The sequence below is a fragment of the Erythrobacter sp. 'gip.4 top 5' genome (assembly GCF_056495765.1).
Window position 1 is genome coordinate 1 of record NZ_CP200271.1, and the last position, 54,200, is coordinate 54,200.

63 protein-coding genes and 1 pseudogene (1 of these 64 running past the window's edge) are annotated in these 54,200 nt (G+C 61.1%); 54 read left to right on the forward strand and 10 right to left on the reverse strand.

The genetic code is table 11. From position 1 onward, the window contains the following. Positions 1–429: 429 nt before the first annotated feature. The 6 genes from ACRANW_RS15015 (at position 430) to ACRANW_RS15040 (ending at position 6,219) form a co-directional block, all read left to right on the forward strand. Positions 430–978 carry a hypothetical protein gene (locus tag ACRANW_RS15015; protein ID WP_479434073.1) on the forward strand — a complete coding sequence of 183 codons (549 nt, stop codon included), beginning with the start codon at positions 430–432 and terminating at the stop codon, positions 976–978. Between the two features lie 281 nt (positions 979–1,259). Beyond that, the gene (locus ACRANW_RS15020) at positions 1,260–2,462 is read left to right on the forward strand and encodes an AAA family ATPase (RefSeq protein WP_479434074.1); all 1,203 of its coding nucleotides are present in this window, start codon (positions 1,260–1,262) and stop codon (positions 2,460–2,462) included. 79 nt (positions 2,463–2,541) lie between these two features. Beyond that, complete coding sequence (locus ACRANW_RS15025; protein WP_479434075.1) at positions 2,542–3,597, forward strand: ParB/RepB/Spo0J family partition protein; 1,056 nt, start codon at positions 2,542–2,544, stop codon at positions 3,595–3,597. Positions 3,598–3,715: 118 nt separating this feature from the next. Then, a complete protein-coding gene (locus tag ACRANW_RS15030) occupies positions 3,716–4,951 on the forward strand; it encodes a replication initiator protein A (protein ID WP_479434076.1) in 1,236 nt (411 codons plus the stop codon). A 637-nt stretch (positions 4,952–5,588) separates the two neighbouring features. Continuing rightward, complete coding sequence (locus ACRANW_RS15035; RefSeq protein ID WP_479434077.1) at positions 5,589–5,855, forward strand: WGR domain-containing protein; 267 nt, start codon at positions 5,589–5,591, stop codon at positions 5,853–5,855. Positions 5,856–6,057: 202 nt separating this feature from the next. Beyond that, positions 6,058–6,219, forward strand: a complete 162-nt coding sequence (locus ACRANW_RS15040; protein ID WP_479434078.1) for a hypothetical protein — start codon at positions 6,058–6,060, stop codon at positions 6,217–6,219. Here ACRANW_RS15040 and ACRANW_RS15045 read toward each other — a convergent pair. Then, positions 6,186–7,073, reverse strand: a complete 888-nt coding sequence (locus ACRANW_RS15045) for a lytic transglycosylase domain-containing protein (protein WP_479434079.1) — start codon at positions 7,071–7,073, stop codon at positions 6,186–6,188. The two genes, ACRANW_RS15040 and ACRANW_RS15045, sit on opposite strands and share 34 nt — an antisense overlap. 150 nt (positions 7,074–7,223) lie before the next feature. Here ACRANW_RS15045 and ACRANW_RS15050 point away from each other — a divergent pair, with 150 nt between their 5' ends. The 4 genes from ACRANW_RS15050 (at position 7,224) to ACRANW_RS15065 (ending at position 13,048) form a co-directional block, all read left to right on the forward strand. Next, on the forward strand, positions 7,224–8,066 hold the full coding sequence (locus ACRANW_RS15050) for a DUF7146 domain-containing protein (RefSeq protein WP_479434080.1): 843 nt from the start codon (positions 7,224–7,226) through the stop codon (positions 8,064–8,066). Positions 8,067–8,131: 65 nt separating this feature from the next. After that, positions 8,132–12,361: a strawberry notch-like NTP hydrolase domain-containing protein gene (locus ACRANW_RS15055; RefSeq protein ID WP_479434081.1), complete on the forward strand. Its 4,230-nt coding sequence runs from the start codon at positions 8,132–8,134 to the stop codon at positions 12,359–12,361. Between the two features lie 38 nt (positions 12,362–12,399). Continuing rightward, positions 12,400–12,648 (forward strand): DUF4160 domain-containing protein, encoded by a 249-nt coding sequence (locus ACRANW_RS15060; protein ID WP_479434082.1) that lies wholly within the window; start codon positions 12,400–12,402, stop codon positions 12,646–12,648. Next, positions 12,635–13,048, forward strand: a complete 414-nt coding sequence (locus ACRANW_RS15065; RefSeq protein WP_479434083.1) for a DUF2442 domain-containing protein — start codon at positions 12,635–12,637, stop codon at positions 13,046–13,048. The genes ACRANW_RS15060 and ACRANW_RS15065 overlap by 14 nt, the downstream gene beginning before the upstream one ends. Before the next feature lie 133 nt (positions 13,049–13,181). Here the strand turns inward: ACRANW_RS15065 and ACRANW_RS15070 are convergent, their stop codons facing one another. Together ACRANW_RS15070 and ACRANW_RS15075 are read right to left on the reverse strand one after the other, a co-directional pair. Then, positions 13,182–15,521, reverse strand: a complete 2,340-nt coding sequence (locus ACRANW_RS15070; RefSeq protein WP_479434084.1) for a putative bifunctional diguanylate cyclase/phosphodiesterase — start codon at positions 15,519–15,521, stop codon at positions 13,182–13,184. Then, complete coding sequence (locus ACRANW_RS15075; RefSeq protein WP_479434085.1) at positions 15,518–16,156, reverse strand: cupredoxin domain-containing protein; 639 nt, start codon at positions 16,154–16,156, stop codon at positions 15,518–15,520. The genes ACRANW_RS15070 and ACRANW_RS15075 overlap by 4 nt, the downstream gene beginning before the upstream one ends. A gap of 89 nt (positions 16,157–16,245) precedes the next feature. Between ACRANW_RS15075 and ACRANW_RS15080 the strand changes: the two genes are divergently transcribed. The 10 genes from ACRANW_RS15080 to ACRANW_RS15125 all read left to right on the forward strand — a co-directional run bounded on the left by ACRANW_RS15080 (position 16,246) and on the right by ACRANW_RS15125 (position 24,050). Further along, complete coding sequence (locus tag ACRANW_RS15080; protein WP_479434086.1) at positions 16,246–17,289, forward strand: DUF3034 family protein; 1,044 nt, start codon at positions 16,246–16,248, stop codon at positions 17,287–17,289. Positions 17,290–17,314: 25 nt separating this feature from the next. Continuing rightward, on the forward strand, positions 17,315–17,845 hold the full coding sequence (locus ACRANW_RS15085; RefSeq protein WP_479434087.1) for a group I truncated hemoglobin: 531 nt from the start codon (positions 17,315–17,317) through the stop codon (positions 17,843–17,845). Between the two features lie 390 nt (positions 17,846–18,235). Then, positions 18,236–20,281 carry a ParB/RepB/Spo0J family partition protein gene (locus ACRANW_RS15090; protein ID WP_479434088.1) on the forward strand — a complete coding sequence of 682 codons (2,046 nt, stop codon included), beginning with the start codon at positions 18,236–18,238 and terminating at the stop codon, positions 20,279–20,281. A gap of 102 nt (positions 20,282–20,383) precedes the next feature. Continuing rightward, positions 20,384–21,355 (forward strand): ArdC family protein, encoded by a 972-nt coding sequence (locus ACRANW_RS15095; protein ID WP_479434089.1) that lies wholly within the window; start codon positions 20,384–20,386, stop codon positions 21,353–21,355. Positions 21,356–21,399: 44 nt separating this feature from the next. Then, positions 21,400–22,050, forward strand: coding sequence for a hypothetical protein (locus ACRANW_RS15100; RefSeq protein WP_479434090.1), 651 nt, complete (start codon positions 21,400–21,402; stop codon positions 22,048–22,050). Positions 22,051–22,076: 26 nt separating this feature from the next. After that, positions 22,077–22,739 (forward strand): DUF6927 domain-containing protein, encoded by a 663-nt coding sequence (locus tag ACRANW_RS15105; protein WP_479434091.1) that lies wholly within the window; start codon positions 22,077–22,079, stop codon positions 22,737–22,739. A 7-nt stretch (positions 22,740–22,746) separates the two neighbouring features. Continuing rightward, positions 22,747–22,956, forward strand: coding sequence for a hypothetical protein (locus tag ACRANW_RS15110; RefSeq protein WP_479434092.1), 210 nt, complete (start codon positions 22,747–22,749; stop codon positions 22,954–22,956). Then, complete coding sequence (locus tag ACRANW_RS15115; RefSeq protein ID WP_479434093.1) at positions 22,953–23,417, forward strand: thermonuclease family protein; 465 nt, start codon at positions 22,953–22,955, stop codon at positions 23,415–23,417. The genes ACRANW_RS15110 and ACRANW_RS15115 overlap by 4 nt, the downstream gene beginning before the upstream one ends. Positions 23,418–23,512: 95 nt before the next feature. Beyond that, entirely contained in the window at positions 23,513–23,767 is a 255-nt protein-coding gene (locus tag ACRANW_RS15120; protein ID WP_479434094.1) for a type II toxin-antitoxin system ParD family antitoxin, read from the forward strand. Next, positions 23,760–24,050, forward strand: a complete 291-nt coding sequence (locus ACRANW_RS15125; protein ID WP_479434095.1) for a type II toxin-antitoxin system RelE/ParE family toxin — start codon at positions 23,760–23,762, stop codon at positions 24,048–24,050. Before ACRANW_RS15120 ends, ACRANW_RS15125 begins: the two co-directional genes overlap by 8 nt. Here the strand turns inward: ACRANW_RS15125 and ACRANW_RS15130 are convergent. Continuing rightward, the gene (locus ACRANW_RS15130; protein ID WP_479434096.1) at positions 24,045–24,338 is read right to left on the reverse strand and encodes a hypothetical protein; all 294 of its coding nucleotides are present in this window, start codon (positions 24,336–24,338) and stop codon (positions 24,045–24,047) included. The two genes, ACRANW_RS15125 and ACRANW_RS15130, sit on opposite strands and share 6 nt — an antisense overlap. A 318-nt stretch (positions 24,339–24,656) precedes the next feature. Between ACRANW_RS15130 and ACRANW_RS15135 the strand changes: the two genes are divergently transcribed. Beyond that, a complete protein-coding gene (locus ACRANW_RS15135; protein ID WP_479434097.1) occupies positions 24,657–24,860 on the forward strand; it encodes a CopG family ribbon-helix-helix protein in 204 nt (67 codons plus the stop codon). Further along, positions 24,857–25,168: a type II toxin-antitoxin system RelE/ParE family toxin gene (locus ACRANW_RS15140; RefSeq protein ID WP_479434098.1), complete on the forward strand. Its 312-nt coding sequence runs from the start codon at positions 24,857–24,859 to the stop codon at positions 25,166–25,168. The genes ACRANW_RS15135 and ACRANW_RS15140 overlap by 4 nt, the downstream gene beginning before the upstream one ends. 30 nt (positions 25,169–25,198) lie before the next feature. On the opposite strand, the gene ACRANW_RS15145 is transcribed toward ACRANW_RS15140, so the two are convergent. Continuing rightward, the gene (locus ACRANW_RS15145) at positions 25,199–25,684 is read right to left on the reverse strand and encodes a hypothetical protein (RefSeq protein WP_479434099.1); all 486 of its coding nucleotides are present in this window, start codon (positions 25,682–25,684) and stop codon (positions 25,199–25,201) included. 133 nt (positions 25,685–25,817) lie between these two features. On the opposite strand from ACRANW_RS15145, the gene ACRANW_RS15150 reads away from it, so the two are divergent. The 13 genes from ACRANW_RS15150 to ACRANW_RS15210 all read left to right on the forward strand — a co-directional run bounded on the left by ACRANW_RS15150 (position 25,818) and on the right by ACRANW_RS15210 (position 33,748). Next, positions 25,818–27,059, forward strand: a complete 1,242-nt coding sequence (locus tag ACRANW_RS15150) for a hypothetical protein (protein WP_479434100.1) — start codon at positions 25,818–25,820, stop codon at positions 27,057–27,059. A gap of 46 nt (positions 27,060–27,105) precedes the next feature. Beyond that, positions 27,106–27,744: a DUF7007 domain-containing protein gene (locus tag ACRANW_RS15155; RefSeq protein ID WP_479434101.1), complete on the forward strand. Its 639-nt coding sequence runs from the start codon at positions 27,106–27,108 to the stop codon at positions 27,742–27,744. Further along, positions 27,741–28,049 carry a DUF5983 family protein gene (locus ACRANW_RS15160; protein WP_479434102.1) on the forward strand — a complete coding sequence of 103 codons (309 nt, stop codon included), beginning with the start codon at positions 27,741–27,743 and terminating at the stop codon, positions 28,047–28,049. The genes ACRANW_RS15155 and ACRANW_RS15160 overlap by 4 nt, the downstream gene beginning before the upstream one ends. Before the next feature lie 46 nt (positions 28,050–28,095). After that, positions 28,096–28,455 (forward strand): DUF3768 domain-containing protein, encoded by a 360-nt coding sequence (locus ACRANW_RS15165; protein ID WP_479434103.1) that lies wholly within the window; start codon positions 28,096–28,098, stop codon positions 28,453–28,455. A gap of 82 nt (positions 28,456–28,537) precedes the next feature. Further along, positions 28,538–28,894, forward strand: coding sequence for a hypothetical protein (locus ACRANW_RS15170; RefSeq protein ID WP_479434104.1), 357 nt, complete (start codon positions 28,538–28,540; stop codon positions 28,892–28,894). Positions 28,895–28,903: 9 nt separating this feature from the next. Beyond that, entirely contained in the window at positions 28,904–29,404 is a 501-nt protein-coding gene (locus tag ACRANW_RS15175) for an RES family NAD+ phosphorylase (protein ID WP_479434105.1), read from the forward strand. A 110-nt stretch (positions 29,405–29,514) separates the two neighbouring features. Further along, positions 29,515–29,865, forward strand: coding sequence for a hypothetical protein (locus tag ACRANW_RS15180; RefSeq protein ID WP_479434106.1), 351 nt, complete (start codon positions 29,515–29,517; stop codon positions 29,863–29,865). Between the two features lie 52 nt (positions 29,866–29,917). Beyond that, positions 29,918–30,427 (forward strand): hypothetical protein, encoded by a 510-nt coding sequence (locus tag ACRANW_RS15185; protein WP_479434107.1) that lies wholly within the window; start codon positions 29,918–29,920, stop codon positions 30,425–30,427. Between the two features lie 167 nt (positions 30,428–30,594). Continuing rightward, on the forward strand, positions 30,595–30,975 hold the full coding sequence (locus tag ACRANW_RS15190) for a type II toxin-antitoxin system RelE/ParE family toxin (RefSeq protein ID WP_479434158.1): 381 nt from the start codon (positions 30,595–30,597) through the stop codon (positions 30,973–30,975). Further along, positions 30,962–31,291: a helix-turn-helix domain-containing protein gene (locus ACRANW_RS15195; RefSeq protein WP_479434108.1), complete on the forward strand. Its 330-nt coding sequence runs from the start codon at positions 30,962–30,964 to the stop codon at positions 31,289–31,291. The genes ACRANW_RS15190 and ACRANW_RS15195 overlap by 14 nt, the downstream gene beginning before the upstream one ends. Positions 31,292–31,748: 457 nt before the next feature. Continuing rightward, positions 31,749–32,204 (forward strand): DUF736 domain-containing protein, encoded by a 456-nt coding sequence (locus ACRANW_RS15200; protein ID WP_479434109.1) that lies wholly within the window; start codon positions 31,749–31,751, stop codon positions 32,202–32,204. A gap of 138 nt (positions 32,205–32,342) precedes the next feature. Continuing rightward, the gene (locus ACRANW_RS15205; RefSeq protein WP_479434110.1) at positions 32,343–32,591 is read left to right on the forward strand and encodes a hypothetical protein; all 249 of its coding nucleotides are present in this window, start codon (positions 32,343–32,345) and stop codon (positions 32,589–32,591) included. 821 nt (positions 32,592–33,412) lie between these two features. After that, entirely contained in the window at positions 33,413–33,748 is a 336-nt protein-coding gene (locus ACRANW_RS15210) for a single-stranded DNA-binding protein (RefSeq protein ID WP_479434111.1), read from the forward strand. Between the two features lie 277 nt (positions 33,749–34,025). Here ACRANW_RS15210 and ACRANW_RS15215 read toward each other — a convergent pair whose 3' ends face one another. Together ACRANW_RS15215 and ACRANW_RS15220 are read right to left on the reverse strand one after the other, a co-directional pair. After that, positions 34,026–34,247 carry a hypothetical protein gene (locus tag ACRANW_RS15215; RefSeq protein WP_479434112.1) on the reverse strand — a complete coding sequence of 74 codons (222 nt, stop codon included), beginning with the start codon at positions 34,245–34,247 and terminating at the stop codon, positions 34,026–34,028. A gap of 120 nt (positions 34,248–34,367) precedes the next feature. Next, complete coding sequence (locus ACRANW_RS15220; RefSeq protein ID WP_479434113.1) at positions 34,368–34,952, reverse strand: hypothetical protein; 585 nt, start codon at positions 34,950–34,952, stop codon at positions 34,368–34,370. Between the two features lie 674 nt (positions 34,953–35,626). On the opposite strand from ACRANW_RS15220, the gene ACRANW_RS15225 reads away from it, so the two are divergent. Both ACRANW_RS15225 and ACRANW_RS15230 read left to right on the forward strand, forming a co-directional pair. Further along, a complete protein-coding gene (locus ACRANW_RS15225) occupies positions 35,627–36,610 on the forward strand; it encodes a protochlorophyllide reductase (protein WP_479434114.1) in 984 nt (327 codons plus the stop codon). 30 nt (positions 36,611–36,640) lie between these two features. Continuing rightward, positions 36,641–37,468 carry a cytochrome b gene (locus ACRANW_RS15230; protein ID WP_479434115.1) on the forward strand — a complete coding sequence of 276 codons (828 nt, stop codon included), beginning with the start codon at positions 36,641–36,643 and terminating at the stop codon, positions 37,466–37,468. 354 nt (positions 37,469–37,822) lie between these two features. On the opposite strand, the gene ACRANW_RS15235 is transcribed toward ACRANW_RS15230, so the two are convergent. Together ACRANW_RS15235 and ACRANW_RS15240 are read right to left on the reverse strand one after the other, a co-directional pair. Next, complete coding sequence (locus ACRANW_RS15235) at positions 37,823–38,683, reverse strand: hypothetical protein (RefSeq protein ID WP_479434116.1); 861 nt, start codon at positions 38,681–38,683, stop codon at positions 37,823–37,825. Beyond that, a complete protein-coding gene (locus ACRANW_RS15240; RefSeq protein ID WP_479434117.1) occupies positions 38,683–41,310 on the reverse strand; it encodes a TonB-dependent receptor in 2,628 nt (875 codons plus the stop codon). Before ACRANW_RS15240 ends, ACRANW_RS15235 begins: the two co-directional genes overlap by 1 nt. Before the next feature lie 580 nt (positions 41,311–41,890). Between ACRANW_RS15240 and ACRANW_RS15245 the strand changes: the two genes are divergently transcribed. The 9 genes and pseudogenes from ACRANW_RS15245 (at position 41,891) to ACRANW_RS15285 (ending at position 48,056) form a co-directional block, all read left to right on the forward strand. Beyond that, positions 41,891–44,008 (forward strand): ParB/RepB/Spo0J family partition protein, encoded by a 2,118-nt coding sequence (locus tag ACRANW_RS15245; protein WP_479434118.1) that lies wholly within the window; start codon positions 41,891–41,893, stop codon positions 44,006–44,008. An 83-nt stretch (positions 44,009–44,091) separates the two neighbouring features. Continuing rightward, positions 44,092–45,040: pseudogene (locus ACRANW_RS15250) on the forward strand (ArdC family protein). Continuing rightward, the gene (locus ACRANW_RS15255; protein ID WP_479434119.1) at positions 45,009–45,401 is read left to right on the forward strand and encodes a hypothetical protein; all 393 of its coding nucleotides are present in this window, start codon (positions 45,009–45,011) and stop codon (positions 45,399–45,401) included. The pseudogene ACRANW_RS15250 and the gene ACRANW_RS15255 overlap by 32 nt, the downstream one beginning before the upstream one ends. A gap of 47 nt (positions 45,402–45,448) precedes the next feature. Then, positions 45,449–46,090 carry a hypothetical protein gene (locus ACRANW_RS15260; protein WP_058456858.1) on the forward strand — a complete coding sequence of 214 codons (642 nt, stop codon included), beginning with the start codon at positions 45,449–45,451 and terminating at the stop codon, positions 46,088–46,090. A 12-nt stretch (positions 46,091–46,102) separates the two neighbouring features. Further along, a complete protein-coding gene (locus ACRANW_RS15265) occupies positions 46,103–46,726 on the forward strand; it encodes a DUF6927 domain-containing protein (RefSeq protein ID WP_479434120.1) in 624 nt (207 codons plus the stop codon). A gap of 16 nt (positions 46,727–46,742) precedes the next feature. After that, on the forward strand, positions 46,743–46,943 hold the full coding sequence (locus ACRANW_RS15270) for a hypothetical protein (protein WP_479434121.1): 201 nt from the start codon (positions 46,743–46,745) through the stop codon (positions 46,941–46,943). Positions 46,944–47,038: 95 nt separating this feature from the next. Continuing rightward, positions 47,039–47,293 (forward strand): type II toxin-antitoxin system Phd/YefM family antitoxin, encoded by a 255-nt coding sequence (locus tag ACRANW_RS15275; protein WP_479434122.1) that lies wholly within the window; start codon positions 47,039–47,041, stop codon positions 47,291–47,293. Next, on the forward strand, positions 47,290–47,556 hold the full coding sequence (locus tag ACRANW_RS15280; protein ID WP_479434123.1) for a Txe/YoeB family addiction module toxin: 267 nt from the start codon (positions 47,290–47,292) through the stop codon (positions 47,554–47,556). Before ACRANW_RS15275 ends, ACRANW_RS15280 begins: the two co-directional genes overlap by 4 nt. 149 nt (positions 47,557–47,705) lie before the next feature. Beyond that, positions 47,706–48,056, forward strand: a complete 351-nt coding sequence (locus ACRANW_RS15285; protein WP_479434124.1) for a hypothetical protein — start codon at positions 47,706–47,708, stop codon at positions 48,054–48,056. 27 nt (positions 48,057–48,083) lie between these two features. Here the strand turns inward: ACRANW_RS15285 and ACRANW_RS15290 are convergent, their stop codons facing one another. Next, positions 48,084–48,581, reverse strand: a complete 498-nt coding sequence (locus ACRANW_RS15290; protein WP_479434125.1) for a hypothetical protein — start codon at positions 48,579–48,581, stop codon at positions 48,084–48,086. A gap of 140 nt (positions 48,582–48,721) precedes the next feature. Here ACRANW_RS15290 and ACRANW_RS15295 point away from each other — a divergent pair, with 140 nt between their 5' ends. The 8 genes from ACRANW_RS15295 to ACRANW_RS15330 form a co-directional block, all read left to right on the forward strand. Next, positions 48,722–48,970 (forward strand): type II toxin-antitoxin system VapB family antitoxin, encoded by a 249-nt coding sequence (locus ACRANW_RS15295; RefSeq protein ID WP_479434159.1) that lies wholly within the window; start codon positions 48,722–48,724, stop codon positions 48,968–48,970. After that, positions 48,967–49,353 carry a type II toxin-antitoxin system VapC family toxin gene (locus ACRANW_RS15300; RefSeq protein WP_479434126.1) on the forward strand — a complete coding sequence of 129 codons (387 nt, stop codon included), beginning with the start codon at positions 48,967–48,969 and terminating at the stop codon, positions 49,351–49,353. Before ACRANW_RS15295 ends, ACRANW_RS15300 begins: the two co-directional genes overlap by 4 nt. A gap of 60 nt (positions 49,354–49,413) precedes the next feature. Further along, positions 49,414–50,700, forward strand: coding sequence for a hypothetical protein (locus ACRANW_RS15305; RefSeq protein WP_479434127.1), 1,287 nt, complete (start codon positions 49,414–49,416; stop codon positions 50,698–50,700). Between the two features lie 47 nt (positions 50,701–50,747). Next, complete coding sequence (locus tag ACRANW_RS15310; protein ID WP_479434128.1) at positions 50,748–51,383, forward strand: DUF7007 domain-containing protein; 636 nt, start codon at positions 50,748–50,750, stop codon at positions 51,381–51,383. A gap of 100 nt (positions 51,384–51,483) precedes the next feature. Beyond that, entirely contained in the window at positions 51,484–51,753 is a 270-nt protein-coding gene (locus ACRANW_RS15315; protein WP_479434129.1) for a type II toxin-antitoxin system Phd/YefM family antitoxin, read from the forward strand. Continuing rightward, positions 51,753–52,205, forward strand: coding sequence for a type II toxin-antitoxin system VapC family toxin (locus ACRANW_RS15320; protein WP_479434130.1), 453 nt, complete (start codon positions 51,753–51,755; stop codon positions 52,203–52,205). The genes ACRANW_RS15315 and ACRANW_RS15320 overlap by 1 nt, the downstream gene beginning before the upstream one ends. A gap of 196 nt (positions 52,206–52,401) precedes the next feature. Continuing rightward, a complete protein-coding gene (locus ACRANW_RS15325; RefSeq protein WP_479434131.1) occupies positions 52,402–54,096 on the forward strand; it encodes an ATP-binding protein in 1,695 nt (564 codons plus the stop codon). Further along, positions 54,089–54,200: the beginning of a DUF3768 domain-containing protein gene (locus tag ACRANW_RS15330; protein WP_479434132.1), read on the forward strand. It continues 260 nt past the right edge of the window; only the first 112 of its 372 coding nucleotides appear in the window; the start codon lies at positions 54,089–54,091; its stop codon lies beyond the right edge, outside the window. The genes ACRANW_RS15325 and ACRANW_RS15330 overlap by 8 nt, the downstream gene beginning before the upstream one ends.

The following is a 54,200-nucleotide window of genomic DNA, read 5'->3' on the forward strand; positions in this document are numbered from 1 at the left end:
GGCCCCACGGGATAGCGGAACCTTGTTTTAAAGATGGGAAACGAATTAATGCTTCAAGTGAAATATGATTTACTGCAACTCGGTTCGTCGCAACTCGTCAATTTGTTTCCTCATTGTAGGAATTTCGATATTTTTTGTAGGAAGCAAATTGCAATGGGGGGGAGGGATTTTCGTCAAAGCAGGAACAGCCATCCTCTGACATGGAATTTTTTTCCTCCAACAATCAATTAATTTCCCGTCAGGGTGCCAACGTGACTGAATGTGTCACATCGAGTCGGCCTGACGGCACTATGTTACCCATTAGGCAAATTGCTTAGTCCAGATGATTAAAGCTTGACAAATCGGAAGTCGAATTAGTTAATAGCGCGGCTTGCGATCCGATTTTGTCAGGTCGACCGCGCAAATTTCCTATTTTGCCGCCATCTTCGAGTGCCGGAACAACGCATCTGCGCTCGGGATCTCTTCAATAGCCAAGGGGTCGCATACGCCATGGACAAAAGTTGGAACGAAGAACGCCGAGTCGCTCGCTTCGAGCAATACCGTCTCGTGCTGGAAGAAGCGTGGCGGCGCAACGGCATGACGAACAAACAGGTGGCCATGGCGACAGGCAGAGGGGCAAGCCTGATCAGCAAGGTTAAGAACGGACGCGCAAACATCTGTGCTGATCTGCGGCATCATCTGATTGACCTGTTCGAACTCGACCGCGTACGCCTGTTCATGGCCATCGAAATAGTGGGCAATGGGATGCTCTATTTTGACCCGGCCTTCAAACATGTCTGCCATGCATCAATGTGCTTCGTGCAGGAATTGCTGACCCTGATCGATGAAGACATCAATCCGGAGCACAAAGCGCTTTTTGCAGCCTTTTCGGAGCAGACCATCAGCAGTGTCGCTGGCCAGGCTGGCAGCGAGGTCACAAGCCGCATCACCGCAATCATTCCCACTCTGAACGATCTGGCCAAGCGATCACAATCCTAATCACTCGCACCGGGTTCTAGACGCAGTCTGAGAACGGACCGGTTTGGCCTTGGTCAGACATCGCGAAGTTTGCCAAAAACAGGCCCTGAGAAAGGCATACAATATCGGGTTGAGCCGCACAAAAGCGGCGCTAGGGCAGGCGAGGCATTCAGGACGAGCCATCGATAAAGAACTGTAGCCTGATCGGCTCACTCCCAAATCTGAATGTCTTGAGGGCTTGGGTTGCCGAATTGAAGGCTTTCCGTTAATTAGGGCCGACAAAACCTTCAAGGACCTTCCGAATGGCATATTCAGATTCAGTCGTGGGTCAGATCGGCGATCTCGCTGAAGCGGGCGAACGCATGATAGAGCGGCTCCGTCGCAAGGCTTTCCTGCCTGACAGCCGTAAAGGTCTCCACATCCGATTCGGAATTGCCGAAACAGCGCAATTGTTGAGATGCTCAACCAATAGAATACGCATGGCGGAAGAAGATGGCCGGCTTCCTGCTCCGCCTTCGGGTGAAAACGGCAGACGTCTCGGCTATACCGTCGAAGATATTCTGCACATGCGCAATGTGCTCGATGCAAGCCCTGCCCGCGGCCCAAAGGACACGCCCGCCATAATCGCCGTGCAGAATTTCAAAGGTGGTGTCGGAAAGTCGACGGTGACCACACACCTCGCCCATTATTTTGCTGTTCAAGGCTACCGCGTCCTTGTCGTTGATTGCGATAGTCAAGCGACAACGACGACCCTGTTCGGGTTCAATCCCCACTTCAACATCACGCGAGAAGAAACACTCTACCCCTATCTGTCGATAGACCCAACCCAGGCAGATCTGCTCTATGCAGTGAAGAGCACGCCTTGGCCGAATGTTGATCTGATCCCGTCGAACCTTGAACTTTTCGACGTCGAATATGAACTGGCTGCGTCCGGTGCTGACGGACAAAATGTGCTCGCGGCACGCTTTCGCAAATTGAAGCAGGGTCTCATCGACCTCGCACAGGACTACGATGTGGTCATCCTCGATCCGCCGCCTGCGCTTGGAACAATCTCACTTGCGGTGATGCAAGCGGCGAATTCCTTGCTTGTGCCACTAGCCGCGACGACGCCGGATTTCTGCTCGACGGTCCAGTTCCTGTCGATGATGGATCAGGTGATTGATCAGCTGATCGAGGCGGGGGTTGCAGTTGAGTACAATTTCGTGCGCTTCCTCTGTTCAAAATTCGACAGCGGAGACCCAAGCCATGAGATGGTTCGGGCAATCATGGAGCAGAGCTTTGGCCCTGCCCTGCTGCCAGTACCAATCCTCGAGAGTGCCGAAATAAGCCACGCGGCTCTGCGCATGATGACGATCTACGAGCTCGAAAAACCCATTGGCACATCAAGAACGCACAAACGATGCAGATCAAATCTCGACGAAGCGCTGGGCCAAGTCGAGCAATTGGTAAAGCAAGGCTGGGGGCGGACCCAGGCCATAGATGAAGCATTGCTCGTCAATGGTTGAGTGTGAAACCCTGATCAGATTGGCGACATCCCCTCGGAACAATGTCGCCGCACCGCGCGCGGTAGATTGAGAGGCCACGATGGCAAAGAATCAAAAGGATTACCTGACATCGTTGCTTACCGACGACGTCCCTGGCGAGGCAGCGGAATCGGCAAGCGGGCCTGAAGATGTTTTGCCTGCAACCCGTCAGGATCGATCGCGGCGAAACTCCCTTCTCGGTCGGGAAAGTGCTCTGGCCCGCGTTGCCAGCGGCGAGGTCAGGCAGGTAACGCAAATTGCACTGGATCCCGCACGTGTCCGGCCCTGGGCCGGAAACGCTCGTTCATATGGCCATTTGAGCGAGGAGAACTGCCGAGACCTAATCGACGCTATCATTGCGGAAGGTGGCCAGAAGGTTCCCGCCATTGTTCGGCGGATCGAAGGCGACCCAATATTCGAATATGAGGTCATCGCAGGCACGCGGCGCCACTGGTCGATCTCATGGCTGCGGCAAAACTCTTACCCGGATATGAAATTTCTTGCACAGGTCGCCGACCTTGATGATGAAGCCGCTTTCCGCCTCGCAGACGTCGAAAACCGGGCGCGCAAAGATGTTTCTGACCTTGAGCGAGCACGCAATTACGCAGCGGCGCTGAAGACACATTACGGGAACCATCAGTCGCGCATGGCGGAACGGCTCAAACTCTCGCAGAGTTGGCTTTCCAAGATGATCAAGGTTGCCACCATTCCCGACGCCGTGATCGCAGCATTCGCATCCCCTGCCGATGTCCAGCTGAAGCCCGCCTATCCGCTTGCGCAAGCCTTGGGTGACCCCAAAAGGTCGGCGTCCATTCAGAAGGCGGCCAAAGGGCTTGCGGACGAGCAGGGGCGGCTTCGCAAGGAGGGCAAGGCGACGCTTGCGGCCCAAGAAGTCATTAGGCTCCTGCTGACATCAGATGAAACACCTGCCGAACACAAAGAGATCGTCATTGCCGGTGCCCATGACAGGCCAGCGGTGAGCCTTCAGCGCGCCAACCGGCAAGGCGTAACCTTGCGGCTTCACGCAGGGCACGGCCTTTCGGATGATGAGCTTCTGGCTAAGGTGCGAATTCTGCTCGAGACACTCACGGCGGATGGTGGAGGCCTTCAGAGGTGAGGACTGCCCTCCCCCATCCGGTCAGGACCGCCCAGCATCGACATTATTCCCCGGGGAATAATGTTCACGCGAGTTATTCCCCGGGGAATAATCTTTTGGGCTGGCGGCCATCACTGCCATGACCCGCGCCAGCAAAAAAAGCGTACCCGAACAGTTCGACCTGTTCCTGCCCTATTTAGCCGATCTTCCGCTGCGCGACCAACGCGAGATAATGGAACGACCATTTTTCTCGCTCGCCAAGCGCAAACGAGCCAAGCCAATCGAATACACTTCGCCAGACGGCAAGCTGTGGGTGCATGTTAGCCCAAATCCAGACTACGGCATGGCCACCATCTGGGACGCCGACATTCTCATCTATTGTGCCAGCCAGATCGCTGACATGACCCGCCGCGGTGTCAATGATGTCCCCCGCAAACTCCACATCATGCCTTACGATCTGCTGCGTGCAATCGGACGCCCGACCACAGGCCGAGCCTACGAGTTGCTGGGTCAGGCTCTAGACCGGCTTGTGTCGACTACCATCAAAACAAACATCCGTGCCGAGAACCGACGCGAAGCCACCTTCAGCTGGCTTGATGGCTGGACGCAGCTCGTCGACGAGAAGACCGAACGAAGCCGCGGCATGACGCTCGAGCTATCGAACTGGTTTTGGGAAGGTGTGATGATGAAGGGCGGGGTGCTTAGCATCGACCGCGCCTATTTCGATATCACGGGTGGCCGCGAGCGCTGGTTGTACCGGGTCGCCCGCAAGCATGCTGGAGGCGCAGGTCAAAGCGGCTTTGCGATATCCATGCCCGTTCTCTTCGAAAAATCGGGTGCCGAGGGCGAATATCGACGTTTCAAATTCGAGGTCCTCAAGCTCGCTGAAAAGAACAATTTGCCCGGCTATCGGCTCGCGATCGAGGCAGGGAAAGGGATTGAGCCGCTGCTGAGAATGATCCGGCTCAACGACCTGAACATTGAAGCCTCCCACAATGATCCTCCTGAAGGTATCATTGCCCCTCCGCCAGCTGCGGAACGCTCACCGCCGGATCGTCACGATCATGTGAACCAGCCTGATAACGCCGAAGCAAAGGCGGCTGAAGAGCAGGCGCCGATGATTTTTGACGCCCGTACGCTTGTCCGATCTGCTGTGGCACGCCTGTCCGATAGGGCGACACGTGGGATTATGACCGACGAAACCACCGCCTACCTGCGTGAGAAATGCCCTGGCTGGGACCTCTATGCCCTCCATGCGGAATTCGAAGCTTGGGTTAATGCAGACCCGGCAAGGACACCCGCGAGCTGGCAAAAGGCCTTCATCGGGTGGGTGAAGCGGCATCACGAGAAGCACAAACACGAGCTCCGTAGGTAGGGCCTCTTTGTGTAAAATCGCTGGAATCGGGCGCGGCGGAGCTACCCTGACCTAGCGACTAAGCGTCAACAGCTATCCAGCGTTCCAAATGTGTCGTGTCGATTAGATGCGCGCGCCTCCTAACAGCATGTGATGAGCAAGTTTGAAGCTCTTCCACCAAGGTCATCGCGATAATGATTCAATTCGACCAACGACTGACCGCCATTGGACCGTCTTTCGACACTTTAGGAATGCCGTTTCCGCAATTACCGACACATCGGGAACGATGAAACGAACTTTCAGGAACACGCCATCGGAACATCAGGAACACATTGCCGACACATCAAGAACGGCATGCCGCAATTTCTCTTGGGAATCCGGCGAGTTGCAACCAACGCGAGCGGTCTTAACTGATCTAACTAAAATATAACCCCTCTAAGCAACGGGAAGCTTTCAGCTTTTTTGGATAAGGTTGATGAAACCACCTAACCTTACCGATGCTCCCCTTTAGAGCCTTGGCTGTGTGATGCCGCCCCAGACCAGAGCTCCTCCCGCCCTGGCCTTGATGCCAGATCCAATCGACTCAGTGAATCACAGAGTGTCCGGTGATTCAGAATTCCCATTGGACCGTATCCCGATTGGTCTGCCACCAAGGGGCATGGGCGGCCTTCTCGATCAATCATGGCATTGGCAAGCGATTGACCCGTACCGCAACATTGCGCGCGACTATCACCTACGGGTCGCTACCGACCTGTTCGGATGGACCACCGTTGAGCGGCGCTGGGGACGTATCGGCTCCAAGGGACAGAGCGTAACTGCGGCATTTGCCAACAGAGGGGATGCGGAATTGGCAGCAAAGCGCATACGTCAGCGGCGCCAAGGTGCCCTGCGCCGCGTCGGGGTCGGCTACCACGAGATCAAGTGACCAATCTCGAACTCATTTCGTTCACGATTCCAGCATCGCAAAAGGCGGCTTCAATGCTACCATGCCGAAAACTTTGGAGTCGGTGAGCATGCCAATTGCGACCTACAATGCGTGACTCGCGCTCTACGCCGGTGTCGCGGTCATGGTCGCGTTTTGCTCCGTGCTAGCGTTTGCCAAAACCATCTATGATCTGCGCGCGGGTATGTTGGTTATCGACCTCGGCGACTGGAGAGGGCGAACACTGGCACTACCCAAGCTGTGGTGGCGCTGGCAGGTCAATTATCTCTCAGGAACGCCCGTCATTTTTCTCACGGCGATCCTGTTCGCAGACTATCTTGGGTTCGCAACATTGCTCGATGTGTAATCCACGACGGCCGCACGGCGAAATCGGGCAAAGGTTGGAGCAGGGTAGGGCGCTAACGGGCGACTATCAGCCTGCCGCTGCTCTCTAGCCCAGGCAGCCGTGATAGTGCGGACATATTCAAGCGTTTCACGGATACGCGGTATGCTCCCGGCCCGGCGGACCCTTCCAGGCCCTGCATTATAGGCAGCCAGCGCCAGGTCATATCGGCCAAATTCTTCGATCTGCATTCGAAGGTACCGTGCACCGCCGCGCAAATTTTGGCGCACGTCCCATGCGTTAGAGACGCCGAGATACCTTGCGGTGCCCGGCATCAGTTGCGCAAGGCCGATTGCACCCTTCGGCGAACGCGCAAAGGCCTGATATCGGCTTTCCTGCCAGATCAGCGCGTCGAACAGCCCGACCGGAACATTCTCCTCGCAGGCAATAGCCGCGATCAAAGGGAAATGTTGTGCGCGGCGAAGCTCAGTTGCAGCAGGAAGATCTCTGCGAGGCCGGTACTGCGTGTCTCCACAGCCATAACTGAGTGCCTGCGACCGCAAAACAGCCGGAACAATGATCGAGGAGGGAGGGGCACCGCTGCGCATCCAGCCAGGAACATCAATCGAGGCCGCCTGCGGAACTGTCTCGATTGGTGGTCCCGGGATAATCCCTGCGAAATCGGCAGCTAGCACCCCTGCCAGGTCTGGTGCTTGATCGACCTGTGCCAGCCCCTTCGGTGTTGGGGCTGAGCTGACGTGGATCACGACGTCCCCACGGGGGTTACCGTCAAACTGCATCAGTTCGACTTCCTGCGCGGCAGCTGCGGGGTGAAGCGCTGCAACGAACAGGCTTGCAGCGATGAGGCGAACAGGCATGATCTTGCTCCTGCAAAGACCCGAACATCTCTTGCTAACTCTCAGAGTCAATTGGGAAAAATTTTCCGCCTTGTTCTCGTGGCCCGCGCGAGTTCACATCCAGGTCAAAAGGGGAGGGGGGAGAGGAGGGGGAACTCGAAAGGGATTGCCATGCCCATCACTGCAAAACCGCCCTCGCAGCGCCTCATCGACCTTGTCGGTGCGCTTGGTGGCAGCTGGTCCGGATACATTGCGATGTGCCGCTGTCCGGCCCATGCGGACACCACCCCGAGCCTGTCCCTGCGGCAGGGGGACCGCGACATCCTCGTCCACTGCTTTGCAGGCTGTGAGCCTGCCGAGGTATTGCGCGCAATCGTAACCATCGTTCCGGGCCGGAAATACGCTTTTCCGGACGAACCCTTCCAGCCCTTCAACTCAACTGCGATCGCCCGCAATCTCTGGTCGCAGAGCAGAGAGCTCGCGAATACCTGGGGCGAGGCCTATTGCCACCATCGCGGCATCATCCAGCACCATGACGATCTGCGTTACCTCCCGCGCTGCCCGAAAGGCAGAAAGCCCAACACGGTGTTCGAGCCCGCGCTGTTGGTCGGCGTGCGCGAAGGGCGGGAGATCAAGGCGGTTCAACGCATCTTCCTCAAGGGGAACGGGCAGGGGTACTGCTCAAAGCTGATGATCGGAAACCCGCAAGCCGCCAGCTGGCAGGGCGGGCGCCCCGGCAAGATCCTCGCACTTGCCGAAGGGTTCGAAAGCGCTGCCCGCTTCGCCGAGCTCCACGGCATTCCCGCCTGGTCATCCCTCGGAGCCGAACGGCTCGATCTCGTCCGTCTGCCTGACTGGATCGAAGAGCTGATCATTGCTGAGGACAACGATCCAGAGGGGCGGCGGGCGAGTCTCAAGGCAGCGCAGGCGCATGCGCGCGACGGCCTGACGATTCGTCGGATGGCACCGCCCGTCGGTTACGCGGACTGGGGAGCGGTTCCGGGACCCCGTTAAAGGGGAGGGGGAGGGAAGGGGTTTGGCTTGTCCGTGATGAGGCAAGCCGAACCCAGGAGACCTCCATGACAGATCTGTTCGAAACAGCCGCCCAGCGGCGCACGCCCGGCCAACTTGCCGCCCGTGCGCTTTCTATCCTCATCGACAATGGAGTCGCCATCACGCGGGCGATGATGAACCAGGCCATGACCAGCGCCTTTGGCGGAGGCGATGCAACCGGTCGCTGGACCCAGCGAGAGAGCTTCGAGGTGCTTGAGCACGCGCTGGCGCTGAGCCTCACGTCACGCAGGGGCGCAACGTTCAGCCGGGGCGATCTCGACAAGGCGATGGAGATCGCAGCGCGGCTGCCCACCCAGACCGTTCGGAGCGAGGAACAGCTCGACTGGCAGCAATTTTCGACGCCCGTCGATCTCGCTGCCGTCGCCGTGATGCTCGCGAATGCTCAGCCCACGGATGTCGTCCTCGAGCCGAGCGCCGGAAATGGCCTGCTGATCGCGCAGCTTCCCTCAGTTGCCGAGTTGCAGCTGAATGAGCTGAATGAGGCACGCCGCTTGCGTCTCACCGACATCTTCCCCGGCGTCACGATCACAGGGCACGACGGGGCGGCAATCGCCAGCGCGCTTAGCGGCAAGATCCGGCCCTCTCTGATCATCATGAACCCGCCGTTCTCACGCTCGCTCGGACGCGGCGCAGACCATCTTGCCGCCGTACGTCACCTTGCTGCAGCCATTACCCATCTGCGCGCTGGCGGCCGCATTGTAGCGATTATGCCCGACTGGTTTTTCCCGTCGGCCAAGATGCGGGCAATCTTCGAGAACACGCTAGCGCCTGTCGCGATCTGCACCTCGATCCACTTCGAGCAAGCCTACACCAAACATGGGACCAGCATTGCGGTCAGGCTCTATGTCCTCGACAAGGTTCCCGGTATGCGATCACCCGCGACCATCCAGGGCAGGGATGTGGCCGCGCTTGTGAGCAGCCTCGCAATTACGCCTCGGGCAGAGCTCATCGAGGAAAAGCGCCCAGTCACTGCGCCCGCCAAGGCCATCTCCCTGTTCGGGGCGACCCGCAACGCCAAGCCTGCCGCGCCCCGTATCTTCCGCGCCCCGGCACGCAACGACGTACTGCCTGTCGTCTATAGCGCGCTGGAAGCGCCTGCCGCTCTGCTGGAGCAGACCGGGGTCTATCTGCCGTATCGGCCAAGCCGGGTGACCTTTGAGATCGCGGGTGAGCACCCGACGGCGCTGGTTGAGTCGGTTGCAATGGGCTCGATCCCTGCGCCGATCCCCCAGCACATCCCGCACCTGCCGGAACGCACCGTCTCAGAACGCCTGTTGTCAGATTCCCAGCTCGAAACCGTCGTCTATGCAGGGCACGCCTGGAGCCAGTGGCTTCCCGGCCGCTTCAAGCCCGACCCCGAGGGCGTCGGATTGCTGCTCGACGAGGAAGGCCGCGGGTATCGCAAGGGCTTCTTCCTTGGCGACGGCACCGGGGCGGGGAAGGGGAGGCAGGTCGCCGCCACCATCCTCGACAACTGGCTGCAGGGCCGCCGCCGGGCAATCTGGATCTCGAAGAACGAGCCGCTCCTCAACGATGCCCGCCGGGACTGGGCTGCGCTTGGCGGTCTTGCCGCCGACGTCCAGTCGCTTTCGCGGTGGAAGATCCACGAGCCGCTCACCCTCGATGAAGGCGTGCTGTTCGTGAGCTATCCGACGCTGCGTTCCGCGCGCGGCGATCACAGCCGCCTTGAACAGCTCATCCGCTGGGCTGGCGACGACTTCGATGGTGTGATCGCCTTTGACGAGGCTCACGAGATGGGCGGTGTCGCAGGCGGGGAGGGCGCTATGGGAACCAAGAAGGGCTCTCAGCAGGGCATTGCCGGGGTGCTCCTCCAGAACCGCCTGCCCAAGGCCCGGGTGCTTTATGCCTCGGCCACGGGGGCCTCCGAGGTCAACAACCTCGCCTATGCCGTCAGGCTCGGCCTCTGGGGCCCGGAGACCGCCTTTGCCTCGCGCGAGGCCTTCATCAGCGAGATCCGGGCCGGCGGCATTGCCGCCATGGAGCTGGTCGCACGCGACCTTAAGGCGACCGGGCTCTACATGGCGAGGGCGCTGAGCTTTGCCGGTGTCGAATATGATATTCTGCGTCACCAACTCACGCCTGATCAGATCGCCGTCTATGACACCTATGCGGACGCCTGGGCGATCATCCACCGCAACGTGGAAGCCGCGCTTGAACTGACCGGCATCGTCGATGATCTCGACGGCACCACGCTGAACTCCGGAGCAAAGGCGGCAGCGCGGTCTCGGTTTGAATCCTGCAAGCAGCGTTTCTTCGGGCAAGTACTTTTGTCGATGAAGCTGCCGACAGTCATCATTGCGGTCGAGCAGCATCTTGCCGAGGGCAAGTCTGTCGTCCTGGAGCTGGTCACCACCGCAGAATCCATCCTCAACCGCAGGCTCGGCGAGCTCTCGCCCGAGGAGCGCGCAGAGCTCAATATCGAGCTGTCACCCCTTGAATACTGCCTCGACTATCTCACCCGCGCCTTTCCGACCCGGCAGATGGAGGTCTACACCGACGACACGGGCGAGCAGCATTCGCGCCCCATGAGCGACGAACACGGCAATCCGGTAACGAACCCACAAGCCGAGGCAGCCCGGGCCGACCTGATCGAGCACATCTGCGCCCTGCCGCCCATCAAGGCCGCGCTCGATGCGCTCCTCGAGCGGTTTGGCCATGACAACGTCGCCGAGGTGACCGGACGATCGAAGCGGATCGTGCCAGCGGCAGGCGGCCACCAGAAAATCGAGACGCGCACCGTTCGCTCAGCCCAGGCCGATGCAGCCGCCTTCATGGAGGGCACCAAGCGTATCCTCATCTTCTCCGATGCGGGCGGCACGGGACGGTCCTACCACGCAAGCCTTGATGTCCCCAACCAGCAGCACCGCGTCCACCTGCTCCTGGAGCCGGGCTGGAGGGCCGATCGCGCCATTCAGGGGCTCGGGCGTACCCATCGCACCCATCAGGCCTCAGCGCCGCTCTTTCGGCCCGTCACGACCGATTGCAAGGGCGAGCTGAGGTTCACCTCGACCATCGCGCGCCGTCTCGACAGTCTTGGCGCGCTCACCCGCGGTCAGCGGCAGACGGGAGGGCAGAACCTGTTCGACCCCGCCGACAATCTCGAAAGCGAATACGCCAAGGCAGCGCTTGTCACCTGGCTCCATCTGCTTGTCGCAGGCAAGCTTACCAGCACCACTCTGGCCGACTTCGAGGCGCGCACCGGCCTTGCGCTGCTCGACGAAGACGGGGTCATCAAGGAAGACCTGCCGCCGATCCAGCGCTGGCTCAACCGGCTGCTGGCGCTTCCGATCGGCCACCAGAACGTCATCTTCGATGAATTTCTCGCGCTTGTCGAAACCCGGGTGGCCGCTGCCCGCGATGCTGGGACGCTCGATATCGGCGTCGAAACCATGCAGGTCGAAACCGCCACCATCCTTGAGGACACGCTCCTGCGCACCGACCCCGTGAGCGGCGCGACCTCGCACCTGCTGACGATGGAAGTGGCGCGCCGGCGCAATCCCGTTGCGCTGGAGCGCGCGCTCAAGCTTGCCGCATCAGATGCCGCCGCAGTGTTCCTGCGCAATGCCCGCTCGGGGAAGGTGGCACTTAAGACGAAAGCGCGTTCAGGGATGACCGAAGATGGTACACCGGTACCGCGCATCGAGCTGCTGCGCCCGACGCGCCGGGAGTACCTGCGCGAGCACGACCTCTTCGAGACCGCGTGGGAGCCCTGCGATCAGTCTATCTTTGCGGCGGCATGGTCGACCGAGGCCGAGGAAGCCGCCAATACAGTCGATACAGAGGTCATCAGGATCGCTACCGGATTGCTGCTGCCGATCTGGTCGGCGCTTCCTGCGGACCACCTTGCGGTCAACCGGATCGTCGATGGTGAGGGCAATTCCTGGCTCGGCCGAATGGTCTTCCCCGAGCATGTCGCCAAGCTGCTGAAGGATCTCGGCGTGGAGACTGCTGCGCCGCTCAGCCCATCGGAGACCCTTCGCGCTATCCAGGGCGGAGGAACCATCGCGCTGGTGCGGCCGGTCCCATGCGAACTCAAGCGCTCCCGCGTCAACGGTGCCTGGCGCATCGAAGTCGCAGGCGCGCCAGCCAGCCAGCTTGCGTGGTTCAAGCAACTCGACTGCTTCACCGAGGTCATCCAATACCGTACGCGCCTGTTCGTGCCGACCGAGAAGGCGGAGGCCATCGTCGCCAAGCTCACGAATGGCACACTGTAGGTTATTCCCTACCGCTTGGGTTTCTGATAGGAGTCCACATGCTTGGTGTATATCGCATCGGTGGCCTGAGGGTCGTGATCTGGCCCAACGATCACCGCCCGGCGCATGTTCATGTGATAGGCCCCAATGGTGAGGCAGTGTTCAATTTGAATTGCCCGGGAGGTCCGCCGGAGCTGCGTGAAAGTTTTGGCTTCAGGCTGCGAGAGGTCAACGAGATCGCTGAAGCGTTAAGGGACGCCATTTCAGCGCTGTGTGATGAATGGAGCAAGGTGCATGGCAGTTACTGAACAGCAACTCGAAGAAGCCGAAGCACGTATGGCTGAAAGCCGTGCCGCAGGGCATGCCGTCTCCGCTCGCTATGATCGGCGTCGTGGCAGGGTGGTAGTCGCACTTCACACTGGCGTCGAGCTCATTTTCCCCGTGGCTCTTGCCGAAGGGCTCGCTGACGCCCCCGATGACAAGCTGGCAGACATCGAGGTTAGCCCTGCGGGCCTTGGACTACATTGGCCACAGCTCGATGCGGATCTGTATGTTCCCGCACTCATCCAAGGTGTGTTCGGCTCGGAAAAGTGGATGGCCAAGCACCTCGGTGCACAGGGAGGCAGAGCCCGCACGCCCGCTAAGATTGCCGCAGCGCGCGCAAATGGCAGAAAAGGCGGACGACCACGCAAATCAGCCTCTGGATAGCAGCAGCTTTGGCAGCGATAGCAGACTGACCGGTTTTGGTGATGCTCCGATCCATCGAAATCGGCAGCAACTGGGTGGTTTTTCGCCATTCAGCGCCAATACTCACGCGAAGTGGGTGGGCCAAAGGCTCAAATCACGCGCATAGTTGCCGCTGATAGCCCGCACCGTCTTCAAGCAGGTCAGCGACCGCATGGGCTGCGACAGGTCGCGAGAAAAGGTAGCCTTGAATGTAGCGACAACCCTCACGTTCCAGAACATCGAATTGCTCGATCTCCTCTACGCCTTCAGCCAGTGTTTCCATCCCCAAAGCGTCGGCGAGAGTCGTTATCGCGCGAATTACTGCATGACCGTTGCTGCTGGTGCCAAGGTCCTCGACAAAGCTGCGATCGATCTTGACCTTGTCGAACGGGAACGAGCGCAGATAGCTGAGCGAAGAATATCCCGTGCCGAAATCATCCAGCGCGATCCGCACACCGAGGTTGCGCAAGCTGTGCAAGGTCGCCAGCGTCCTATCGATATCAGCGATAAAGATGCTCTCGGTGATCTCCAACTCCAGCCGTTTGGGGCTGAGGCCAGTGGATGCAAGCGCCTGCAGGATTGTGCTGGCAAGTCCAGCGTAAGAAAATTGCTTGGGCGAAATGTTCACCGCCACCGACACATCCGTCGGCCAGGTTCGCGCGATTCGGCAGGCTTCGCGAATGACCCATTCGCCGATCGGGACGATCAAACCGGTTTCTTCGGCAAGCGGGATGAACTCGATGGGGCTGATCTGACCGCGGGTCGGATGGTTCCAGCGGATCAGGGCTTCAAAGCCGGTGAGGCGCTTTTCGGCGACGCAGTAAAGCGGCTGGAAGTATAGCTCAAACCCACCCTCCTTGATTGCAGCACGCAGGTCAATTTCAAGCTGCCGCCTCGCTCGAGCCGCTTCATCAAGAGCAGGCTCGAAGAAATGATACGTCGATTTGCCTTCGCTTTTGGCCCGGTAAAGCGCGAGATCGGCATTTTTCATCAGGGTCGTGCCGTCGTTGCCGTCGCTTGGTGCCAGCGAAATACCGATGCTTGCAGCGCACTTGGCTTGTTGGCCGCTAACCTCGATTGAGCGGTCAAAGCAATGCAGCAATTGGTCCGCCAGGCTGCCGAGGCTGGCGCCTTCTTCGATACCATCAATCAGGATCGCAAACTCGTCACCGCCAAGGCGGGCAATCAGCGCTTCGGGCAAGTCGGTGCGCAAATCCTCGCCTAGTTGGCGCAATAGGGCATCGCCCGCCGGGTGACCGAGGGTATCATTCACCATCTTGAAATCGTCCAGATCAACATAGGCGATCATGACTTTTTCGTTGTCGCGACGCCGAGCCAGAACGGTCGCAAGCTGTTCGGTGAACAGCTTGCGATTGGGCAGACCTGTCAGCCCGTCGTGCAAACCGACATGGATGATCTGGCGCTCGCGCTCTTCGATCGCAACGACCATCCGTTTGAAGCTGCTGGCCAGACGCCCGATCTCGTCATCGGTCTTGATTGTCAGTGCCACTTCGCGGCCCTCGCCGATCAGCCGGGTGGCCGCATCCAGCTGCTGCAAGGGTTCAGTGACGCTCCGTGCGACCCTCCAACTAAGGGCCAGAACCAGCAAGATGCCGCTTAGCGCCAAGCCTGTGAGCAGCCATTCAAGGCCCGAATAGGCCGCCAGCGACTGGTCGAGCGAATGGCGCAGCACAAGTCGCGGCGAAATGCCATCCTGGAGAACCGCAAGGTCGGATACGTGATACAGGAACCGCTCGTTTTCTTCACGCTCGAAGACAGCCCCAGCTTCCGCCGAACGTAGCCAATCAGGTTGCTGTGCTGCCTCAACGACGCGAGCATCGACCGCGATCGGGGCCAGTTCCACCAATCTGTCGAGCTCGGCCCGGTTGAGTGGTTGGGCTATGACCAACCAACCGATCAGATCCGGTGCGTTGATGGGTGCGGCTGCGGCTAGCGCCAGTCCGTCACCCAAGGCGATGATCCCTTGCGTGTCGCCCGCATCAAGGCGTAGCCACAAGGCTTCGGTCGCGGGAATGGCCGAACCGCTACCAGCCATCACTTCGCCATCGAGGGTCAACACAAACGCAGTGTCGCTTCGCACGCGTGCTTCCAAACTGGAAAGTGCGCTGACAATGGTCGGCTCGTCGCCTGTCGCGACCGCCTCGCGGAACCCGAAATCGCGCGCCAGGACATCGGTCTGATCGCTCATTTGGCGGCTGCGTGAGGCGAGAATTTCGTCGAAGACCCGGGCGTTGGCCTCAAGGTCGCGAGTGGCGCTAACTTCGGCAAAACGGACAAGGCCGCCTCCCGCCAAGGATACGACCAATGCAAGGACCACCGCAAAAAGAGAGGCATAGAGCACCGCAATGCGCGTGCGCAATGAACCAAACCGCAGCTTTGCCAGTGTCGCAAGTATGCGCTGGCGTGGTGCAGAAAGCCTGATCCTGCGGATCATCGCAGTGTCACTTTGAGTTTATGTACTTGCGCGCCGCCAGTCACGTTGAAGTCAGACGTCGCTTCGTTGGCAGTCGCACGCAATTGCGGATGCCAGACCGTCAGACGCCCGCTGCCAGCAGGCATTCCTGCCAATGTAATATAACCGTTGTAATCCGTTTTGCCGGCATAGGGCGTATCCGTGACACGGATATAGCCGCGCATGTCGTCATGGATATTGCAGCCAAGTTTGACGCTGCCAGCGATCGGGAAGGTCTGCGTTCGGGTTTGATCGCGGCCATACAAATCGATCTCGAACCGGGCAGGCTTGGAGAAGCTGTAGATCGAATGACGCACCTGATCGAGGTTGGGAAAGGCGACCGTGCTTCCCTTCGCCACCACCAGAGTGCCAGGGGTGAATTTCAGGCCCTTTTGTGCCATCCCCATTTTCCACGGAAAGCGGATCGGGCTGCTGGAGCGGCGTGCAGCATGAAGCTCGATCACCGCATCGCGCACAGGCAAGCCGCTCGCGTCCACCACTTGAACGCGCACCGTTGGCTCGCTCGCAGTCTGCGCGGCGAAAACCGCACCGCTTAAAACAACGAAGCATGCGGCGATCAGGGAAAGCGAAGTCTGGAAGGGGAAGCGGCGCACCATGGTTGGTCCGCACCTAAGGGGGACACATTAAGAATCTCTCGCCGCGAAGTTTAGATGCAATTTACCTTCAATGCTTAGGCAATTGCAGCATGACGATGCTTGTCCCCTGCCTGCTCGCGGTCTGCCATGCAGCCGTTGTCGCTGCTGTGCCTTCCAATGACAGCCCCGATTCGAAGATCTCCTATACGTTGGTGCTGGACCGGGAAGCCGTGGACAAGGCTGAGGTTGCGGTCATGCCGCTGTCACCGGACACGGCTGCTGTGAAACGCGCATGGCAGCCGCTTGGCGCTTCGAGCGCGCTCGCTGGTGATGGGCTGCGCCTCGGAAAGATTGATTTGCTGAAGGGCGGTAAGCTGCTGCTTACCAACGGCATCAGCACTGTTGAAGGTGCATCGGGCGGCGGCATTGCCCGCTGGGCGACGATCGGCGGACGACAGATGCCAAGCGGGGTCGGCATATCGGGCCATGCCACTGCGATCGAGCTGCCCGATTTCGGTTGGCGATCATACGGCGTGGCGGTGGGCTTTGGCGACCGCATGGAATTGTCCTATGCCCGAGCCCATTTTGACACTCGCGACGCGGGAGCGTTGCTGGGCTTGGGTCAAGGATACACCTTCAATCAGGATGTTTACGGCGCAAAGCTGCGTGTGGCAGGCGACATTGTCTATGGCGATACCTGGTTGCCGCAAATCGCGGTCGGGGTCGAGCACAAGCGGGGCCAAGACAGCGCCGTTGTCCGCGCTTTGGGAGCAGCCGACAATGCAGGCACAGACTACACGGTAAGCGCCACGAAACTGTTGCTGAAGCAGAGCGTCCTGGTCAACGCGACCTGGCGTTACACCGAGGCAAACCAGCTCGGCTTGCTTGGCTTCGGCAGCGCGGAAGGCACAGGGTATCGGCTGGAATTTGAAGGGTCGGTCGGATACCAGTTGTCGCGCCGTGCGGTGATCGGAGTGGAATATCGCAGCAAGCCCGACAACCTTGGGCTTGGCGAAGATGACTGGATGGATGTGTTCGCCGCCTATGCGCTGACTGATAATCTCACGCTGACTGCGGCATATGTTGATCTCGGTTCCATCGCCACCCTTTCCGACCAGCGCGGCGGTTTCCTGTCCGCGCAGGTTGCATTTTGATTTCCGCTGGAGCGAACCGATGCTGATGTCCCTTTCTGCCGCCACGCTGCTTGCCGTTTTGCAACAGGCCCCCGCCGAGGACACCGACTGGGATGCCGAGTTCAGCGTCGAGAAAAAGGTGCGCGACCCGGAAACGGGAGAGTTTCCGGTTGATCAGTATACCCAAAGCAACACCAATGCGGGGGCGACGTCCTATGACAGCGAAGCACTTATCGCCGACTTCGGCGGGCGCGATGGCATTCGCCGAATTGCCTGGCGCACAGTCGAACTAAGCGAATCCGACCCGCGCATCGCCGCTATCTTCGCCGCGCATGATACGGTGAGGTTGAAGCGCACTTTGGATGAACAATTCTGCTATTTGCTTGGCGCAGGCTGCGAATACACCGGGCGTGACATGCGCGCAGCTCATTCTGGCATGGGATTGACCAAGGCCGATCTGAATGCACTGGTCGAAAATCTGCAAAATGCCATGCGCGAGGTAGAAGTTCCCTTCACTGCGCAAAACCGCTTGCTGGCAAAGCTTGCGCCGATGTCGAAGATGGTGGTCGAGCGCTGAAGCAGTAGATGTCAGCTTTGGGGTCGAAAGCTGGATGGCAGGAATTTTACAGAACCGAGGCAAAGCCGCCATTCGCAGCCTTAGGCTGGCAAGCGCTGGCTGCCTACCAACCAGAGTCATTTGCATCCGTCAGGCCGGCGGCGAGAACCCTCAGACAGTTTCTGAAGCAGCGTTCGCTGAGTGCTGAACGCCCTCTGTCCGAACGAAGCGTACAAATTTCGGACACAGCAACGTTACCATCGATCTTTGGAAAAAGAGTGGGGGAGGGGCCCCACAACTCACACGACTGCCCAGTCGACGCCTCTGACACCCTGAAGAGGAAAGGGGAGAGGGATCTGAATGGGGTGGATCCGGGGGATTGTTCACCGGACCCAATCCAGGAGAATGACGATGGAACAGATGATTGCCCTTTCGAAACTGCGCCACTCGGACAGCAATGTCCGCAAGTCCGGTCGCGCCGATATCCCCCAGCTTGCCGGCGATATCGAGGCGCGCGGTCTGCTGCAGAACCTTTGTGTCACCGCGCTCAAGAAGCCACGCGGACACTATGCTGTCTTTGCCGGTGGCCGCCGTCTCGAGGCCCTGCAGCTGCTCGCCCAAGAAGGCCGCATCGACAAGGACATGGCGGTGTCTTGCAAGGTGCTTGAAGGCGACGATGCCACTCTTTCGGAAGCCTCGCTTGCCGAGAACTTCCAGCGCGTCAACATGACGCCGACCGATGAATGCCGGGCCTTCCAGCACTTCATCGGCGAGGGCTGCGACTTCGACGCAGTCGCCAAGCGCTTCGGCGTCACGCGCCGGTTCGTCGAAGGACGTCTCCGCCTGGCGGGCCTTGCGGATCCGGTCTTCGAAACGCTCGCCGAGGGGCGGATCACGCTCGACATGGCCAAGGCCTACGCCACCACGGCAGATCAGGCAAAGCAGACCCGGGTGTTCGAGCAATATGGCACCTACAGCTACACCACGCCTGATCAGGTTCGCCGCGCAATTGCCGGTGACGCCCTCAAAGCGACGGACCCGATTGCTCAGCTGGTCGGTGAGGATGCCTATGTGGCCGCGGGCGGCACGATCGAGCGCGAACTCTTCAGCGAGAACGGTGACCGCTGGTCCGATCCCGAGATCGCACAGGGGCTGGCTGCAGCAATCATGGAAGCCGAGGCCAAGCGGCTCGGCGAAGAACAAGGCCTCGCATGGGTGCGACCGGTGGCTGCCGCGCACATCTACAACGCGACCGACGGGCTCTACCGGGTCAACCTTCCCAAGCAACCGATGACGGAAGCCGAGGAAGCCCGCGCCGATGCAATCCAGACTCGCATGGAGGAAATCGGAGACGAGCTCGACAACGGCGAGCTGGATGACGAGGCAGGCAGCGCGCTCAAGGCCGAGTACGACAAGCTCGAGGATGAGTGGAACGAGCTGCAGCGGCGGCCGACGATCTTGCCCGACGATCTCAAGAGCGAAATCGGCACGTTCCTGACCCTCGCCTCGGACGGCAAGATGGTGCTCGAGACGACGTACTTCAGCGAGACCCCCATCCGCGATCCGGGCGACGACCGCGGAGCCACCGGCAGCAACGCCACAACCGGCAAGGCGCCGCCGCCCGAGAAGATCGCGCCGGGCGGAAAGCCTCTCAGCGCCCGGCTGTCCGATGAACTCGCCATGCAGCGCCGGGACATCCTCGCCGCCGCCCTCCTCGCCGATCCCGCGCTCGCACTCGACTATGCGCTGTTTGCCATGATCGACGGGAACCGCGGTTACGAACGCTACGGGACGACGATGAAGGCGGCTCGCCCCAACGACCCGGTCAACGGGGCAGACGGCGAACCGACCCAAGCCCGCATCGCCATCGAACAGGCGCGCGATGCGCTCGATACGACCTGGACCGAGGCCGGCGACGTGGTCGCGCGGTTCGAAGGCTTCCGAGCACTCGACGACACTGGCAAGGCGGCCTGGCTGGCGCTGATGGTGGCCGGGTCGATCGAGGCGAAGCCCGAGTATTCGGACACGACCAACCCGCTTCACGCGCGTCTTGCAGGCATCCTCGGGATCGAGCCTTCAAAGTGGTGGCGGCCGACGTCGGCCAACTTCTTCGACCGGGTCTCCAAGGGCACGCTGCTTGCGCTTCTCACCGAGATCGGCGGGGAGGTACTCGCGTCCCGTTATGCGGCCTCGAAGAAGCCTGAAGTCTCGGCAGCCTGCCAGAAGCTGTTCGCCGGCGAAGCCATCACCGAACCGGCGATCAAGAACGCTGCGCTGGCCTGGGTGCCCGACGCGATGCGGTTCGACATCATGCGTGCCGAACCCGTCGAGGAAGACGACGAGGATCACGGCAGCGACCACGATGATCCTGAAGACGATCCGGCTGATGCCTGCGGTGGTGATCAGAACGACTTCGAGGTCGAGCACCCTGACGAAACGCTCGAAGCCGCCGAATAACGCTCTCTCCTGGGCGTCCCTGCGGGCAGCTCGGCTCTGGCTGGGCTGCCCCTTTTTTCGTCATCGCCCGTCACTCGGGCCGTTCCGACAAAGGATCACATCATGGCAAAGACCTTCTCTCGCCGGACAGTCGGCAAAGGAGCGCGCCGCGACATCGCCGCCGAAATCACCGCTCTCATCCTCTCCAAACTCGAACAGGGCGTCATGCCCTGGGTAAGACCGTGGAACCGCACCGCAGGCGGCGGCCGCCCGCTGCGCCATTGCGGCACCGCCTATACCGGTATCAACACCCTGTTCCTCTGGGCCATGGGCGACGCCATGGGCTACAGCAGCCGCTACTGGATGACCTACCGCCAGGCCGAAGCCCTTGGCGGGCAGGTGCGCAAGGGCGAGACCTCGTCCCTCAGCGTCTACTACTCGCAGATCAGCAAGACCGAGCAAGACCGTGTGACCGGGGAAGACCACACCCGCGCCATCCGCTTTCTCAAGGCCTACAACGTGTTCAATGCCGATCAGATCGATGGGCTGCCCGCGCACTACTACCCGGTGCTGACGCCGCCTGAAGATCGGCCGGACTCCGTACACCGCGCAGCGATTGACGCCTTCTTCGCAACACTGCCTATCGAGGTGCGGCATGGCGGAAACGCCGCCTTCTTCTCGCCCGCAGGCGATTACATCCAGATGCCGCCGCGCGAAGCGTTCCACTCCGACGATCACTATGCCAGCACGCTGGGTCACGAGGCGGTGCATTGGTCTGGCGGGAAAACCCGGCTCGAGCGGACCTTCGGCAAGCGGTTCGGCGACAAAGCCTACGCCTTCGAGGAGCTGGTGGCCTCGATTGGCCAGTGCCTGATCTGCGCCGATCTCGGCCTGCCGGGCGAACTCCATGACAATCACGCGAGCTACATCGGCCATTGGCTTGACATTCTGAAGGGCGACTCCTCCGCGATCATCCATGCCGCCGCCAAGGCCGAACAGGCATTCGGTTACCTGAAGGCGTTCGGCAGTACGGCCTCTGACGAGCAGTCCGAAACCGCATCCGAGGACACTCCCGCGCTGAAGCGCGCAGCATAGAGGGGAGGGGGAAGGGGGCAGGCGTCCAATCAAGGAGAATTCGGATGCCTGCCACCCTCCACCTCGACGTGCCCTTCCGCTTTCAGCGCGCGCTGCAGCCCGATGGGCTGCGCGTCATGCATACCTGCAGCGCTGCACTCACCGACGCCCTCAACGATGCCCGGCGCGCTGGGCGCGACCCCGAGAGCGACCCGGCTGTCCTCCTGCTCGGGCGACATCTCGGCCGGGTGGCCGCAGGCCAGTGTCCGGAGACACAGCATCCCGAAGATGAGGCGCTGCGCACGGCATGCGAACAGCGGATCGCGGAACTGAGGGATGCCCCCATCCTTGTTCCGCTCGTCCAGCGCGGAATCGGGTGCGATCCGGATCTCATCCAGCTCTACAGATCCTCCGCGCGCGAAGCCTTGCGCTACCTCGCCCAGACACTGTGCCTCGATCCTGCCGCCTATACCATCCAACAGGATCGACACTTTACGGCCGAAAACCCGGCGATCAGCCTGTTTGCCGACAGCTTCTGCGTCACCATCGACCCGTGCCGCATTAACCCCGGACGGGAGATCGGATGGGTCCGAACCAATGGACGTGACGGTCCTTGGGCGGGACGCCAGCTGCGGGGCCCCATCGATCTCCTCTCCAATGTCGCCCGCCTCGCCGCAACTGTCCGCCGCGACTGCCACCTCCACCAGCCCGCCTGAAGCGGGCGCAATCGAAGGAATTTGTCATGGGATGGCTCTCAATGCCGCTATCGAGCATGCACCCCTACAAGGCGCCCAAAAAGTATCTCGATGCGCAATTCACCTTCGAGCACCCTTATGACGATGAAGGGAAGCGGATCGAGGTCAAGCCGACTGACCCTCCGCCCACCGGGACTTCTACCCGGGGGCTGCGTGTCGTGGCTTCATCCTGTCTGCGCAACAAGGTCTGGTATGCGGCCGTGGCGCCCGTCGAAAACGGCAAGATTGGGGCGGTGTTCGCGGCCGTCGTACTCGTGCGCTGGAATCCGCGTGCCAGTGACGGCTACGTGTTCGCCTACAAGGATCTCGATGAAACTGCCGGGCCGTTCGAGTGTGAATGCCCGGAGCGCATTCTGCGGTTGCTCGATGCGACCGAAAATCATGCCGCCCTGGTTTGGCGCCGCCGCTGCATCCGCAATCTCATGCGAGGATCGCGCAAGCTCGAGGACGGGATGCATATTCGTCTTCCCAGCAAGATCCGCTTCACCGACGGCTATGAGGGCAATGAGTTCTTCATCCGCAAGCAAGGCCGCAAAACTGCGCTGGCTCTCACCGCCAACGGGCCTCCCTGCTACCGCATCGGCAATCTTGCGCGTATGAACTTCACCATCGTACAGCAAACCCGCGTCCACAAGACCCTGTTCGGATAAGCGAGCCATGACCTGCCATCCTCTCACCGAGACCACATTCAGCCCACGGCGAGGCGAGCTCTGCAGCCGGGAAAACGCTCACCGCGTTGCTGAGCGCCTCTTCGAGCACAAACACCGTCCGGTAGCGGTCATCCGTACCGGCGACCCGATCAAGCCCTTCCATGTCACCGACGAAGATGCATTCGACGCTCACGTCGAGGTGGAGCTGCGCGCATGATAAGCCGACATCGCGGCCTTTCGGTTCTGCTTGTGCTGATTCTCGCGGGATCGGGTGGGGGATGCATGGCAGCGCCAGAGCTTCCGCCAGCAGAAACGATCACGGGATGCAGGGTCGTTGATGGCGACACGCTGCGCTGCGGAGATGAACGCATCCGTCTGCTTGCCATTGATGCGCCGGAAAAACCCGGACAGTGCCGTGCTGGCCGCACCTGCGCACCAGGCGACCCTGGAAAAAGCACCCGCAGTTTGCGCGAGGCCGCCGCGCCAAGGATGACGATCCGTCGGGTCGGAAATGACCGGTTTGGCCGTACCCTTGCTCTCGTCGAGGCAGAAGGCCGCGATCTGTCATGCCATCAGCTCGAAAACGAGGCCGCCATCTACAATCCGAGATGGGATGATAGCGGCTTTGTGAGCGCGCGCTGTCCCGCGGCTGCTGGCCGCGCCCAGCTTGCCCAATGAGTTCCGATCAAGCCCCATCCATCCTGGAGGCCCATGTTTGGCCCCGTTGCGCCCTGCACCAATAGTATGATAACCTCGCGGGCAAGGAGTGAACTATGGCGACCGTCCGCAAAACCATCACACTGAGCGATACACAGGATTCCTGGATCAAGACTCAGATTGCCCGGGGAGCCTTCACCAACGACAGTGAATATATCCGCGATCTCGTGCGCCGCGACCAGGAAGAGCAGCGCAAGCTCTCTGACCTGCGCAAGGCGATCAGCGAAGGGATCGACAGTGGCCTTAGCGAGCGGTCACTCGACGATATCTGGGCCGAGGGCGAAGAGCGCGCGCGAAGCGCGAATGCGTGAGCTGCGGATCAGCCGGAGAGCTGACAACGATCTCGTCCTGATCTCGCAATACACGATCACCGAGTTCGGTCGGGACCAGGCGCGCAAATATCTGGGTCAGTTGAAAGCCTGTTTTGCGTCCCTGCTCGATAACCCGCATCTTGGGCAAAGCGCAGAACAGGTTGTGCCGCAGCTGCGACGGATCAGGCAGGGCGCTCATGTGATATTCTACATTCCTGCGCCAGACGGCATTCTGATTGTTCGCGTCTTGCATCAAAGCATGGATTTTGAACGCCACCTATAGCGGTCGGTCACGCAAGTCGCTGGGTTCGGGATTGAGATACCACGAGGGCCCCTGCTGGAACTCCCGGGTTACAGCAACCAGCGGGCCATCGGGCCCGGTAGCGACATAGGGCCGCACCTGAGGCATTACCGGCGCACGACGATTCATGAGCTTGCCGGCCACGCGCCCTCGCGCCTCGAGCAGGTCTTCCAGCCACATCAGATCATCGAGCATCTGGACGACACCGCGCTCTGCCAGCATGAAATAGAGGCACCGCTGGTAGTCGTCGCACTGATTGCCGAGGATCATCGACAGTTTGAGCTTCGCACCAGGCTCGCCCTCATGAACCCACTGGACGGCCTCACGTAGTTCTACGGTCGCATAGTATGCATCCTCGACCTCCCACGGCCACCGAGCTCGGGCAGGTGCAAGCGCGCATATTCCCGGGTCAGTTGAAAGCCCGTTTTGCGTCGTTGCACCGGCCAACTGCGCATAACCGAACGGGACCTTGACCACAGAATGATTACAGGTGATTACGTCTGCATCACCCCCAGACTCAGGATCGGATCAACTATGGGACATGAACCGGCCACTTCGCCAATCACCATCCGGACGGCAAAAGAGGTCGTGAGCGAGATCGATGCGCTGGCTAGCGCCCTCGACCGGTCTCGTAACTACGTTATCAATCAAGCGCTTCAGCATTATCTTGAAGCCAATGCCTGGCAGGTCGAACGGGTGAAGGCTGGTCTTTCCGATATTGAGGCAGGGAGAGTTCTGCTTGCTGAGGATGTTCATGCAGGGATCGCCGCCAAGCATGGTTGGGCGCCTTGAAGAGGCTGCTTTATGCCCAGGCAGCCCGTGATGATCTCAGCAGCATAATCGATTACGTCGCGCTCGACAGCTCGGATGCTGCCCGAGATGTTTTTGGAAAGATTGCAGTTGCGGTCGAACGGCTCACCGAATTCCCTGACCTTGGACATATTGGTCGAGTGCCACGAACACGCGAGCTCTCGGTCACCGGTCTGGCCTATGTCGTCGTTTATCAGGTGTCTGCCGAGGCCGTAACGGTAGTTGCAGTGTTTCATGGTGCGCGCGACTTGGCGCGGGCGATTGCAGAGCGCTCCAAAGGCAAATTATGAGACCGATGGTCTCGCCGGTCTGGCCGCAGCCTAACTTTGTGGAATGGGATCGAGATACCATGAGGGGCCCTGCACAAAGTCCTGCGCCACCGCCACAACCGGGCCATCTGGCTCGCTTCCGACGTACGGGGGCACCTGCGGCATCACCGGCAGGCGACGCTTGAACAGCTTACCCGCAACACGTCCGCGCGCCTCGAGCAAATCCTCCAACCACATCAAATCGTCGAGCATCTGGACGATCCCACGCCCAGCGAGAATGAAATAGAGGCAACGCTGATAGTCGTCGCAGCGATTACCAAGGATCATCGACAGTTTGAGCTTCGCGCCGGGCTCGCCCTCATGGACCCACTGCACTGCCTCGCGCAACTCAACGGCAGCATAGTAACCATCATTCACTTCGGTCCCGATTGCGGCCGCAGCGAGCATCCGGCGGGCCGCACGGTTTGCAGGATCGAGGCTGGCATCACGCAGGACAAGATCAAGGTCAAACCGGCCGACAAGATTGGTAGGCTTCATGTTGAACATCTCCTTTGATGTGAACATAACGTGAACATACTAGACCGTCAAACACAATTGCAGTAGGTTGCTGTGCATGTGGCTCGTCCCTCGACATTCGAGAGGCCTCACTCTCAGAACGCCGGTCCCCGACGTGGTCCGCGACGCGCTCGTGCGCTGGTACGAAGGCGAGGGCAGCGAAAGCGACCACCGCGCGAGCGTGACGATGGTGGTCAAGGCGCGAACCCATGAACAGTGGATCGCTTGCGATTGCATGGGTGACACCGACCCGCCGCCGCTGATGTCGCCGGCCTACCTTTCTGAGGCCGAAACCTATTATCTCCGCCGCTTGACCAGCAGACGGCAGCGGCGACCCGAGCATGCGGCTGACTGCCCCTTCTTCCGCGAACAGGCGCCGCAGCGCTTCCGCGAGAAACGCTCGGCCGAAGCGCCGGTTATCGATGTGCCCGATGGTCTATTCATCGCTCACCGTCTCGCGCCCGAAAAGCTGGCCGAAGCGCCTTCTGACAGCGAGCCCGATGATCGCACCCGCGGCGTCGCCATACCCCGCCTTGCCCGGCTTCTCTGGCAGCTGCTGGACATGGCGAAGGTGAACGCGGTCGAGCCCTGGCCGCTCCATGCGGGCCGCAAGACCACGATGACCTCGGAGTTTGCGCGCCTGCGACAGGCGGCTGCCCGGCTCGAGATCGCGCCTGGCATCCCGCTCGCTGCGCATTTCTACACCCACATCGATCCCTTCGAGCGCAAGACCGTGTTCGCCCGGCTTCGCAAGGCCGCGAAAACATGGCCCGAAGGCCTCGCGCCGCAGGCCTTCCTTGTGCTCTATGCCAACGACATTTCAGGAACGACGCTGTTTCTGGGGCAGGGCAAGGAGCTCGACCTCAAGACCCGCGTCCAGTATGCAGGATCGCTGACCGGGCCGCCCTATCTCGTGCTGGTCGTCGTCGGCGAGCACAACCCGCGCGACGGCTATGCCGCGCTTCGGGCCTTCGCGCAGCCGCTGGCCCGCACCGCAAACTTCATCCCGGTTCACAACCTCTATGAGCGCAAGGTCGCCTGCGAGCTTCTCGATCTCCAATATCACCTGCGCCGCCGCGGCATTGCGCTCGGCTTCAAGCGCCCGCTGTTCGATGGCCCGTCAGCCGCCGGCACGGTCAGGCCGGATTTCATCCTAGACATCCGCGACAACACCACCGGAGAATTGATCGAGACAGCGCTCGAGGTCATCGCTCGCGACGATCCTGACTATCTAGCAGCCAAGCGGCACCAGCTCGAAAGCCTCAGCAAGGCGGGCCGGGTTATCGCGGCGCGCGCAGCCACGATCGATTCCCACGGGACCGCAGCCATCCTCAAGGCAAACCTTGGGATCGGCTGAAAGGGGAGGGGGAGGGGATGGGTCAGATCCAATGAGGAGATGACCAATGCCCCGATTTCTAACGTGCGAACAACCCCGCGACAGCTTGTGGGGAGCGCCGCAGAGCGCGACACAGCTTCTTCCCGGTGTCTGGGAAATCCAGACTTCCAGCCATGGCGGCATGCTTCTGTCCGATCAGCGTCAGAGCGCAATGCCCGAAGCGCTGAGGCTCGATGGCCCGTCTTACGAAGAAGACGTCGACTGGGCGCTGGTCGTGCTGGCTTTCGAAGACGAATTCCTGGCTCTCCCCGCGAAGGGCTTCGATCTGCTGATCGAAAACGCCCGCGCGAGCGTAAAGGCGTGGCACCCCGACCGATACACCGCTTATACCGGCGAGGTCGTCGAACCCAAGGACAGCCACGTTCTGCGCCGCCGACAGGCCGTCAGCGCACAGATCGGGAACTACGTCGTGGTCAGCGCCTCGGGCGATTGGGCAGACTGGGTGCCCAAGGGCAAGGTCGGCGTCGTCGCGCGCCGCGTCGTCCGGGTCGATGCGATGGGCCATGCCACCTACGAAGGCGATCCCATCCACGGCCTCGTCGACAAAGCAAATTACGACAGCAGCCGTCCGGTCAACGGCTTCGACGAGATCGGAGCTGTGCGCATCGAGGCTGATGCGCCCGCGACCAAGGAAATCGTGCTGTGAGCGCCGCGCAGAGCCAGCGTGCCAGCTCGCTCGAGACGAGCATGATGCTCGTCCTGAGCACGGCACACATGTCACCGCAGACAGCGGCATCATGGATTGCACGGTGCCCCTGGGCCTGCTTCGAGAAGGGCGAATGGGGCTGGTTCATGCATGTCTGTGATGACCCTGGCATAACCGAGGCCGAAGGCGTTCCGTTCGAGATCCGCTCTGCGCTGCATGTCGCCCGAACGCTTCGCTGCGCGTGGATCATGTGGGACCGCGACGGGCCGATCATCGCTGAACTGCCCGACTATGTCTGGGGCTGAGCCTCACTTTCCGGCAACCTGCCCAAAGTCTCACGGAGTATGTCTTATGCTTGGCGACAATCTGTCGCGCACTGAGCGGATTGCCCGGCTCAACGACCGCGCCCGCTCGGGCTTCGACCCGAGCGCGCGGATCCTGTTCACCCGCGGCTGCCTCGATGCCTTTTGCAGCGGCGACACGTCAGCCGGATTGCTCACGCAGGCGCAGCTTATTGCCGCCATCCGAAGGCATAGGTTCGACGAAGATGCCTGGGGCGAGCGGGACTTTGGCAGACTGACCTTCCAAGGGCAGACCATCTTCTTCAAGGTCGACTACTACGACGCCAACCTCGAGTTCGGGAGCGAGGACCCCGCCGACCCATCCGTGACGGTTCGCCTCGTGACGATCATGCTAGCGTCGGAATATTGAAGCGGCGCTGCGTTAGCCAGGCGGCCGAGATTGACTGGATTTTGTGCAATCAATGCACTATATGGGATCAAGGAGACTTGTCATGATACCCCAAGCTCAGGCCCGATTTGTGACCGATAGCGGCTCGATCAATCCGCGCGCGTTGGCGGAGCAGCTGCATATTCCCGTCTCCGAACTTGCCGAGTTGGTCGGTGTGAGCCGCAACACGCTAGCGGCCGAGCCGCTTGGCAAGAAGGGCCGGGAGGCCTTGTTGCCGCTGGTGCGCCTGCTGACCCATGCTAGCGAAATCGCGGGATCACTCGAGCGTGCCGTGGTGTGGTTCAAATACACGCCCATTGTTTCGATGGGAACGAAGACCGCAATGGAGCACGTCAAGGATGGCAACGTCGCGTGGGTGCATGGGCACCTGGAGAATGTGTACAACGGCATTTACGCCTGATCTGCCGCCATGGAACCTGTCATATGTTACCGGGCGCATACGCCCGAGTGGGCTACCATGCCCACCAGCGGCGCTGGTGCGGCCAAGAACGGTGGCCGCTGGAACGCGCGCGGAAGGCCCGCGCTCTATCTTTCCTTCGATCCGCTCACTGCGGTCAAGGAAGCCAATCAACAGATGCTCGATTTCATCCCGATCACGCTGGTGCGTTATCAGGTCTCGGGCGGTCTGATCACCGACTACGACGACGCGGCACTGCGCAAGGAGCATGACCTTCCAGACGATCTGATGACACGCCCATGGTGGGGACCGCAATATGCGCAGCAGGTATCACCAAGCCAGGAAGCAGCCGCGGTCATGATCGTGGCGGGATATGACGGATTGATCTATTCCTCGACTCAGGCTGCCGGTCGCAACCTCGTCCTGTGGCGCTGGAACGAAACCGGAGGGGCACAAGTGATTGCCGAAGACAAGCATGGTCTCCTTCCGAAGAACCGGGACTCTTGGCGGTAAGTCTGAAACGGCGGCTCGAATTGTACGCGCGGACAAAGTGACCAAGTCTGCAGCCCCAAACGGATCAGAAACGGCCGCTAATTCAAAAGACCTACAGCCAGGAGGTCAGCTTGAGCCGACGCGAAGTTCCCTTGAAAGAAGACGCAGCTCCGGTCGTCCGGGTCATCGTCGGATGGGACCGCCCGCTTGAGACCTTCTTCGCACAGGCTTTTGCCAAGGGCGAGGACGACGAGGACATCACAGTCGTCTGGCAAGGCTCGTATCCGGGCGAGTTGCCGACCCCGCGCAGCGCGATCTCCCTGATCGAGGCCTATTGCCTCGTCCCTGACGGGCTCGCCCGCCAGCTCGAGACGGACCGCCTTGCCACAATCGCGACCAGTGACAGCCCGAACCAGCAGGCTGCCAAGCGGGCGCTGATCATCGGCGAGCGCCCTCCCTTGCGGCCGAGGCCGCGCCGGTAAAGGGAAGGGGGAGGGGACTTTTGATCCAGTCGAGGATCAAAGGAGACCCCCCATGCCCATCACCATTGATATCGGCGTTGCGCCGGCCAACGAGGATTGTGCCCAGCTTGGGCTGACCCCGGACTACAGCGCCGCCAATCGCCTCGAAGTGCTTGCCTACCGCGCCGCGATCATCGCTGTTCACGGCACCCCGCCTGAGGGCTGCCGCCTCGAACCCAAGAGCAGTCATCACGATTTTGGCACCTACTGCTCGCTCGTACTGACTATCACAGACAAGGCTCCGGTGCGGGCCGCTCATGCCTATGCCGCTGCCGTCGAAAGCGGCCTTGGCCACTGGACCGAGGCCGCCATGGCGCCGCCCATCACTTACTGCGACAGCATCGCGCGCTGGCACAAGCGCACCGCCTCCGATGTCGTCCTTGGAATGCTGATGAGCACGCGCCCGGATGACAGCGGACATTTCCGAATCCCGGCCTTCAGCACCATCCACGGCAATCTTAGCGCCGCTTACCCGGCCGAGGCCGCGCTTTTTGCGCAGGTTGCACGAGAACTCGCATGCTGACGTCTTCCCAAGCGCAAGCCACACTGGCGGCGCGCGAGCAGGCCCCGCGGCTGATGCTGGAGGCGGACTGTGCCCGCGCATGAGCGCATGGCATCGCCGCCTCCCTTCATTGATCCATAATACTAAGTATGATAGAGGGCCCTTGCTGCATGACTAAGAGCCCACGCATCCGCATCTACGCCAACCGCTGGTTCACCAAGTTTGCGGCAAAGGAAAAGATCAGCGATGCTACGCTTGCTGATGCTGTACATCGAGCGGAATCCGGACTGATTGATGCCGATCTTGGCAATGGCCTTATCAAGCAGCGCATCGGGCGCCAGGGCGGCGGCAAATCGGGCGGCTATCGCTCGATCCTGATCTTCCGCTCGGGCGAGCGGGCCATATTCGTGTTTGCCTTCGCCAAGAACGACAAGGCGAACCTGAGTGCGGCGGAACTGAAGGTTTATCGCAAGGCTGCGAGCATCATGCTGGAGCTGGGCGATGACGAGATGAAAACGGAAGTTGAAGCAGGCCGATTGGTCGAGGTGAAAGACGATGAGCAAGGCTAAGGCAAAGACCTACAAGAGCGAGGCGATGGCCGCCGTTCACGAGATGATGGAGGGCCTTCACGAGGCGGGCAACATCGACAAGCGCACCATGCGTGAATTTGATGAAGCCTGCCTTGCGCCAGCGCCCGTTTTGTCGCCCGACGAGATAAAGGCCATCCGCGAAGCGGAGCATGTCTCGCAGCCGGTGTTTGCTCGCTATCTGAACGTGTCGAAGAACCTCGTGTCCGACTGGGAACGAGGTGCCAAAAGGCCGGGAGGTCCAGCGCTCCGATTGCTGTCGATAATCCAGCGCAACGGGCTGGACGGGGTCGCGTAGTGAGAGCGTCGCCTTCTTCTCCTCGTCCTTGAAGAAGCTGTCGTCGGCATCGCGATGACATGGCCCTTCGCGGTGACCGCCAAGGCTGGGCGTCTGCATCAGGTCAACCCTCAGCGGAAGGATTGCTTACCAGCCTTGCGGCCTCGCTCGGTGTCGAGCCGGTAGCCATGCCAGAGCTGCGGCACTGGCCTGTCAGCTTGGCGTTGCAATCAATCTTGCTCTCGAAGCCCTCGGTCTGGCCTGACGGGCGGTCTCAGGCGGTCGGTGACCCTTTGCCAGCGGACGACCCCAACCACTGGAACGGCTGAAGCAGTCCCATTGGCGCGCGAGACGCGCTGCCAATGGAGGGCGCGCGACCCGCGCGCCTGCTCGTCCCGCAAGCGGGCCGAGGAGAGGAGGAGGATTGAGAAGGGTGTCGAGGACAGGGTGTCCGAGACGCAATCTCAGGAGAAGCATCATGAACATCGGTTCCATCAAGCAGAATGATAGCGGCGTTTTCATCGGCCGCGTTGACACCATGGCGGTTGCGATGACGATCGCGCTCAAGCCGGTCGCCAGCAACAACCCGAAGGCCCCGCGCTTCGAAATCCATGCGCTCACGCCGACCGGCAAGTGGATCCAGGTCGGCGCGCTGTTCGAACTGTTTTCGAACAACACCGGCGAAGCCTTCCTCAACGGCAAGATCGACGATCCGTCGATGAACGCACCGCTGCAGATCTCGGCCTTCAGCCAAGACGACGGCAGCTACAACATCGTCTGGTCGCGCCCCACGCGCCGCCGCGACGTCACCGCGCAGCTCGCCGCCAAGCAGGACGAACTGCCCGACTTCGACACCGGTGGCGCCTCGGCCGCCGAGAACAGCGTCGGCGCTTCCGACGGTCTCGGCGAATCCACCGCCGAATTCGCCAGCTGACACCAGCTCCCCCAGCGCAAGGCGGCTCCCAGTCCTCCGGCCGTCTTGCGTCCCCCCACGGGCCCGTCTCTTCCCCCGAGAGACGGGCCCTTTCTTTTGCAGGCATGGCTCAACGCCTGCCCTTCGAAAGGACGCCACATGACCATCATCACCGCCATCATCGATGTGAGCGAACACACCGGAGTACCGGGCGACGCCTCGATCGAAATCACACCCGTCGGAACGATCGGCGGGATCAAGCTCGCAGACGGCCGTCTGGTCCGCCCTTGGATAACGTGGGAGATCCAGGAGGCTGACGGCACGAACCGCGATCTCACCTTCGACGAGCTCAGCGCGCTCGGCTTTGTCCCGACACTCGACAAGACCATCGGGATCGAAATCGCCTGACCGACACACGCAATCATCGACTCGCGCTGTCTGCGCAAGCGGGACGAGAGCCGCGCTTAACATCGACGCACGCCATTAAGCCAACGATGTCGATGGTGCTCCGCTTGGCATCGCGGCTTCCGCAAGAGCAACCCTTCGCGCGATCGAGGAGGCCCGGAACACATGATGCGCCGCCTTCGGCGAAGCAGGGGGCTCCTCCCTCCGCCATACTGGATCTGACCTGACAAACGCGATGTCGAAGGAAACAGCACCGCAGTACCAGCCCTTCCAAAACGAATATTCTGCGTTTCGAAGCGATCGACCCCTCGCTGCCGCGTGCGGTGCAGCGGGGTCCCATCCTTGCGCGTCAGCTGACCGGACACGGCGAGCTGCCCGCGCCTTAATGCAAAACGCAGCAGCGCCCCATGCCGGTGGCGACGACATGCGCAGCCCGCCTCCTGGGGAAGCGCGGTGAGGCATCCTTCTTGCCCCTGCCGCGGAGGACCACCCGGCAGCGAGGGCTCGGCCGACATGCGTATTTCTGTCCGGTGACGCAGGCGACGGGATCTGAGAGGGCGAGCCCGTGCGCGACAAGATTGTCGTCGTTCAATCGGATCCAAGGCCCCTCGTGTCCGGCAGCCCGTGCGCCGCCAGTGCCCCTGCCTCTCTGGTCGGGCTTTGGAACAACCCCAAAACACCGGGCCGTGTTGCTCGCTACGCGAGCTGCCCGCACCACCCCGGATTTTGAGGTTCCCCGCGCATGCGCGCGGTGTTCCAGCCCTTCCGCCGAGGCTCGATAAGGGCACCGGCGGACGAGCCGCCGGCCACAAGGAGGCTTTATCATGAACAACGTCAATCTCGTCGGCCGTCTCGCCAAGGACCCCGTCGCCCGCGACACCGGCGAAACCCGCATCACCGAGCTGATCCTCGTCACCGAGCGGCCCGTCATCCGCGACGGCAAGGGCCAGAAAGACGCCGAGACCGGTTACGCCCTCAAGGACGCCGAATTCCACAAGATCACCGTCTTCAACGGCATGGGGCTCCCGCTGCGCGAGCACAAGCAGAAGGGCGACCAGCTCGCGGTGACCGGCCGCATCCACTACTCGCGCTGGAAAGACGCCGACGGCACCGAACGCTTCGGCACCGAGATCATCGCCGAGAACGTGATGTTCATCTGACCCGGCAGGGGCGGCACTGCGGTGTCGCCCCATCCCCCCTCAATCAGGAGATTTTCATGAAGGACTTCGGACTGTTCGCCGAGCGCGATGCCACATCCGCATCGCGCCGCACGTCCGCGCGTTCCTCGCGTTCGCGCGCTCGCGCGCTCGCGGCCCGATCTCACCTTCCAGCTGACGCCCATCGGCTGCAGGCTCGCAGGCTAAGGCCGCGACCAGATCGAGCCGATGTTCGGTGGTGCGCCTCGGAACGTCCGTTGGCCGCCCAAATGGCGCTGACCTAAATTCCGGTCGCATCGATCTTCGCGCCGCGATAACCACAGCTGCATCTTAAGTGCTGCGCGACCACGTCTAGCTTCATGGGGATCGACTTGGCGAAGCACTGATCGCGGAGCTTGGAAGCGGGCACCAACACCACGCGGCGACATCTGCGGCACTCAATCTGCGCGTTGAGCCCATGCCGAACCAGATCGGCGACCGTGTCGATGCGCTTCACTCCCATGCGCAGGGCAGAACATCATGAGAACAGAATCGTCAATTGGCATGGCAAGCCTAGCGGGGGGTAACGTCCCCCGACCTTCAGCCGGGACCGCGCTTACGCGATCTACGCTCGCCTCAAAAATCATCGCAAGAACGCGCTGTAATCGACCTTGTAATAACTCTCGGCGCCATAACCATAATCAACGAGCTTGTACTTTCCCGCAGAAAAAAGCGCGGCTTGCCGCTCCAACAGGTCGCGCTCCGCCTCTGCACGTCGCTTTTCGGCTTCGCGTCCCCAGAGAGGTTCGACAACCTCGGCGAGCCAATCGTACAAAACGGCGGCAGCCCCAAAAATCGCGGACGGTATCCCAATGCCGAGCATAACTGCCCAATGCAGCGCAACAGGATTCGCCTCGAAATACCGCAAGGCAAAGATGGCGGCACAGCATATCCCGACGGCCAGCAACGGCGGGAGTATGAACGAACGCGAGAGGTATCTGCGCTGTTCGACCCGGCGGAGCGTCGCGTTGACCTTGACAGCATCACGCATGAAGCGCCGTTCCTCAGCCTCCATTGCCAGCCTGACCAACTCTTCCTCGATCTCACGCTCTAAACTCTCTTCGAACGCTGCCGCTTGCGCCGCTTCTTGATAACGACGACGCCGTTCGCGCCGTGCACGAAGCGCTGCAACGGATGGAGGCACATCATGTCGGTGCGGAATATTCATCGGTCACCAGCGAGCTTGTTAATCTTGCAGGCAAAAATCCTATCCACGGTCAACGACGTCAAGCCGGAACTTTTTTTCCCATCGGCTCACCTGCGGCCATGATGAGCGGGGCTTTCTAAGCGGCTCGGGCTGCGCCCGGGCCTTGCGTTTCTGATCGCCCCGCCGGCTCTCGGTCCCGCCGCTCGCGGCCTTCTTGCCGCGCGCACGACCGGCGACAAATGCCGCCGCCTCGGCGCGCGACGAACCCGGCCTGTCGGACCGCGGCTCCTGCGGGAGCCGTTCCCATTGCGGGCGTCTCAGAGAGACGCCGCTTCACCTTCTATGTCGCCTTTTCGGGATAGCTGCGAGCTAGCCAGATGACCGGTTGTGGGTGGAAAGCTGCCATCATTCTGGCCAGACAGAATTGGCAGATTGTGGTTATCTCCGATTTCGAGGTCCGCACCGCTCCATCCATTATGGCAATACCAACTACGGAAACACCGGGCAAACGGGGGCAGCGGACCACTCACTGGGACTTGGCCGATTGACTGCCCTCTCATCAGCAGCCAAGTCAGTGTCAATACCATCGATTGAGGGCCTGATTTGCGGATGCAACTTGGCCGGTTACCTGAACCACGAGAGTTGGCACCGCAAGCAAACCGCCACCTCCTAAATGATCGGATTCCAGCGAGCGTATGAGCCACGTGCAACCAGACCATAAGCCTACCGTCATCGTCACCGGTGCATCATCTGGCGTCGGACTTCATGCTACAAAAGCGCTGGTTGATCGAGGCTGGCGCGTTGTGATGGCCTGCCGCGACCTTGCAAAGGCCAAGGCAGCGGCTGCATCGGTGTCCATCGCGCCGCAAAGCATTGTCCTGGAACAGATCGATCTTGGCGCGCAGGCCAGCGTCCGCGATTTCATGGACCGCTTCAAAGCCAGCGGGCTTCCGCTGCACGCGCTAGTGTGCAACGCCGCAGTTTATCTGCCGCTGCTGAAAGAGCCTGCGCGTTCGCCTGAAGGCTACGAGATCAGTGTCGCCACCAATCATTTTGGGCACTTTCTGCTTAGCCACCTACTGTTGCCCAGTCTTGTGCCGCTTGATGGCCAAGCGCCTCGGCTGATCACCCTCGGAACGGTGACCGCCAATTCAGAGGAGTTTGGCGGCAAGGTGCCGATCCCTGCGCCGGCTGATCTGGGCGATCTTGAGGGGCTTGAGGCCGGTTTTCTTGCACCGATCGCGATGATCGACGGTAAGCCGTTCAAGGCAGGTAAGGCCTATAAGGACAGCAAGCTGTGCAACATGATCATGAACCGTGAATTCCACCGGCGGTTGCATGGCCCGACCGGGGTGGTGTTCAACACGCTCTACCCCGGATGCGTCGCGGAAACCGCATTGTTCCGCTATGCCCCGCCGCTGTTCCAGAAAATCTTCCCGTGGTTCCAGAAGAACATCACCAAGGGCTATGTCTCGCAGCCTTTGGCAGGCGAGCGGGTTGCGCAGGTGGTCGCAGAACCTGAGTTCGCGCAATCGGGCGTTCACTGGAGCTGGGGCAACCGCCAGCGCGAAGGCGCACAGCCCTTTGCGCAAGGCCTGTCTGCCAAAGCCAACAACGCCGATCGCGCGGCGCGGCTTTGGGACATCAGCGCAGATATGGTGGGGATCGAGCCAGCTTAGGCGGCGGGGTCAATTTGAAGCGGGGCATAGATGGCAATCGGATATCTGGTGCTGGCGATTGTGCTGGCGGTTACGCTTAATGCGCGCTGGCGATGGCTTCGGGTTGCCGGAACGCTGATCGCCGCACTCGGGCTGTTCATGATGGTCTTTTCCATCATCCTTGCGGACTTGGACGGGACCTTTGCCGCAGTTCCGCCCACCGCGCCGTTGATCCAACGCATCACGCCCGTCATCCTGAATGTGCAGGCCGTGATCGCGGTCGTGGCCATCGTGTTTCTGGTCTGGTCGGCATGGGCGCAAGCCCGGCGCCCGATCTCAACCTCTTTGCCCTTGCACAACAACGAAGCCCAATTCGGCAAGGCCTCGCGCGCATTTCATTGGGTGATTGCCACCATGATGTTTTGCCTCGTGCCGATCGGCCTGTTTATGGCGGTCCTCCCCGAAAGCGCGCCTGAACGCGGCGATTTTGTCAGCGCGCATCAATCGCTGGGCTTGACGGTAATGTTACTGGTGGTCGGCCGCATCGCTTGGCTGATTGTCAGCCCGCCGCCGGAACCCCTGTCGCTGCGCGGGACGCCGGAACATCGCCTTTCGCGTCTGGTCCATGTTGGCCTGTATGGCGCTTTGCTGGCGTTTCCGATCAGCGGATATCTGATCAGCCAAGGGGGCAGCGTCGACTTTTATGGCTGGTCCATCGCCACACCGGATTGGCGTGAGGCATCCGGCATTGCCCTGTTCGTCCACGGGTGGGCGCTGCCATTGCTGTTCTACACGACAGTCGCACTGCACCTTTCAGCCGTTCTGAATCGCCATTTTGGTGACCGTGACAAACTGGCAGTGCGCAGGATGTTGCGCTGAGACCAAGGGATATCTTCCGCAATTAGGACCAACCGCAAAAGGATTGTGGTGATGCTCTGGAGATGTCGTTGCCAAATTCGCGACTGCAAGGTGATCAGGCATAAAGGCCAAATTGAGAATGTCCGCATCGGGGTCGGTTTCAGAATGGCAGGTTTTGGCGAGGAACTAGCTGAAGCTGCTGGGCAGGTTTCGGGCCTGCGCTCTGAACCCGCTCATAACCGATTCTGAAAGCGGTCCTGCGGCTTTGCCCCCGTTCTGAAAAATTCCTGCCATTCAGCAACCGACCCCTTTGCTGTCATTGCTCGGCTTGCTGGAGGCCAAAAAGCTCAAGTTGGTGTGATATAAACTGATCAGCTAGTTGGTAGCGGGTGCTTCGAGGGAGGACGCCATATCCGGCACATCGACGATCACAACCTCACTAGCCTGGCGCCTGATCGCATAGATCGTGCGCCCGGCGGCCCGGTCCCAGGCCCAAGCCTGACCTTCGAACGGGACCGGAATGGTCGCGACGTGCTCCAGCATCGGGCCTTGGCGCGGAATGCGCATGACATACAAATCCGGCGCGTCGTGCCCGGTCAGATAAAGCAGTCCGTCAGGTCCGAAGCTTCCGCCCGAGATGCTGTGCGGAGCCAGGCGGGTGAGCACGCTGTCGGGCAAGGCATAACCGCCCACCTCGGCCCAGTCGTCGCTGAAGAGCACGACCTTCGTGTCGCGATGCGTGCGGCCAAGGTGGCTGCGCGGCGCATCGTAATTCGCAAAGATCGCCCACCATTGCCCCTCGCGGCGCTCGACGACGGTCAGCGAGCCGTTGCGCACCCCGAGCGGGATCGAGCGCAGGTGCCGCATCGTCGACGTGTCGAAAATCTCGACAGAGCTCGCCATCGGAGTCTCGGGGAAGTTGCTGTTGGCACAGACCAGCTCGCTGCCTTCTACGACGCAGCTGTTGAGGTGGCGGATGGCGACGCGATCACCCGCCCATTCTGCCACCTTGGTGCCGTCTGCCTTGCGATACTTGCCGATCCGGCTGTTGACGACCGCGTAGAAATGCTCGGCGTCCACCGCGACGCCCTGGCGCGCTTCGGGGGCAGGCCAGCTTTTTACCGCCTGCGCGGGGGCAAGCTCCGGGACCACGGGCGGTGCGGCAGGGGCCTGCGCCGTCGCTGACCCGCCGCCCAGTGCTACCATCGAAAGCAGCGCGAGGCATGCGCGCCGCATCACATCACCACCGATGCGCCGATGCTGAAGGAGCGCCCGAACTGGGCCGATTCCTGCAGCAGGTTGCGATTAGGACCGGTCAGCTCGATGCGGCGGCTGTCGGTGAGGTTCTCGCCCTCGACGAAGATGTCGATATTCGGGGTCACCCGGACGCGGATCTGCGCGTCCATCGTGCCCCGCCACTTCCAGAACTGATCCGCGCCGGGGATCGTCTGATTGATCGTCTCGAGGAAATTGCCGGTGTAGTTGTATGCGAGCCGCGCCTCGACCGGACCGTTGACGTAGAAGGCGGTCGCATTCCAAACCCAGCTCGGCTGGAAAAAGAAGCCGAGGCTACGCGGACCCGCGGTGGTCAGCACATCGAGATCGCTGTCGAGATAGGTCGCGTTGAGGTTCACCCCCAACCCGTCGAACGGCTTGGGCAGGAAGGTCAGCGACTGCTGGATCGCCGCCTCGATTCCGAACAGCGTTGCCGACTGGGCATTGTTCGGCTGCGACACTTCGACCTGTTCGGCCCCGCGACCAAGCCCAAGGTCGATGGTTTCGATCGAAGTGACGCTGAAGATCTCGTCCTTGATGTCCTTGTAGAACACGCCGATCGAGATGAGGCCGTCGTCGTTCGTGTAATACTCGGCCGAGAAGTCGAGGCCCATCGACTTGCGAGGCTGAAGATCGGGATTTCCGCGCGATAGTGTCGGCAGGTTGCCGGCCACGATATTGAGCGTCTCGCGTGCGGTGACATCGCCGAAATTGGCGCGGCCGATGGTGTTGGTCCAGGCGGCGCGCAGCACCAGATTCTCCGAGGCGTTCCACCGCAGATGAAGGCTCGGCAGGACATCGTCAAAGCCGCCGTCGACGTTCGACGGGGTGGTGACGTTACCCGCGACCCGCACCGAGGTCGAACTGACGTCGGTACGTTCGTAGCGCACCCCGCCGAGCACCTCGACTTCGCCGAGCCTCGCCTTCGCCTGGATGAAGCCGCCATAGACGTCCTCGGTGATGGTGAAGTCGCCGTTGACGTTGTTGGTCGCGGCGTTGAAGGCGCTGCGGTTGCGATTGAAGAAGTCGACCGCGGCGACAGGATCGATGGCAAGGTCGAAGGTCTTGCCGCCGACCACATCGAGCGGCTTGCGCAGGAACGCATTGGCGAGCGTATAGGTCACGCCCGACCCGGCCGCGAGGGTGAAGGTGGTCTGGTCCTGGTTGCGCACGTGATCGGTACGACGCAAGATGCCACCCGCTTTCAGCTCGACTTCAGTATCACCGATCGCCCAGTCGTAAGTGAAGTTGAGCCGCCCCTCATAGATATCCTGATTGGTGGTGTTGAGCGACTCGGTGCGGCTCAGGAAGGGGTGCAACGCCGGGTTGGCGAGGCTCGCCGGCGTCCTCGGGGTGAACTCGAAAAAAAAGTCCGACGTATCGTAGTCGAAGGCAAAGGCCGCGCTGCTCGGCGAGCGGAAGGTTTCGCCGCGGCCGATTTCCTGACCCTTGGCGCCCGAGTAGATCGCGTCGAGATCGACGCGCAGTTGGTCGCTGGCCTCGAACCGGGCGTTGTACTGGACGTTCCAGATTTCCTGGCTGTTGATCGGCAGGTTGAGGTTGATCACGTTGCGCGCACTGGCGAAGGTGCCGGTGGTTTCGGTCTGGTTGGTGACGTTGCCGACCTGCTCCAGGCGGTTTTCGTCGCGCGTTTCGTTATCCTTGAAGCGGTTATAGGTGCCGAACAAGCGCATGTAGAGCTGCGGGCTGGCTTCCCATTCCAGCGTCAATGCTCCGCCGATCCGTTCGCGCACGTTGTTGTAGAGGAACAGGCGCTCTTGCACCGGCACCGGGATGCCGTTGCCGGTCGCGCTGCCGAGATTGACCGGCGCGCCGGCGGCGGTGTATTCGCGGAACGACGGGGTGGCGTTCTCGAACTGGGTGATGTCGTAGTTGCGCACGGAGTAGTTGACCTGCCCAACCACGCCGAACTGACCGTCAGGGCCGAAACGCGTGCCGGCCTGGGCATTGGCGCGCCAGCTGATCCGCTCGTCGGACACGTCCTTCGACTGCTCGATGCCGGTGTAAGCCGCCGTGGCGTTGAGGAAGGGACCGTCGCCGTCAAAGGCGCTGCGGGTGACGATGTTGATGATCCCGCCGATGGCATTGGGATCCAACTCCGGCGTCACGGTCTTGAACACCTCCAGGCGCTGTGCGAAATTGGCGGGAACGGTGTCGAGCGGCACGGTGCGCGAACCGCCATTGTCGCCGGTCGCGACGATTGCGCCGTTGATCTGAGTGCGGTTGTAGGTCGGCGGCAATCCACGAATCGAGGGAAAGCGCGGCTCGTTCTGGTCATTCTGCACCGAGATGCCCGGTATTCGGCGCAGGGCTGCGGCGGTGTTCTGATCGGGAAGACGACCAATATCGTCCGAGACAATCAGGTCGGACACGATAAAGGCTTCGCGCTTGGCGCGCACCGCCTCGACCTCGCCCTTGCGGAAGCCTGTGACGACAATGTCTTCGCCATCGTTTGAAGCGGCTGCTTGATCGTCTCCTTGCGTGCCCGGTCGGCTCTGGGCGACCTGCGCCGATACGGGCTCAAAAGCGAGCACGGACACTCCGAACAACCAGACATATTTCAGCATCGAATCACCCCCCGAATTCCCGCCGGCGGCGGCCTCGGGGTTGCGGGCTAGTGAGGCGTTGTGTCGCAGTAATTACCGGTCAGCGACGCTTCGAAGACATCGGAAGCTTTCTCGGAACCGTGGGACATGTGCGTCGGAAATAGGTCGTTGCTCATAATGCGCGAGACCAGCTCTGATCGCTAGAATGGTTCGGCCGCCCAAACTGTAGAGGCAGAAAACCACCCACAAACGGCCATGAGCGGACGCGATGCCCGATCCCGAAAGCGGCATGTCGGCTACGGCGGAAAAAGGCGATCAATTTGAGGGTTGGAAGCGGCGGGGTCTGAGTCGGCAGCCTACACAGGTCTGCTTGGCCACGAATGGTGTCGAACCAAAAATCGCTAACCCCTACGGCCTCCAACCGCTGCGGCATTTTGCCCTCCAATGAACCGCGCGGTCGATCTCTGCAGCATGGCGCGCTGTGTATGCGCAGGGGGCGACGACGACCAACCCTGAGGTCTGCGTGAAACGCAGATCAGAAGGGGAGGGGGAGGGGATGTGTGCCCGGGTGATTGCCGGGTGCACATCAGGAGTGACGACGATGCTTATTCCCTTTTCCCGGCTCTATCTGAGCGATGCCAATGTGCGCAAAACGCGCAGCGAAGAAGACGATATCCAGCTTTCCGCCGACATCGAAGCGCGCGGCCTTTTGCAGAACCTGCTGGTCACCAAGAGCAAGAAACGCGGCAAGTTTGCCGTGATCGCCGGTGGCCGCCGGTTGCGGGCCATCGAAATGATCGTCACGCGCGGTTCGTGGGCCCCCGATACCGAGGTCGAATGCAAGCTGCTGGAGGGCAGCGAAGAGGAAGCTGGCGAGGCATCGCTGGCTGAGAACTTCCAGCGCGTCGGGATGTCACCGGCTGAGGAATGCCGCGCCTTCCAGCACTTCATCAAGGAGGGTAGCGATGTTGCCGCAGTCGCCAAGCGCTTCGGCCTTACCCAGCGCTTCGTGGAAGGCCGTCTGCGGCTAGCGAACCTCGCCGAGCCGATCTTCGAAGCACTTGCCAAAGGCGATGTCACCCTCGAGATCGCCAAGGCCTACGCCGCGACCGACCAGCACGAGGTGCAACTGCGGGTCTTTGAGCAGATGCGCTACGCCTACAACCCAAGCGCCGATGCCATCCGGCGTATGGTGGCGAGCGGTTCCATGCGCGGCAATGACCCAATCGCGCTGCTGATCGGCGAAGATGCCTATGTGGCAGCCGGCGGCAAGATCGAACGCGACCTCTTCAGTGAAGCCGCAGATGATCGCTGGATCGATATCGAAATCGCCCACAGGCTTGCGGCCGAAAAGATGGAAGCCGAAGCCCAGCGCATTGCTGCTGAAACGGGCCTTGCCTGGATCAGCCCGGTGGCGTCGACCAATTCATGGCAGGCGCGCAGTGAAATGGGCGTTAACGCAGTTCGGCTTCCGCCCGCGCCGCTGTCCGAAGAAGCACGAGCCCGAATTGACGCGATCGATACGCGCATGGACGAAATCAGCGCAATCATCGACGAAGGCGATGACGGGGGTGATGAAGGCAGCGCTGAAGGCGGCGAGGCCGACTTCGGTCAGCTCGAAGCCGAGTACGAGGATCTCGATGCTGAGCGCAGCGAACTCAATAACCCTGTGCGCGAACTGCCCGAAGAATGGCGCAGTGAGGCCGGACGGTTCCTGGTTCTCACTACCCGCGGCGAAATGGTGCTCGAGGCCGATTACTACAGCGAAAAGCGCCTGTCGTTCGAGACCGATGAAAATGGCAAGGTGACAGCGACGGCCGAAGAGCCGGTGTCAGGTTCGGCCAAGCGCGGCAGCTCTGCACCCTCCAGGCCTGAGGCCGTTGCGCCGGGCACGGAAAAGCCGATCAGCGCCCGCCTGTTCGACGAGCTTTCCGTGCAGCGCCGCAATATCCTGTCGGCATCGCTGCTCACCGATGCGGGGCTCGCGCTCGACTTTGCCATCTTCGCGCTGGCTGACAGTCGCAGCTATGAAAGCCGGGGAACCTCGATCAAGGGGGGGCGCCCCAGCGATCCTGTGACCGGAGAACTTTCGCAGTCCACAGCCGAAGGGATTCTCGCCGAGGCCGAAAGCGCGCTCGACAAGGTATGGCAGGAACATGAATGTGCTGCCCAGCGCTTCATAGCTTTCCGCGAACTTGCCGATGAGGCCAAGGCCGCATGGCTGGCCTATGCGGTGGCGATCTCGCTCGAAGCGAAGAAAGGCTATGGGTCGGAATACCATCCGATCCATGCTGTCATCGGCGCCATGCTCGACATCGACGTTGCAGCGATGTGGCGCCCGACGGCCGAGAACTTCTTCGACCGGGTGAGCAAGACCTCGTGCCTTGCCGCACTGACCGAAATCGGCGGCAGCGATCTTGCGGCGCGTTATGCCGCATCGAAGAAAGCCGACCTTGCCAAGACCTGCGAGACGATCTTTGCCGGCAAGGCAATCGTTGAACAGGACGTCAAGGAAGCAGCGCTGGCCTGGCTTCCCGAAGGCATGAAGTTCACGATTGGTGCCAATCCCGCTGATCCGGTGATCCCGGAAGCGGACGGAAGCGACCCTATCGCCGACGTCTGCGATGGCGACGACGGGGAAGCAGACAGCGAAGCCGACGAGCTCATCGATGACCATCAACCTGAAGTCGCCCGTGAAGAAGCGGCGGTGGACGCCTGAGGCGGTCAATCACCCCTCCTGATGACCTGGCCCGGCCACTCGCCTGAGTGAGCCGGGCCTCTTTTTTGTTGAGGAGCAGGCCCATGCGCCAACGACCCAAGCGCGACGTCGCGCAAGAAATCACCAATCTGATCATCGCTACAATCGAGGCCGGAACGTTGCCCTGGCGCCGTCCTTGGAAGAAGACGGGCATGGGCGGAGCGCCGCTGCGCGCTGCAGGCATCCCCTACACAGGGATCAACCGCCTCTATCTCTGGGCGGTCGCCGACCATTATGGCTATGGCTCGCGCTACTGGATGAAATGGCGGCAAGCCATCGAGCTTGGCGGACAAGTCCGCAAGGGCGAGACCGCCGAGCCGAGCATCTACTTCAACAGCACGAAGAAGACTGCGGTCGACCAGGTAACGGGCGAGGAATCGTCGAAAACAATCCGCTTCATGCGCGCCTACAGCGTGTTCAACGCATCGCAGATTGACGGGCTGCCGCCGCATTTCTATCCGAGCCTGGTGCCCGAAGCGCCGCCGACGCCTTCGCAGAAGGCCGCCGCCATCGAGCGCTTCTTTGGCCCGATCCCGGCTGACATACGCCTCGGCGGAGACCGTGCGTTCTACTCGCCGGGCGCTGATTTTATTCAGCTTCCGCACCCCAATGTCTTCAACACCGAAGATGGCTTCGTGGCCACGAAAGCGCACGAGCTCGGGCATTGGTCGGGCCATGCCGCGCGGCTCGCCCGCGAGTTTGGCAAGCGTTTCGGCGATAAGGCATACTCTTTCGAGGAGCTGGTGGCCGAGCAGGTGAGTGCGCATCTGCTATGAATTGGGCCTTCCTGCAGACCTCCACGAAAGCCATGCCAGCTACGTCTCGCACTGGCTGGAGATCCTCAAGGCAGACAAGACGGCGATCATCACCGCGGCGGCGAAGGCCGATCAGGCGTTCAACCATCTTGCGGCCTATTCGGGCTACGAGAGCGAAGCTGCAGAACAAGAGGGGGAGGAAGCCGATGAGACGGCGCCAGTTCCGGCTTATGCTTGAGCCGGCACCAGAGGAGGCGGTGCGGCTTGCGCAGCTTCAGCGTTACGCGCGCGAGGTTGCAGGCGGGGGGAGGGCGACCATCGGCGGTGTGCTTGACGAGTATATCGCTGGCCTGTTCCCCCAAAGGGATCCGCGCCAGGTGCTGGACGGTCTTCTCGGCAAGGGCGATGCCGGTTGGTCGCTCGCGACCGCCCCGGGTCAAGGCCGAACGCTCGTCATTCAGACAACCAAGGCTGGCGTCGCCGTCTCGGCAGTTGCGCGAATCCTCGAACAGATTGCGCCAGGCGCGCTCCTGCGACCGATGATCTACGAGCCGTTGCCGCTGCAGAACCCGAGCGAACATCGTCGCAGCCTGCATTGAGGGAAGGGGGATGGGGCCATTGCATCTTGCAATGGAAAGGAAGCCTCATGTCCTGCGACATCGATTACCGTTACCGCCGCGCGCTCCAGCCTGATGGACTGACAACCTTCGAGAATGCGCTGCGGGCATTGAACGAGGCCGTGGATGATGTTCGCCTTGCAGGCCGGCAGGCTGCAACCTGTCCAGCCGTGCTGCTGCTGACGCGCCACCTCCAGCGCATTGCCGACGGAAGGCCGACCGAATGTGAGGCAGATGACCAGGCTCTGCGGTCCCAATGCATTGAACGCCTTGCCGAGCTCAAGCACAGACCGGCGATCATCGCGCTGGTCAAACGCGGGCTCGACTATCGCCCCGAAGAACTGCGCCACTATCGGCGCGAGGGCACGCGGGCGCTGCGCCAGATCGCAGCAGGGATCGGGCTCGAGCACGCCGATTATCGCATCAGCTATTACACCTCGCAGGAACAGCTCGCGGGCGAGCATGTCCTCGAAGCGGAAGGTATCTATGTCCGGATCAGCCCGGAAAGGTTCGGCGAGCCGGGTCTTGCCTGGCGCAACCCGTTCTGGAAACCGCCCGGCGCGGTGATGCGCAAAGCGCCGATTACTGCCCTTGCAGACATTCCCGCGCTCACGGCGCGGATCGCGCGCGAATTGAAGATTGCACCTCCGGCGCAGCCGGGGCTTATCTGAAGGAGAACGCACATGGGCTGGCTTTACATGCACCGAGAAGGAATGGGCGGCTTCGAGACCCCCAAAGCCTATCTCGACAACCAACTCACGTGGGAGCGGCAGACCGAGGAAACCGGCACCTTTGAGGGCTGCCGCGTCATCAGAAGCGTATCCACAACCGGGGCCTATTATGCGGCTGTCGAGCGCTACGGACCCGGCAATCAAAGCCATTACGTTACCGCAGTGATCTGTCTGGTTCGCTGGAACCCCAAGGCCGCAGACGGCCTCCTGTTTGGCTACAAGGACATGGATGAAAATTCAGGACCGGTGGAGGCCGGGTGTCCCCGGAGTATCCTCGAGGAGTTGGGGCCAACCCGTCACCCTTATGCCCTCGACTGGCGCAACCGGTGCTACCGCCAGCTCCGGCTCAAGGAACGCAAGATCGCCGATGGCGACCTGATCCGCCTACCTGAACCCATGACGTTCACCGACGGCAGCGAACACGCTGAATTCAGGGTGACAAAGCGGGGCGCGAAAATTGAACTCAGCACGCCCGATGGCCGAGGCCGGTTCCGCATCAGCAGATTGATGGAGCGCCGGTTCGAAGTCGTGCCCCCCAAGCGCGCGGTTCGAACGTTCTTTCCGGCAACGCCGTAACGCTCGGGAGGTGATCATGCTGCTTCAGAGCCTCGATCCCAGAAGGGCAATCCTGTGCGGGCGCGCCAATGCCGAGCGCGTCGCCATTCGGATGACCGCAAATTCCGGGCAGAGCCATGCCGTGGTGAGGACGGACAGCAAGCTTCAGCCCTTCTGCGTTTTGCCTGCAGAAGAGGGCAGGCGCGGTGTGATGGAGCTGCAGGTTGTCGTCCTGTAGGCTGCCCCGGAAGAATGGGGCTCTTGCCCTTCATCACTTGTTCAAGCTTGCAATTGTACCGATACCAGTACAATGTTCCGGGAAAGGATGAAGCTATGGACGTTATCACCTACTCAGAAGCGCGCGCCAATCTGAAAGACATTATGGATCAGGTGGTCAGTGACCGGACGCATGTCGTGGTCACACGCCAGAAAGCCGAGTCGATCGTGATGGTCTCGCTCGAAGATTGGAACGCCATCGAGGAGACGATGTACCTCCTTTCGAACCGCACCAATACCGACCGCCTACAGCAGTCGATCGAGCAACTGGATGGCGAGGGCGGCAATGAGCGCGGGCTGATTGAGCCTTGAAGCTGGTCTTTGCAGACAATGCTTGGGAGGATTATCTTCACTGGCAGCAGGCCGATGACAAGGTGCTCACCCGGATCAACGATCTCATCAAGGAATGCCAGCGAACGCCTTTCAAAGGAACCGGAAAGCCTGAGCCTCTCAAAGGCTCCCTGGCAGGCTGGTGGTCGCGGCGGATCACCAAAGAAAACCGTCTGGTCTATCGCGTCACCGGTAAAGGAAACGAGCAACAGCTGGAGATTGCCCAATGCCGGTTTCACTATTGATGGTAAGCTCGGCTTCGAAATAGTTACCAATGCGGTATCAGGAGCGCCACAGAGCCAACGCTGCGGAAGCCTGTGATTCGATAAGCTAACCCGACTTGGTTGCCACAGGCGTTGAAACAAGTTGCCGCATGTGATGCTGGAGGACTGCAATGGCAATCCAGGATTGTGCAGAAAATGGCGTGGTTGATCCGCGCAAGATTATAGCGCTGCTGCACACGTCGAGCGGCGAGCTTGCCCGGACGCTGGGTCTTGGAAGAGATGCTTTTCTGAACAAGGACCGGATTGCTTCTGATCGCACCCAGCACCGCATCCGACAGATGGTCGAAGTGCTCAGCAAGATCGAGCCGCGGTTCGGCTCAGCCATCGTTGCCTACGCCTGGTATCGCTCCGAGCCGATCCCCGGCTTTGCAGGGCAGACCGCGATGGAACTGGTGCAATCCGGCCGGACGGGGGATGTGCTGGCGTATATCGTCGCGGTCAACGCTGGCGTTCATGCTTAGTCTTCACCCGTCCAGCTGTTCGTTTGCCTATCTCTCGATCATCCCTCCGAGGCCGGGATCGAGATACCACGATGGGCCTTCGGTAAAGTCGGCATTGCGGGCAGGGACAGGGCCATCAGGCTCTGACGAGACGTAAGGGTTGACCATCGGCGCAGGGTGCTGGCCCGAGCGCAGAATGTGTCCCGACATCTTGCATCGTGGCCCAAGGAGCTCGAAGAGCCATTCGAGATCGTCGAGCATCTGGGCAACTCCGCGCCCTGCCAGCGCGTAGTAGAGACAGCGCTGATAGTCATCGCAATGGCAGGACAGGATCTGCGTCAGCCGAGCCTTGGCATTGGGCAGGCCCTGAAAGACGCCCTGCAAGGTCTCATAGAGCTCGCGCGCCGAGTAATAGGCATCGAACGGCTCCACTCCGATCGAGGCATTGGCGAGCATGCGCTTGGTGGGGCGGCAATTGGGATCAAGCGCCGCATCGCGCAGCGTGACATCGAGGTCGAACTTGCCGATATCAAAGACCTTGTTCATTATTCATGAGCTCCCGCAGATGAAGAACATACAATGAACAAAAAATGGGGTCAACACGCTATGCGTTCTGCGTTTGAAAGGTATTGGCCGTGCTCGATCACAATGGTAGAATGGAGCGAGATTTTCTAGAAAGTTATACCATGAGTTTGAACGTCAAGGATCCTGAAGCACATCGTCTCGCAAAGGCTATTGCTGATACAACAGGGCAAAGCCTAACTCGCGTTGTAACAGATGCTTTGCGGGACCGCTTGGCGAAGATTGAACAATCCAAGCGGAAAGCGAGCGTTGATGAGCTGCTGGCAATTGCCGCGCGCTGCGCCATTCAAATCAAACAGCCTTATGCCGACCATGGGCGGGTTCTTTATGGCGAGGATGGCCTGCCACAATGATCCTCGATACCTCAGCGCTGGTTGCCATCCTTTATGGCGAAGAGGAAGGGCCGGCTTTTGCACAGCTAATCCATGATACGGCGGACTGCCGCTTAAGCGTCGCTAATTATCTCGAACTGACGATGGTGATCGAAAAGCAAATCGGGCCGCAAGGCACCCGTCAGACCGAGTTGTTTCTCGAACGTGCTGCCATCACCATTGAACCAGTTACACAAGAACAGGGAGAGCTCGCGCGCCAAGCTTTCTTTGACTTCGGCAAAGGGCGGCACAAGGCCAGCCTGAATTTTGGCGATTGCTTCGCCTATGCTCTGGCACGGGCACGTGATGAGCCGCTTCTCTTCAAGGGCAATGACTTTGTCCTGACGGACGTGAAAGCAGCGTAGGTCCGTGCAGCCTGGGGTTTCGTCTGCTGCACGACTATCACGGGCCAACCGGATGCCCGTATGTGGCTGGTAGATAAGGACACCACAGGAAAGATCGGCAGGGTCGCCATCAGCGGAGAGCTGAAGGCTGCGCTGGTGCGGTGGTATACAGGCCGTGGCAGCGAGGCCGACCACCGTGCTTGCGTCTCGCTGGTCTCCACCGCGCGCGAGAACCACAAGTGGATCGCCTGCGACTGCCTTGGGGCAGAGCGTCCGCCGCCGCTGATGAGCGCGGCCTATCTCAGTTTTCAGGAAACCTATTACCTCCGGCGCCTTACCTCGCGGCCAAGCCACGATACAGGCTGCCCGTTTCATCTGCCGCAGGCACCGCCGCGGATCCGCGAGACCGTGAAGGATTCGCTCTATGCCATAGCCCTTCCAAAAGGCCTGTTCAGCGCGCACCAGAAGGCACCGGAGAAGCTTGCACAGAGGCCAGAGGACATAGAACCTGACGACCGCTCACGCGGCGTAGCCATTCCGCGCCTTGGCAAGCTGCTTTGGTTTCTGCTCGAGCGCGCAGGTGCAAACGTCCTGCGCGAATTGCCGCCCAGTGGCCGGCGCGAAGGCTCCATCAGCGCTGAAATGCGGCACCTCAAGCGCGCAGCCGAGGGCCTCGAGATCGCGCCGGGCATTCGGCTGTCGGATCACCTCTACACCAACGCCATCGATTACGAGAAACGGCGTGTCCATGCCCGGTTGCGGGCTGCCGCTGAGACCTGGCCGCCCGAGTTTGCGCCGCAGGCCTTCCTGCTTCTCGAAGCAAGCGAGGTCACATCGAGCGAGGTCGTGACGGGACTCGGCACCGTCGAAATCCGCAACCGCATCCAGCACACCGGGATCATCCGGGCCGAGGTCGAGCCACCGTTTCTCGTGCTTGCTGTCGTCGGCGAGCACAGCCGCCGCGAAGGATACCTGGCGCTGCGCGCCTATGCCCAGCCTGTCTTCAGCGGAAACCAGTTCGTGCCCGCCGAGCGCGACCACGATCGCGATGTGCTGCGCGCGCTCCAACAGGCCCAGTATGAACTGCGCCGTCTCGGCGTCAGGATGGCGGTCAAGAAAGTCCTCTTTGACATCACGCTGGCTGCGGGCCCGGCGAGGCCGGATTTCCTGGTGGCGCTGCTCGATGAGCATAGCGGAGAGGAATGCAAGTTCGCGCTCCAGATCCTGCAGTCAGATGATGCCGACTATCTTGAACTGCGCAGCATTGAACGCGAGCGTCTCGCTGAGGCCGGGCTTGTCGTATCCCTGCCAGTCGGCAGCGTGACGCCTGAGACAATCATCAGCGAAGCCCGCCGCATTCTCGAGTGAAGGGGAGGGGGAGGATTTGAGCGAACCTGAAGAAGGAGAGTTCGCTCATGACATGCTTTGCTCCGTCGCCGCGCCCATCGACATCGATCTGGGGTACCGTCCAGCAGGCCGATCAGCTGGCCCCCGGCATATGGTCGGTGATGACTGCCAGCCACGGCGGCATCATTCTATCCGATCAGAGGCAGGCCGCCATGCCGCCGGCGCTGCAAATCGAGGGCGGGTCCTACGAGGAAGATTGCGACTGGGCGCTCCCGATCCTTGCCTTCACCAGCGAGCTTGAAGGGCAGGGTTCCTGCTCCGCAGGCTTCCTGCAGCTTGCCCGCGATACTGCCCGATGCTGGCACCCGGATCGCTTCAGCGCCTTTACCGGCGAGGCCGTCCCGGACAATGCCTCCCCGATCTTGCGCACGCGCAAGGCATACATGGCTGTGATCGGCGAATTCTGCGTCACCAGCGCCTGGGGCGATTGGGCCGAATGGGTGCCGGAAGGCAAGGTTGGCGTGGTTGCCCGGCAAGTCGAGCGCGTCGATCACCTTGGCCGGCCAACCTATGGCGAGGCCGAAATCTGCGCTCTCATCGCCAAAGACCTCTACGCCGCGCGCGGCGAGGTTACGGCGCTGCGCGATACGGCGCACGACATCATCCCGATTCCTGAGGTAATGCGGCCCAAGCGTGTTGGCTGATATCTGCCTCATGGCTGCGCTGCGTTACCGGAGCACTCTGGACTTCAGAATATGGTCACTATATATGACCAGTCATAAGACATGACCATAGGAGTGTCAGATGCGAGCTGAGACCTACGGCGCGGCAGACTTCAAGGCCAACTGCCTAGCCATCCTTGACCGACTGGCACGTCGCGATCTCGATCAGGTGACCATCACCAAACGTGGTCACCCGGTTGCCGTATTAACGCCGCCGCCAAGCATGGCCGAAGCGGTCGAAACGCTGCACGGTTTCATGTCCGGCTCTGTAAGCATCCCCGAAGGATTCGACTTGCTCTCGCCTGTACTCGATGAGCCCTTGGCTGCGAGTGAAGGGCTGTTGCACCGGTGATGGCGAAGAAAAAGCCATCGAAGCTGCCAAGCGCTGTCCTGTTGGACACCTGTGCCGTCATCTGGCTCGCAAACGGCGATGCGCTTGCCCCGGAGGCGCTCGCGGCCATTTCACATGCCGCGCTCGCAGACGGAGTTTTTGTGTCGCCCGCATCGGCTTGGGAGGTCGGATTGTTGAGCCGCGTGCGCGGAGGCAGCGGTCCTGCCCTGTCTTTTCTTCCGGACCCGCAAAGCTGGTTCGCGCGCTTCATGAGCGGCCCCGGCATCAAGGAGGCGCCATTGCTCGCAGAAATTGCGATTGCGTCCTCACATCTGCCCGATCCGCTGCACGGCGATCCTGCCGACAGGTTCGTGATCGCAACAGCACGGCACCACCAAATCCCGATCATCACGCGCGATGGCAAAATCATCGACTATGCTGCCCAGGGCCATGTGACGGTTATTGCTTGCTGAGCCCGGGGCTGCGGGCCCCGCGCATACTTGCCACCAGAATAGGTGCCGCAAGGCCGCAGACAGGGCGCGTCGATAACCGTGGCCGGAAGACGATGGCGAGGCCGAAGCTTGCCCGCCTCTGGCTGAGAGCCAAGCCGCCGATGTGAAGGGAAGGGGGAGGGGAAGGGCGAACCAGTGCGATAAAGGACCCTTTGCCATGAACCCCACAATCATCAGACCCAGCGTCAGCCCCAAGACGATCACAAAGGTAACGCGCCTCTTCAACGGCACCATCGGTGATATTCTGGGAGAACTCCTCCAGAACAGTCGCCGCGCTGGCGCTTCTCGCATCGATATCGCCTGTTGCGCAGATCAGGACGGAGCGCGCCTGACCCTCGTCGACAATGGAACCGGCGTCGCTGATCCCCAGACCATGATTGCGCTGGGAGATTCGGGCTGGAATCAGCACATCCTTGAGGCCGAAGACCCGGCAGGCATGGGTGTATTCAGCCTGGCGGGCAAGGACACACAGATCAGCTCGCGTCATGCCGATGCCGACATGGGATGGTCGGTCCATGTCCCCACGGATGGCTGGACCGGCGCGCAGGACATTGCCGTGCGGCCCCTTGCTCGCCCCGTTGGGACGACCATCACCTTTCTGATGCCCGGAGTGAGCGAGCAGACGACCGAGCGGATTCTGCGCGAGGTCGCGAAGTTCTACCCGCAGCCGGTGTTCTTCAATGGCACGCAAGTGCCGCGCGAGGACTTTCTCGCCAAGGCGATCTATATCGCCGAGTGGAACGGGAGCCAGATCGGTGTGTTCGAGGGGCGCGAATACCACCAGGACCCCACGACGAACTTCCATGGCCTGGTGCTCACCCGCAAGCTTGCCAGTGTCTCGGAGAGCCTCGGCGGCAAGACCTATCATTCCCGGCTCGATATCGGATCCACCCCGGGCCTTGCCCTTGTGCTCCCGGCACGCAAGGAGTTCGTCGAGAACGCCGCCTTTGCGGCGCTGCAGGCAGCGTGCAAGCGCACGATCTATGCCGCGCTGGCGCACAAAGGCCAGCACCGGCTTTCCTTCGAGAACTGGAAGGAAGCGCGCGATCTGGGGGTCGCACTGCCGGAAGCCGACCCCTGCCTGCCCCGCTGGCATGCTGCCATCGCGGAAAGCGACAACGTCAATGTCGAGTATGAGGAGGTCGCTGCAGGGCCGGACACGATCCTTGTCGCGGATCTTGAGCCCGACATCGCACAGGGGCTGGAGCGCGCGCTGCGCGCGCATCCCTTGCGCCCGCACCTCGCCCAGAACCATCCCGCATACGCGGGCTATGGCTGGTATGACGCGCTGCATCAGCTCGGCAACGTCCGCTTCTATGTTGCAGTCGGGGAGCAGGTCCACGTCATCGCCGAGAACGGCAGCTTCCCTCCGCTCGATGACCACGTGCGTGCCGAGACGATCGAACTGAGGTTCTGCATCTTCCACCGCGCCAGCGAAACGCAGCGCGAAGAGAGGATCCCGGCAGATGTCGCCTTCGTCGTAAACGAGGATGGCTGGTACAGCGGCATCGACCAGATCCGCATCGCTTTTGTGCCGGGGCCGGACCTGCCCTCTGATACGCTGGTCGATCTCATCGAGAACGTCTGTTTCTGCGCGAGCGACGACAGCGAGGCCGACTCCTGGGACACCCAGCACGAGCACTTCTTGCGCGATGCCCGCGAACTCGCGGCCCGGGTGCTGCTCGGCGAGGACGAGGCCATTGCGGCGCGCATCCGCGACACGCTCGCCGGCATCCTGTGGGTCATTCCGAAAGATCGGCAGGTGGCCATTACCGTCGCCCCCGGAACCGCGATCGATGTTCAGCTGTCTGCTTGTTGCCTCCTCGATCGTGACGAGACCTCCAATGCATGACACATCCAACCTCGCTTGCGCCCGGCAGCGTACCGAGCGCATCGCGCTGCTCAATGATGCCGCGCGCCAGGGCCGTGACCGCATGGCCCGCATCGTCATGACCT

Excerpts from the sequence above, each read along its gene's own strand:
- ACRANW_RS15325 (WP_479434131.1), top strand. The coding sequence starts at position 52,402 with ATGAACCCCACAATCATCAGACCCAGCGTCAGCCCCAAGACGATCACA.
- ACRANW_RS15075 (WP_479434085.1), bottom strand. The coding sequence starts at position 16,156 with ATGGTGCGCCGCTTCCCCTTCCAGACTTCGCTTTCCCTGATCGCCGCA.
- ACRANW_RS15305 (WP_479434127.1), top strand. The coding sequence starts at position 49,414 with ATGTGGCTGGTAGATAAGGACACCACAGGAAAGATCGGCAGGGTCGCC.
- ACRANW_RS15175 (WP_479434105.1), top strand. The coding sequence starts at position 28,904 with ATGGAACCTGTCATATGTTACCGGGCGCATACGCCCGAGTGGGCTACC.
- ACRANW_RS15290 (WP_479434125.1), bottom strand. The coding sequence starts at position 48,581 with ATGAACAAGGTCTTTGATATCGGCAAGTTCGACCTCGATGTCACGCTG.
- ACRANW_RS15225 (WP_479434114.1), top strand. The coding sequence starts at position 35,627 with ATGAGCCACGTGCAACCAGACCATAAGCCTACCGTCATCGTCACCGGT.
- ACRANW_RS15055 (WP_479434081.1), top strand. The coding sequence starts at position 8,132 with ATGACAGATCTGTTCGAAACAGCCGCCCAGCGGCGCACGCCCGGCCAA.
- ACRANW_RS15295 (WP_479434159.1), top strand. The coding sequence starts at position 48,722 with ATGAGTTTGAACGTCAAGGATCCTGAAGCACATCGTCTCGCAAAGGCT.
- ACRANW_RS15080 (WP_479434086.1), top strand. The coding sequence starts at position 16,246 with ATGACGATGCTTGTCCCCTGCCTGCTCGCGGTCTGCCATGCAGCCGTT.
- ACRANW_RS15120 (WP_479434094.1), top strand. The coding sequence starts at position 23,513 with ATGGCGACCGTCCGCAAAACCATCACACTGAGCGATACACAGGATTCC.
- ACRANW_RS15265 (WP_479434120.1), top strand. The coding sequence starts at position 46,103 with ATGGGCTGGCTTTACATGCACCGAGAAGGAATGGGCGGCTTCGAGACC.
- ACRANW_RS15025 (WP_479434075.1), top strand. The coding sequence starts at position 2,542 with ATGGCAAAGAATCAAAAGGATTACCTGACATCGTTGCTTACCGACGAC.
- ACRANW_RS15320 (WP_479434130.1), top strand. The coding sequence starts at position 51,753 with ATGGCGAAGAAAAAGCCATCGAAGCTGCCAAGCGCTGTCCTGTTGGAC.
- ACRANW_RS15255 (WP_479434119.1), top strand. The coding sequence starts at position 45,009 with ATGAGACGGCGCCAGTTCCGGCTTATGCTTGAGCCGGCACCAGAGGAG.
- ACRANW_RS15220 (WP_479434113.1), bottom strand. The coding sequence starts at position 34,952 with ATGAATATTCCGCACCGACATGATGTGCCTCCATCCGTTGCAGCGCTT.
- ACRANW_RS15270 (WP_479434121.1), top strand. The coding sequence starts at position 46,743 with ATGCTGCTTCAGAGCCTCGATCCCAGAAGGGCAATCCTGTGCGGGCGC.
- ACRANW_RS15245 (WP_479434118.1), top strand. The coding sequence starts at position 41,891 with ATGCTTATTCCCTTTTCCCGGCTCTATCTGAGCGATGCCAATGTGCGC.
- ACRANW_RS15230 (WP_479434115.1), top strand. The coding sequence starts at position 36,641 with ATGGCAATCGGATATCTGGTGCTGGCGATTGTGCTGGCGGTTACGCTT.
- ACRANW_RS15105 (WP_479434091.1), top strand. The coding sequence starts at position 22,077 with ATGGGATGGCTCTCAATGCCGCTATCGAGCATGCACCCCTACAAGGCG.
- ACRANW_RS15090 (WP_479434088.1), top strand. The coding sequence starts at position 18,236 with ATGGAACAGATGATTGCCCTTTCGAAACTGCGCCACTCGGACAGCAAT.
- ACRANW_RS15165 (WP_479434103.1), top strand. The coding sequence starts at position 28,096 with ATGCTTGGCGACAATCTGTCGCGCACTGAGCGGATTGCCCGGCTCAAC.
- ACRANW_RS15060 (WP_479434082.1), top strand. The coding sequence starts at position 12,400 with ATGCTTGGTGTATATCGCATCGGTGGCCTGAGGGTCGTGATCTGGCCC.
- ACRANW_RS15300 (WP_479434126.1), top strand. The coding sequence starts at position 48,967 with ATGATCCTCGATACCTCAGCGCTGGTTGCCATCCTTTATGGCGAAGAG.
- ACRANW_RS15040 (WP_479434078.1), top strand. The coding sequence starts at position 6,058 with ATGTTGGTTATCGACCTCGGCGACTGGAGAGGGCGAACACTGGCACTA.
- ACRANW_RS15095 (WP_479434089.1), top strand. The coding sequence starts at position 20,384 with ATGGCAAAGACCTTCTCTCGCCGGACAGTCGGCAAAGGAGCGCGCCGC.
- ACRANW_RS15045 (WP_479434079.1), bottom strand. The coding sequence starts at position 7,073 with ATGCCTGTTCGCCTCATCGCTGCAAGCCTGTTCGTTGCAGCGCTTCAC.
- ACRANW_RS15070 (WP_479434084.1), bottom strand. The coding sequence starts at position 15,521 with ATGATCCGCAGGATCAGGCTTTCTGCACCACGCCAGCGCATACTTGCG.
- ACRANW_RS15155 (WP_479434101.1), top strand. The coding sequence starts at position 27,106 with ATGCCCCGATTTCTAACGTGCGAACAACCCCGCGACAGCTTGTGGGGA.
- ACRANW_RS15170 (WP_479434104.1), top strand. The coding sequence starts at position 28,538 with ATGATACCCCAAGCTCAGGCCCGATTTGTGACCGATAGCGGCTCGATC.
- ACRANW_RS15310 (WP_479434128.1), top strand. The coding sequence starts at position 50,748 with ATGACATGCTTTGCTCCGTCGCCGCGCCCATCGACATCGATCTGGGGT.
- ACRANW_RS15020 (WP_479434074.1), top strand. The coding sequence starts at position 1,260 with ATGGCATATTCAGATTCAGTCGTGGGTCAGATCGGCGATCTCGCTGAA.
- ACRANW_RS15125 (WP_479434095.1), top strand. The coding sequence starts at position 23,760 with ATGCGTGAGCTGCGGATCAGCCGGAGAGCTGACAACGATCTCGTCCTG.
- ACRANW_RS15065 (WP_479434083.1), top strand. The coding sequence starts at position 12,635 with ATGGCAGTTACTGAACAGCAACTCGAAGAAGCCGAAGCACGTATGGCT.
- ACRANW_RS15185 (WP_479434107.1), top strand. The coding sequence starts at position 29,918 with ATGCCCATCACCATTGATATCGGCGTTGCGCCGGCCAACGAGGATTGT.
- ACRANW_RS15130 (WP_479434096.1), bottom strand. The coding sequence starts at position 24,338 with ATGATCCTCGGCAATCAGTGCGACGACTACCAGCGGTGCCTCTATTTC.
- ACRANW_RS15035 (WP_479434077.1), top strand. The coding sequence starts at position 5,589 with ATGGGCGGCCTTCTCGATCAATCATGGCATTGGCAAGCGATTGACCCG.
- ACRANW_RS15215 (WP_479434112.1), bottom strand. The coding sequence starts at position 34,247 with ATGGGAGTGAAGCGCATCGACACGGTCGCCGATCTGGTTCGGCATGGG.
- ACRANW_RS15050 (WP_479434080.1), top strand. The coding sequence starts at position 7,224 with ATGCCCATCACTGCAAAACCGCCCTCGCAGCGCCTCATCGACCTTGTC.
- ACRANW_RS15195 (WP_479434108.1), top strand. The coding sequence starts at position 30,962 with ATGAGCAAGGCTAAGGCAAAGACCTACAAGAGCGAGGCGATGGCCGCC.
- ACRANW_RS15115 (WP_479434093.1), top strand. The coding sequence starts at position 22,953 with ATGATAAGCCGACATCGCGGCCTTTCGGTTCTGCTTGTGCTGATTCTC.
- ACRANW_RS15145 (WP_479434099.1), bottom strand. The coding sequence starts at position 25,684 with ATGAAGCCTACCAATCTTGTCGGCCGGTTTGACCTTGATCTTGTCCTG.
- ACRANW_RS15100 (WP_479434090.1), top strand. The coding sequence starts at position 21,400 with ATGCCTGCCACCCTCCACCTCGACGTGCCCTTCCGCTTTCAGCGCGCG.
- ACRANW_RS15315 (WP_479434129.1), top strand. The coding sequence starts at position 51,484 with ATGCGAGCTGAGACCTACGGCGCGGCAGACTTCAAGGCCAACTGCCTA.
- ACRANW_RS15110 (WP_479434092.1), top strand. The coding sequence starts at position 22,747 with ATGACCTGCCATCCTCTCACCGAGACCACATTCAGCCCACGGCGAGGC.
- ACRANW_RS15240 (WP_479434117.1), bottom strand. The coding sequence starts at position 41,310 with ATGCTGAAATATGTCTGGTTGTTCGGAGTGTCCGTGCTCGCTTTTGAG.
- ACRANW_RS15275 (WP_479434122.1), top strand. The coding sequence starts at position 47,039 with ATGGACGTTATCACCTACTCAGAAGCGCGCGCCAATCTGAAAGACATT.
- ACRANW_RS15205 (WP_479434110.1), top strand. The coding sequence starts at position 32,343 with ATGACCATCATCACCGCCATCATCGATGTGAGCGAACACACCGGAGTA.
- ACRANW_RS15285 (WP_479434124.1), top strand. The coding sequence starts at position 47,706 with ATGGCAATCCAGGATTGTGCAGAAAATGGCGTGGTTGATCCGCGCAAG.
- ACRANW_RS15030 (WP_479434076.1), top strand. The coding sequence starts at position 3,716 with ATGACCCGCGCCAGCAAAAAAAGCGTACCCGAACAGTTCGACCTGTTC.
- ACRANW_RS15085 (WP_479434087.1), top strand. The coding sequence starts at position 17,315 with ATGTCCCTTTCTGCCGCCACGCTGCTTGCCGTTTTGCAACAGGCCCCC.
- ACRANW_RS15260 (WP_058456858.1), top strand. The coding sequence starts at position 45,449 with ATGTCCTGCGACATCGATTACCGTTACCGCCGCGCGCTCCAGCCTGAT.
- ACRANW_RS15200 (WP_479434109.1), top strand. The coding sequence starts at position 31,749 with ATGAACATCGGTTCCATCAAGCAGAATGATAGCGGCGTTTTCATCGGC.
- ACRANW_RS15210 (WP_479434111.1), top strand. The coding sequence starts at position 33,413 with ATGAACAACGTCAATCTCGTCGGCCGTCTCGCCAAGGACCCCGTCGCC.
- ACRANW_RS15235 (WP_479434116.1), bottom strand. The coding sequence starts at position 38,683 with ATGCGGCGCGCATGCCTCGCGCTGCTTTCGATGGTAGCACTGGGCGGC.